Consider the following 57,671-nt stretch of genomic DNA (forward strand, 5'->3'; position numbering starts at 1 on the left):
ATTGAAAAGTTTAGGTTATAGCGATATCTAAGCACATAGATAAGTAACTCTTTTATAGGGAATAGTGATGATCAAAGTATTGGCAGTTATAGCATGTGTTTTATTCCTGCAAGGCTGTATTCATAAACTTGTCACTGTCCCTGTAAAAGTCGCTTATAAAACTACCAAGGGCGTGGTTAAAGGCACTGCAGCCGTGGTAGGTGCCGTCATTCCTGATGGGGATGATGACGAAACAAACTCTAAAAAGAAAAAAGACTAGATTTGATTATTCATGCGAAATGAAGAATTGCATGGTTATTTAATCCATCACCGTAAATACCGTGAGCGCAGTCATATCGTGCATTTGTTTACGCAGGAGCATGGCCGTGTTGATGGGATATTGAGACAAACGCCACCTCCGCAATATCAACCGATTTGCTTGCAAGCTTCAGGAAAATCGGATCTTAAAAATTTCACTAAACTTGAAATTGTCAATCAGCCGGTTTTTTTCTTTGGCGATGCCTTCTTTTCTGGTTTCTATTTGAATGAACTTATTCTTCGTTTGTGTCCAGTTGAAGTCGAAATGCCGCAGACTTTTGTGCAATATCATCTGACCTTGCAACAACTACAGCAATTGGCACAGCACGAAAACCCTCATCTGTTTCTCAGACAAATTTTGCGTCAGTTTGAGCATGCCCTGTTAGAAGAGCTTGGTTATGCACTCGATTTTAGTATTGATGCCCAGCAGCATGAGATTCAAGAAGCCCAGCACTATATATTTCAGCTCAATGAGGGTTTTATTCCGACAGCCCAACAGTCACGCTCAACTTTATTGGGACAGCATATTCTGTCGATGCTCGATTATGAAAAGGGTAGGGATTTTAACTCGGAGCAGTTACAATTGTTGGCGCAACTGTACCGGCAGATGATTACTTCTCTGTTGGGAGACCGGCCGCTGAAAAGCCGTCAATTGTGGGTTCAAAATACTCAATCTAAATCTTAATTTTTAATCATGGTTAGGAAATTGTTATGGCTGCTTTGCTTGGTGTAAATATTGACCATGTGGCGACATTGCGACAGGCGCGTGGAACTACTTATCCAGATCCAGTCAATGCTGCATTGATTTGTGAACAAGCCGGCGCAGAAGGGATAACTTTGCATTTGCGCGAAGACCGTCGCCATATTCAAGATGATGATGTGCGTCGTATGCGTCCGTTGTTGAAAACACATATGAACCTGGAAATGGCGGTAACCCCAGAAATGGTTGAATTTGCCAAAGAAATCAAGCCGCATCATATTTGTTTTGTTCCAGAAAAACGCCAGGAAGTGACTACTGAGGGTGGTCTGGATGTTTTGGGATATTTTGAAGAGGTCAAAGCTGCAACCCAAGCCTTAACAGCCATTGGTTGTGAAGTATCTCTGTTCATTGATGCCGATATTGCACAAATTGATGCTGCAATTGCCTGTGGTGCGCCTACTATTGAAATTCATACCGGTGCTTACGCAGATGCAAAAACACCAGAAGCACAACAGCACGAACTTGAGCGTATTGCTCAAGGTGCAGAATATGCGGCATCTAAAGGTTTACTGGTGAATGCAGGGCATGGTTTAAACCTTGAAAATGTCACGCCAATTGCAAAAATCCCGCAAATTCATGAACTCAATATTGGTCACTCCATTATTGCCGATGCCGTATTTATTGGTTTAGCTCAAGCCGTTCAACAAATGAAAGCTGTGATTAAAGCAGCAAGATAAGTTTTCAGAATTATGTCGTCAATAAACTATGATGATCTCATGAAGCCCGTTTTGGGCTTTTTGGGATGTGAAACTCCTCAAGCATGGTTGGATGAAGCAATGAATAACCTCGAGTTACTCATGCAGGATCATGCCAATTGTGAAAAAAAAGCAGCAGGTACAGCCATGAACCTAATGTTTCGCTACACCTTTTTTACCGATTTGCAGATTAAATTGGCACAGTTGGTGCGTGAAGAAATGTTGCACTATGAACAAGTACTTGAACTGATGACCAAGCGCGGACAGGAGTGGCAATCAATTAGTGCCGGTCGTTATGCAGGTGGCCTGCGTAAAGAAGTAAGGACGTATGAGCCTGAAGCTTTAATCGACATTATGATTATTGGTGCTTTTGTAGAAGCACGTTCCTGTGAACGTTTCTATGCGCTCGCACCGCTTGTAGATGAAGATTTGGGTAAATATTACCGCTATCTTCTGAAGTCTGAATCACGGCATTTTGAGGATTATTTGGCCTTGGCCTTGGATGTCGCTCAAACCTCAAAGTTAAAAAACCCTAAAGAAGATATTCAGCAGCGTATTGCGCACTTTCGTGAAGTTGAAAAGAATCTGATTTTAAGTCCGGATGATTTATTCCGCTTTCATAGTGGTGTACCGAGTAAAGCTGCTTAATCTATAGCTTTTTATCTATAATATTTTAAAAAATCCTCTATTTGAATAGGGGGGGGTATATCTGGGCATTTTACAATCTTAAAAAAATGCCAATCTAAATGGATAAGATTGGCATTAATACATCAGACTAATTTTTTATGTAGAATCAATTAAGCTTCAATGGTTTGTACCGCAATTTTCTTGGCAGGATCGGCTTTACGACGTACTGCTGGAACCGGTTCGCCATAATATTGACGGTCAGCAAAGTAGCTTGAACGAACCATCGGTGCAGCCCAGATATTTCTGAAACCGAGTTTTTGACCATGTGCGGTATAGCGTTCAAATTCTTCCGGTGTTACGAAGCGGTCAATCGGTGCATGCTGTTTAGAAGGCTGTAAATACTGACCGATGGTGATGTAGTCGACATCATGTGCACGCAAATCATCAAGTAGAGCCAATACTTCTTCTTCAGTTTCACCCAGACCGACCATCAAACCACATTTGGTTGGAACGTCAGGGCAGTATTCTTTAAACATTTTTAGCAGGTCTAATGAATGCTGATAGTCGGAACCTGGACGCATCGCTTTATACAAACGTGGCACAGTTTCAATGTTGTGGTTGAATACGTCTGGCGGGCATTCCGTCATAATGCGTAATGCAACATCCATACGACCACGGAAATCTGGAACCAGAATTTCAAGTAAGGTTTTCGGGCTTAACTCACGTGCTTCTTTAATGCAATCGACAAAGTGCTGAGCACCGCCATCGCGAAGGTCATCACGGTCAACAGAGGTAATCACGGCATATTTCAGACCAAGATTGGAAATTGTTTCTGCCATATGACGGGGTTCATCCGGATCAAGTGCATTTGGACGACCATGTGCAACATCACAGAATGGACAACGACGAGTACAGATATCACCCATGATCATAAAGGTTGCTGTACCGCCACCAAAACATTCTGGCAGGTTAGGACAAGCAGCTTCTTCACAAACAGTATGTAGTTTTTGTGCGCGTAAGGTGGTCTTAATGCGCTGAACTTCTTCAGGAGCCGCCATTTTTACACGAATCCAATCCGGTTTGCGTGGCGTTTCAACCGTAGGGATAACTTTTACAGGAATACGAGCGACCTTCTCTGCGCCACGAAGTTTGACACCCTGTTCTGGTTTACGGTTTTCAGACATATTCAACTTTTCCACTGTTTTTGACGGGGGAGATACTAGCCATGATAGCGCTTTTATTATAACGGACTTGAATCTAAATGGGGCAAAAAGCATATTCATTTAATAAATGTAGTCATCATTTAATATATGTGAGGTAAATACAGCAAATTGCTACCAATTACGTCATAATATAGCGAAGATAGACTAGGATTAAATAGGAGCGTTGAATGCCACGTAAGAAAGAGGTCGTTAGTGGAACTTTCGTCAAGTACGATGCGGTAGTTCTCGGTTCAGGCCCTGCGGGTGAAGGCGCGGCAATGAAACTTGCCAAATCTGGCAAGCGTGTTGCAATTGTTGATATACGTGAGCAGTTAGGTGGTAACTGTACGCATGTAGGAACCATTCCAAGTAAAGCATTACGTCAAACGGTATCGAGCATTTTACGTTACCAGCGTGACCCGATGTTCCAGAAAGTGGGCGACTGGAAACAGTTCACCATGAAACAGGTATTGCGTAATGCCCATAAAGTGATTCAGCAACAGGTTGAAACCCACTCTCGTTTTTACGATCGCAATAAAATTGATATTTATCATGGTCGTGCATATATTCAAGATAAAAATACCGCACTGATTTTCAGTGATGATGGGATTAAAGAAACCATTATTTTTCAACAGCTGGTGATTGCGACAGGTTCGCGTCCATACCGCCCGGCGGCGCTTGATTTTAATCATCCACGTGTATTTGATTCAGACAAAATTTTGGAGCTGGATTTCTCAATCCAAAAAATTATCATTTATGGGGCCGGTGTTATTGGCTGTGAATATGCATCGATCTTTATTGGTCTAGACCATAAAGTTGATTTGATCAATACACAGCATAAATTACTCAGCTACTTGGATGATGAAATTTCTGATGCGCTGTCTTACCGTTTACGTGAGCAGGGTGTATTGATTCGTCACAATGAACAATTGGATCATCTTGAAACTTTCGATGATCACGTGGTCATGCATTTGCAAAGTGGTAAGAAAATTAAAGCCGATGCCATTTTATGGTGTAACGGCCGTTCGGGTAATACCGATGGCTTAGGTCTTGAAAATGTAGGGATTAAACCAAACAGCCGTGGCCAATTAACGGTGAATGATCAGTACCAGACAGAAGTGGAAAATATCTACGCTGCCGGGGATGTGATTGGTTGGCCATCGCTTGCTTCTGCTGCTTATGACCAAGGTCGTTGCGCTGGTTCAAACATGAGCGGTGAAGAAAATGTTAAACCGGTAAAGGATATTCCGACAGGTATTTATACCATTCCGGAAATTTCATCAATTGGTAAGACAGAACAACAATTGACTGAAGAAAAGATTCCTTATGAAGTGGGTCAGGCATCTTTCCGTCATTTGGCACGTGCGCAAATTACGGGAGACACTGTAGGCGAATTGAAGATTCTATTCCATCGTGACACTCTGGAAGTTTTAGGGGTGCATTGCTTTGGTAATAATGCTTCGGAAATTATTCACATTGGTCAGGCAGTCATGAACAGTGGTAACAACACGATTAAATATTTTGTTGAAACGACATTTAACTATCCGACCATGGCGGAAGCCTATCGTGTAGCAACATTGAATGGTATGAACCGTTTGTTCTAAGCCAGACTTAATCCCAAGATTGAAAACCCGTAAGTGAGCTTGCGGGTTTTTTTATAGAAAATATCAAGCAAAATTTTGATAATTATAAAATGAACCTACTGAATCAGAACTTATCCACTCTGTTAGTCATTTCTACTCAATTTTATGGTTTGCACTAACCCACTGGAAAATTAATTCCACCCAGTTTGTTAGATATTAAATGACAATAGGCATAAACTCTTAATGCTTTTTGCTCATCTCAGATAATAAATCGAGCTGTATCTCTTGTATTTGAGCCAGTCTATCCCACTGATGCATTAACAGATGATCTAATTTTTCATGCAAATGTTGAATTTCAAGTTCGGCTTTTAAGTTAATTTGATAATCATTTTGTGAACGCAATCTGTCTTTTGCTTCCTGTCTATTTTGGCTCATCATAATCACTGGTGCCTGAATAGCTGCTATGCAGGACAGGATTAAATTTAACAGGATAAAAGGATAAGGATCGGCAGGACGTGAAACCATAACTACGGTATTCACAATAATCCAAATGGCTAAAAAAATAGCAAAACAAATCAAAAAAGACCAGCTTCCGCCAAAAGACGCAATTTTATCTGCCAGTTTTTCGCCAAAAGACCAGTTTTGATCTAGCTTGGTTTCAACATTTTGTGTGATCAGTTCCTGCTGTCGCATACTGTTAATCACTTCATACTCAAGATCAGTTACTTCACCTCTTTCGGACTTTAATAATGAGTGAACATACTGAATTCGATACTTGGTTAAATCTGCCTGACAAATATAACTATGAGGTGACCATTCTGGAAAATCCTGTGAAATCTCTTCGGTAATGACTTTACGTATTGTACCCATCGGGATGAGACTTTTTAACGGAAAATGTTTTCCACAAACCATACATTTATAACATTCATTTTTTTCATTCATGATTGCTCTCTTTTATAATAATGCCGAAATTATTAGATAGATATTCTTGACTGTATTTTAACCGCGTTTGGATTTTTTCACTGTCTATATTATTAATTTTCTATACAGCAAATATTGGATTCAGTAAGTACCTCAGAGTGTACTTTCGTCATTTTACGGTAATGGATGAATTCACTTAAAGCTGAACCATATCCAGTACATCTAGGGTTGGGGAAGTCTTTAGGATGATGTTCTTTATATAAAATGCCTTTGCCGGCAGCCATGGATTACATTTTATTTTTATTATGCTTACCTTTGGAATCGCGATGCTCTGACTCCTTATCCTGAATAATGATTACAGTTTTAAAACTACAATATAGATGCATATGGCAACCGGCCAAGGGCAGTAAGCTGGAAGGTGAAGTCTGCTGAAATATTGAATTGAATAATTTATAAGGTTAAACGTGCAGAATAAAAATTTTGAACCTCTCGAATCTCAGTTATTGTCATTTCAAGATTTTAAAAACTGATTTTTTATTATTTTTATTTACATTATTTTTAGAAAGGACGATCTCCTGCAAGACTGATGCGTTTGAGTAAGCAAGGTTGATTGGAGGGGAAAAGGCATCGTGAATGTAGGGTGATCCGATTGTCCCAGAATACAATATCTCCTTGTTGCCATTGAGGTTCATAGCGAAAGTCAGCTTTTAAGATATGTTCATCTAATAAGGGAATTAATTCACTCTCAGCTTGATCATCATAATTCACCAGTTCAACTTTACTGCGCGTATTCAGCCAAAGTACTTTGGGGCTACTTTTTTAAACGTTAATGTGGACAGAATGCCTGATTGAAATATTCAAACATTTGAGGAGTTTTAAACCACAACAGAATGGCCAGACTGAGTAAACCTAGCACTGCTAGGCCAATCAGGATTTTTAAACCACGTAAAGAATCAGTCATGAATTACGGCCTCCTCATTGACAAAGAAATGTACCAGCACACCTACTAGACTCAGCACGATCGAAAACGTCCAGACCATATTGTAGTTGCCGGTCATGTCATGATTGACACCACCGAGCCATCCGCCAAAAAATGAACCGACTTGATGGGTAAAGAATACCAGACCACTGAGCATGGAAAGGTATTTTACTCCGAACATATTCGCCACAATACCGTTGGTTAGCGGCACGGTCGATAACCAGAGTAATCCCATAATCACACCAAAGCCATAGATTGTCCATGTGCTTAAAGGTAGTACTAAGAAGGCAATAATCGCGATCCCACGTAAACCGTATAAACCCATGAGTAATCGAGGCTTGGAGTATCTTCCACCCAGCCAGCCTGCACTATAGGTTCCAATAATATTAAATAAACCGATCAAAGCCAGAAAAATAGTGCCGGTAGTGGCATTAAAACCATGATCAATCAAATAACCGGGTAAATGAATGCCGATAAACACCACCTGAAAACCGCAAACAAAAAAGCCTAGGGCCAAGAACAAAAAGGGGATGTGGTTTTTAGCAAGGACTAATATCTGTTTAAAGCTTAGAGCGGGTTTGTTTGCCAGAGCAGATGCGTTAGAAGCGACATACATCGGTGCTTTTAACATCCATGCCAAGGGAATAATCAGGGCAATGAAAATTGCACTGACCACCAAAGCTGCTGACCAACCAATGTTTTGTAAAAGCAGTAAGGTTGATGGCAACATAATAAATTGCCCAAAAGAGCCTGCTGCACTGGCAATTCCCATCGCAAGGCTACGCTTTTCAGGATGTGCGGCACGTCCCACAGCAGAAAGTAAGATGGGAAAAGAGGTTGCAGATAGGGCTAAACCTAAGATTAAACCCACGCTTAAATTTAGCATTAAGCTGGTAGAGCTAACTGCCATGAGCAATAAACCCAAGCTGTATAAAGCTCCGCCCACAGCAACTACAATTTTACTGCCATATTTATCTGCAAAAGCGCCGGTGATGGGTTGTACCGCACCCCAGATTAAATTCTGCATTGCAATGGCAAGACTAAAGACATTATGTCCCCAGCCAAACTCATGACTCATGGGAACCAGATATAAACCAAAGGCATGGCGCACGCCTAGGGATAATGCCAGAATCAGTGCACTTCCAATTAACATGTAAATGAGAGGTTTGGAAAAACGTGTATCTGACATAATTCATTCATGTTGCGATTGCGATACCGCTATGTTATTAGATTCTGCAATGCTAAGCGATTAAATAAAATTTAAATAAAAGATAAATTTAAGTTATAGAAAAATTTATGAAATCAAAAAAAGACGACATAAAGCCGTCATTTTTTTATGAAAGATTTAGAAGCGGATACCCACACCTGCATAAGCCAATATCGGGTTAATTTCAATATCGGCTTTAGAGCGGATTAGTTCACCGTGGGTCGCATCTGTCACGGTAATTGTGGTTTCATTTTTCATATGCGCATAGGATACGGAGCCGACCGCAAACCATTTGTCATTAAAATCATAGGTAAAACCAAGTGTGGCGATAGGGGCAATGGCATCGGTTGCTTCCAGATCCACTTGAGGATTGGCTTTACTTAATTTGCCCTCTAGAGAAGCACCTGCATTGCCTTCTTTAATATTGGCAATCATATGACCCGCTGCAATTAAGTCCTGTTCGGTGCGTGGATTAATTTCCAGTTCATTAAAATAAGCGTACATAACCCCTAAACCGACATAAGGGCGGAATTTATTCACACCTGTTTTTCCAAAGTGATATTGGAATTCAAAGGCTGGCGTCCAGGCACGTGCTGTCGCGGCAGCGCCATGAGCTTCCAAATCAGTAATAAAAATATCGTTTTGTAGATCAATATTGAGGAATTCTAAAGGTAAATTACCAATTTGTGGTGTGGCTACAGCAGAGAAAGGTGCATAAATTTTGCCTTTACCCTGTAAGTCTACTTTGGGAGGTATACCGGCTTTCATTTCAAAAGAAATGTTATCGGTAAAGAAATAGTTGGTCATGATACCCAGTGTAGTGACATCATCTGCTTCAAGTCCCGTTCCTTGGGCTTCCCAACTCTCTAAACCATTAATTTTAGAAGAGCCACTGAGTCCACTGTCTAACTCGCCACCTGTAAAAAAACCCAGCACTTTTAATGCTGCTGCAAGACCCTTTTGGTCAACATTGGGGTTGAGATTATTTAATACAGTATCGACTTGGATATCGCCATTTTTGGAAACTTCACCATCTTTGACGGCCGTATTAATTTGGAACGGTTGGGCTTTACCTTGCGGCATGACATGTAGCGCACCGACAGAAACAGAAAAGCGTTTAAAGCCATCTCCGTCTTGTAAAGTAAAATAGGGCGAATCGGCATAGCTTATTGCAGGTATAGCAGCAAGAGACGACATAATACAAAGTAACGACTTGTTCATTCAGGGACTCCATGTCCATTTTACGTTTATAAGTTTTTTTCTGGTTTTAATTATATGGTTGATAAATCATCTAATTGTTACTAAAAAATATAAGTCTGGTTGTATTCCTGTAAATAATTAGATGATTCGTTTCAATAAGATAGCAAAGTGACCTGTTAATATTAGAGATTATTTTGCAGAATTTGTCGGTTTTAACTGTAGTTAAATGACAGATAATTAAGAAAATATTCATCTATTTTTAAAATATTTTGAGTATATTGTTTTTTTATGGCTGGTAAATAATTTGCTCATCAATCTCAGTGAATGCTTGTGTGACTTTTCAAAAAGCAGCGCATTGGACGATTTAAAAAATCCGATCTCGCACTTAAAGGCATTTTTCCGTACAATATGTCTCAGAAATCCTTGAGTGAATCACATGAGCACCCAAAATACTCCCAAGAAAAAACCATTGGTCAATTTACCTTTCCCGATTAAACAAGAGAATGTGCAAAATGCCGATGAAGTGTTAGAAGAGCTTCGTCCACGTCCACAGCGCTATGCTGATCGTACCTGGATGCCACCTCGCGGTACACGGCGCTCGATGGGAAAGCGTTAAGCTCTCAAATAAAAAAGCCATGGTTTTTACCCTGGCTTTTTTATTTAAATTTTGTGACTCAATTGAGCCATTAAATATCATTAAGCGTTGGTTTTCTTCTATTGTTCGTAAGATAATAATTTCTTTTGTTCTGATACATAGCCATGTCAGCACGTTTTAGCATATCTTCCATACTTTCCCCATCCTGGTTGGTGGCAGAGCCAATAGACAAGAGAATGGGTTGGCTGGAGTAAAATTGATTATCTACCAATAAAAGTTCTTCTAGGCTTTGCAAGCAATTCTGTAGTGCTGCCTCATCGGCACCGGGTAAAAGTACCACAAATTCATCGCCACCAATCCGACATGCAGAATAAGGGGTTTGTTGAACCAATTGATTTAATACGTTGCCTATACGCTGCAATACACTATCGCCCGCATCATGCCCTAAACTATCATTTATTGCTTTTAAACTATTCATATCCATAAAAATACAGGATACAGGACGTTGTCTATTACGCTGTAAGCGGTTTATTTCAGTTGTATAAAAAGAACGGTTATAGAGTTTGGTTAAGACATCATGTTTACCTAAATATTCAAGATATTTTTCCGCTTTTTTACGTGCAGTGATATCGGTGAGGGCAACCTGAACCATGCCCCAATTATCCAGGTAATCGGGGAATACGGTAAATCGCAGCAGTACATGACGGATGCTGCCGTCGAGGGCATAATTCACTGCTTCACGTTGATGATGAATATTGCCATTCCACAGCTCAATTAATTGCTCTCGAAAGGTTTGAATCATTTCCTGAGCAAAAACTTTATGCAGGTTTTTAAACAAAACGTCTTTAGTTGGGGCACCAAATAATTCCAATGTTGCCTGATTGACATCAATCATTACAATATCTTTGATGCAGTCATTGATGAAATCACCATGAACATCCAAAAAAGTACTGAAGTCTTCAATGCCTAAATCCCGTAATTGATCTAATTTAATTTTGATCCGGCTGAAATCTTCCACCCAAAGTGAAGTGGGTGAATAAGTAAAACGGGCTTCGGCCAGATGTCGGCTTTTTTCTTCAAGACGGCAGGCTTCAATATAAGACGTAATGTTTTCAGTGGTAATTAATAGTAACGATAAATCATGTTCATGCTGCGGCAGGACAATACCTTTAAGCTGAATATCCAGACGCTCTCCAGTCAGGGTGTAGTTCACTGCAGAATTGGAAAAATGGGTTTCGCCATTCCATAAGGCAACAAGTTCCTTAATATGGGTCTTGCTCATATCTTCTTTAAAAATTAAATCAAGATTTTGATACAAATGTTCAAAGTCTTTGGCTTGATACAGTTCAAGAGTTTTAGAATTTACTTTTAATAATTTTATTTTTCTTGCACATTCCAGAATACGCGATTCATCTTGCTGTAGAAAACCTAACAAATCTTCCACTCCCTGACTGCGCCAGAGATCAAATTGCTTTTTGACTTCACTAAAGTCTTCTAGCCACATGGCAATGGGGGACAGTTCAAAAAAGGGAGAATCCAACATTTCCATTCCAGAAGCTCGACATTTTTATTTAAATTTAATAATGCAGTATAAGGGTAAGAAAATGATTTTAAAATAATGTGATAGGTAAAATAATATTTTTTTACTAATAATGATTAAGTCACAAAATATTCTCTTTCTTTACTAAAAAAGCCAACTTATAAATTGGCTTCTTTTATTGAAATTAAAAATTAGCGATTTTTTTTGCGGGCTTTATTTTCCGGTTTTGGTGCAGGAATTTCCCGCTCGCCTTGCCAAACATCTATAAAATCTTTTTCATTGATATTATATAATTCGAGTAAAGCTAAAATAACGCCACCGAACAGCATTGGACCTTCAGAGTTACTTTGCCATTCAAATATTTTCCCGTTTAAGACATGCAAAATATCTGAAACTTCAAAACTACGATCACGACCGTTACTATCGGTTGGGTAAATTTCTGTATTTAAAATAATCCTTGCTGCACTTTTTTCACTCTCTGATAAATCTAGATGAGTAACAAGGTCATCATCACGGGTGGAAAAAATCACGTCATCGGTAAAAACCGTTCTTAAGAAATGACGGGTCAGTTTAGGTAAGGCTCTTTCTACAAAAGGACGGAACGAACTTGGAAAAATCACATTATGTGAAATGCCTTTAAACATGGGTGCAATTTCTTCAGTTTTATAGCCGGCAATCCCACAGCCAATAGAGGTAATAAAATACGTGGTCTTGGGATGGTTTTTGGTATAAATTTTGAAATCATCAATATAATGCTGAATTTGCGATAAAGGCATTTGTTGCAGATGCTCATTCATGGTTGGAATAGCATAGCTTTGGCCTGACCAGCCGCGACCGACACCTGTGATTGCACCAAAGTGCTCAAGCGCAGTACGTGCAGCTCCACCTGCATGCTGTCCTGCCATATTACTGCCAAACACAAATACAGTATCTTCAGGTAAGCTTTTTATAATATTTTCATCGTGATAGTGATATGACATAAGCGAATACAATCGTGATGGTCTTTCTTCATGTTGCAATTGAAAGAGCAGATGGTCAAGTGAAAGATCAGTATTTTTAAATTTAGTCTACCGATCATAAATAAAGATCAAATTTTTGACCTGTTTTAATTAGCTTTGCTCAGACACGTTCATTTAGCAACCCCGCTTTATTCTTGTGATTTAAGCCTGCTAAGACATAAAAGAAGAAAAGGGAAGATTAAAGATTTAAAGCTGAGAAATACACAAATATAAATATCCCGATATTGCATGTTGAGCTTTAGCCCTCATATTATTGGAATTGTATTATTGTATAGAAGCTGAAAAATATGTCGGATAGTCAACAACCTTTTGAGTTAGTGACCAGCTATCAACCTGCGGGTGATCAGCCGCAAGCCATTGAGAAATTAGTCAAAGGTATTCAAAAAGGCTATCACGACCAGTTATTATTAGGGGTAACGGGGTCGGGGAAAACCTATACCATGGCCAACGTTATTGCCCAGACCCAACGCCCCACCATTGTCATGGCGCACAACAAAACCTTGGCAGCCCAGTTGTATGGCGAATTCAAGTCATTTTTCCCGAATAATGCAGTTGAATATTTTGTCAGTTATTACGACTACTATCAGCCAGAGGCTTATGTGCCATCTTCCGATACCTTTATCGAAAAAGATTCGGCCATTAATGATCACATTGACCAGATGCGTCTTTCGGCCACGCGTTCATTACTAGAACGTCGCGATGCCATTATTGTGGCTTCCGTTTCTGCCATTTATGGTTTGGGTGATCCCAATGCCTATATGAGCATGCTGCTGCATATTGTACAGGGCGACCGAATCAGTCGTGATGACATTATTCGCCGTCTGGTCGAGATGCAATATACCCGCAATGAACTTGAATTTTTACGCGGTACTTATCGTATTCGAGGGGAAATCATGGATATTTTCCCGGCCGAATCGGATCAGGATGCAATTCGTATTGAACTGTTTGATGATGAAGTCGATTCCATTCGCTGGTTTGATCCATTAACAGGGAAAATGGTACGTAAAGTGCCGCGTGTGACGATTTATCCAAAAAGTCACTATGTCACCCCAAAAGACAACTTGCAGCGTGCCATTGGCACTATTCGTGAAGAACTGAAAGAGCGTTTGGTTTTCTTTCGCGAGCATGACAAATTACTTGAAGCACAACGTATCGAACAGCGTACCCGTTACGATCTTGAGATGATGCAACAACTCGGTTATACCAACGGTATTGAAAACTACTCACGTCATTTGTCTGGTCGTCCGTCGGGTGAAGCACCACCAACCTTGTTCGATTATATTCCGGATGATGCTTTACTGATTATTGATGAATCGCATGTCACGGTTCCGCAAATTGGTGCGATGTATAAAGGTGACCGTTCACGTAAAGAAAATCTGGTCAATTATGGTTTCCGTTTGCCGAGTGCTCTGGATAACCGTCCAATGCAATTTGAAGAATGGCAGCGCATAGTTCCGACCACCATTTATGTCAGTGCCACGCCGGCAAAATATGAGCTGGAAAGATCTGAGCAAATTGCAGAGCAGGTGGTTCGTCCAACCGGTCTGGTCGATCCTGAAATTGAAATTCGTCCTGTGCTGACCCAAGTCGATGATGTACTGTCTGAAATCAATCTGCGTAAAGATTTAGATGAACGTGTTTTGGTGACTACTCTCACCAAACGTATGGCGGAAGATCTAACCTCGTATTTAAAAGAATACGGGGTGAAAGTCGCCTACTTGCATTCAGATATCGATACCGTAGAGCGAGTAAAGATTATTCATGAATTACGTTCCGGTGTGCATGATGTGCTGGTGGGGATTAACCTGCTGCGTGAAGGTCTGGATATGCCCGAAGTGTCTTTGGTGGCCATTCTGGATGCCGACAAAGAGGGCTTCTTGCGTTCAGAACGCTCACTGATTCAGACCATTGGCCGTGCCGCGCGTAATGTGAAGGGTAAAGCAATTTTGTATGCTGACCGTATCACCGATTCCATGCGAAAAGCGATTGATGAAACTGACCGACGTCGCGCTAAGCAAATCGAGTTCAATACGCTACATGGGATTACGCCCCGCAGCACTAAGCGTCAAAACAATAAAGATATTGATACCGGCGAAGTACTGACTGATGATCAGATTGATGAAAATATCTCGGATCAGGCCCGTGCTTTAAGTGCTGATGAACGTCATATTCTGGCCGATCCTAAATTGCTGGCGAAGCACATGTCTAAACTGGAAAAAGAGATGTTAAAAGCCTCGAAAGAATTACAGTTTGAGCAGGCAGCACGACTGCGCGATGAGATTGTCCGCCTAAAAGCACAGCTGCTAAGTTAAGTAGGAATGAAGTATAAAATTAATTTTTTACTGCAAAATCATTACATAACACTACAGTATCACTCAGCTGGAATGGTTATTTTTAAATTGAGATTCACTTTATAACTCTTAAATTTTGACTTAAAAGGTAGCTTTATGACAACGAATGATCTTCCTAAAGCCGGCTTTAAACTGGCTAAAATTGCGTTAGGCGGAGCCGTACTCATTGGCTTGGGTATGGCAACCATGGCTTATGCACAAACCAAGCCTTTGCATACTGTCGAGAAAGTCGAATTAGATAAATATTTAGGCGTTTGGTATGAAGTTGCGCGTAAGCCGATGTACTTTCAAAATAAGTGTGATCGGGATGTAACTGCTACTTATACCTTAAATGAAAATGGTAATGTGGGGGTAGATAATCGCTGCTATAGTAAAGATGGAAAATTAAACCATTCTGTTGGTGAGGCATTCATTCAAAATGCGCCATTTAATACCAAGTTGAAAGTCAGTTTCTTACCGGAATCTGTTCGCTGGTTGCCGGTAGGACGTGGTGATTACTGGATTTTAAAAATTGACGATGCTTATCAAACGGTATTGGTCGGTGAGCCACGCCGTAAATATCTGTGGGTACTGTCCCGTTCAGCACATTTAGATCAAGCAGTGGTCAAGGAATATCTGGATTATGCCCAATCTATTGGTTATGACATTAGTGATGTGATTCATACCAAACAAACCCAGAAATAATCTTAAAACATTGACGGATAAAACCATGCTTCGGCATGGTTTTTTTATTGAATGGTTAAATTGAAGAGTGAATTATAAAGTTTTCTTGGAGTGTAATGTTTATAATGCCGGCGAGATAAATCCAGAGATACAAGATGTATAAAGGCGTAGCTTTGTCGGTATTGGCATCGGTCACTTTTGGGGTTTTGTATTTCTATACCCAATTCTTAAAACCGCTTGATAGCGAACAGACTTTTGCTTGGCGTATGTTGGCTACACTACCATTTTTAACTTTGTTTATGTGGTGGACCGGAGATTTACAACATGTCGCAGATATTTTTAAACGGATTTTTAAGCAACCGACTTTTTTAATCTGGCTGGTTATCAGTTCAATTTTATGTACCACCCAACTTTGGTTATTCCTATGGGGGCCGATTAATGGCCGGGGACTGGAAGTGTCTTTGGGGTATTTTTTATTGCCACTGGTGATGGTGCTGATCGGTTGTGTGCTCTACAAAGAAAAACTGTCCAGATGGCAGATTGCAGCAGTTCTTTTTGCCTGTCTTGGTGTAGGGCATGAATTGTGGCGTATCGGCGGTATTGCCTGGGAAACGGTATATGTGGCCGTGGCCTATCCGATTTATTTCTTTTTAAGACGGGCTTTTAAAACTGACCATTTGGGTGGTTTTTGGTGGGATTTATTTTTAATCCTGCCAGTCGCTATTTATTTAGCCACCGTGTATAGCGACTCTTTGGCTTTAATTGGGCAATTTCCCTACCTAATCTGGGCGGTTTTAGGGTTAGGCTTTTTAAGTGCCTTGGGATTGGGGAGTTATATTCTGGCGAGCCGTTATTTACCTTTTGTTATATTTGGATTGTTAAGCTATTTAGAACCGGTATTACTTGCCTTTGCATCGATAGCTTTAGGGGAAAGGTTAGAAACGGCAGAATGGTTGACCTATATTCCAATTTGGTTGGCGGTGTTACTGCTGGTATTAGAAGGTTTAATTCATTTGGCGAAGCAACAGCAGAAACGAAAAGCTTTAGCTCAAAATCTGAAAAATTATCAAAATCGCTTAAAATAATCATTTTCATGCTTTGACCGTTGAGGAATAAAGCAAAATTTGAACCAAATTTATGGTTTTGGAATTAAATATGAGGGCATAGGGCTTTCGATATGAATATTATAAAAATAATTATCACTATTTTGTCTGTTTATAGTGAATATATAGCAAAATTTGCGGGTTAAAATCAGCTTTTGATTCAAACTTCCTGATAATTCCTTTACAATTGTGGGGTTTTGAAATTCATGCCTAGATATACAATTAATTAGAGGACGTATCTGTGAGCAAAGACACTATCATCGCCCTACATGCAGATCACCAAGGTCGCTGGAAAAACCGTGAAGAAATCGCGGAACATATGATTGCCTTAATTGGTCAGTTGTATCGTGAAAAAAATATCGTGACTTCTGTATTCGGTCGTTCTTTAGTTAACCGTTCAGTTATCCAGATTTTAAAAGCACACCGTCGTACCCGTGTGATGGATGTTGAACTTTCTGTGGTTAACACTTTCCCAATCTTAGAAGCTTTGGCTAAAGTTGAGAAAATTGGTTCTGCTGAAATCGATCTAGGTAAACTTGCGGTTGAATTTAAAGAAAAAGGCGGCGACATCGATGCATTTGTTGCAGACGCTGTTAAATCCTTAGAAGGCAATCCTGCAAATGTTGAACCTAAAGATGTGGTTCTTTACGGTTTCGGTCGTATCGGTCGTATTCTTGCGCGTTTGATCATTGGTCAATCAGGTTTGGGTCGTGGTTTAAACCTAAAAGCCATTGTTGTTCGTAAATCATCTGACGGTGATTTGGAAAAACGTGCATCTTTGCTTCGTCGTGACTCAATTCACGGTCCATTTGCAGGAACAATTTCTGTAGATGAAGAAAATGAAGCAATTATTGCCAACGGTAACTTTATTAAAGTTATTTACGCTTCAAGCCCTGCTGAAGTGGATTACACTGCTTTTGGTATCAATAATGCTTTAGTAATTGATAACACGGGTAAATGGCGTGATGCTGAAGGTCTTGCTGAACACTTGAAATGCCCAGGCGTTGCTCGTGTTGTATTGACGGCTCCAAGTAAAGGCGAAATGAAAAATGTAGTGTATGGCGTAAACCATACTGACATTTTAGATGAAGACAAAATCATTTCTGCTGCAAGTTGCACCACCAATGCAATTACACCAGTATTAAAAGTGTTAGATGACAAATACAAAGTATTGAATGGTCACGTTGAAACTGTTCACTCTTTCACAAATGACCAAAACTTGATCGACAACTACCACAAGGCAGATCGCCGTGGTCGTGCTGCGACTTTGAACATGGTGATTACTGAAACGGGTGCTGCGAAAGCAGTTGCTAAAGCACTTCCTGCACTTAAAGGCAAGTTGACTGGTAACTCTGTACGTGTTCCAACCCCTAACGTATCGCTTGCTATTCTGAATTTAAACCTTGAGAAAGAAGTTGATCGTGAAGAAGTGAACGAATACATCCGTCAAATCTCAATCAACTCAAGCCTTCAAGGTCAAATCGGTTATACAAATTCGACTGAAGTTGTGTCGAGTGACTTTATTGGTTCACGTACTGCAGGTGTATTTGATGCGCAAGCAACAATCACTTCAGGTACTCGCTTAACAGCGTATGTTTGGTACGATAACGAAGTAGGCTATAGCTGCCAGGTATTGCGTATCGCTGAACAAATGTGTGGCGTAAGCTATCCAAAAGTTCCTGCTGAAACAAATGCATAATTTGTAAATTAGTAAAAAAGAGTCTCATTTGAGGCTCTTTTTTTTTGTTTTTCTAAAGTTAAAAATTGAGCTGTTATCTAAGTTTTCTCATTTAAATTAACTCCATTCGCTTTTGAATAAATATGATTTTTCTTTCAAATAGTCATTAAGAGGCTTTATGATCTAGACAAAGGCGGTTTTGAGTTTCTTTTATGAAATTTGATTCACTCAATTATTTTAAAATAATCACATTTTTTTGTTAACCAAGCATTCTTTTAAATTTTATATCTCATAATCTTTATTCTAAAAAACGGTAAATTGATGGTTTTATATACTTGAATAACTTATCTTGTTATAGTGGCTTGCCTAAGGTAAGTATATATATAAAAGTAAGTTAATAATAAAATTGGAGAACATGGATGAGCACCTACGCAACCAGTCATTTACTTGGACAAGTTTTATCCGTTGATTGTCCTTCACGTGAAATATTGGAACATTTAACCACCAAGTGGTCTGTGTTGGTTTTACGCTGTTTAAGTGAGGGAGTGCATCGTTTTAGCGAGTTAAGGCAGCGTATTGAAGGGGTAAGTGAAAAAATGTTGGCGCAAACGCTAAAGGTATTGGAAAAAGATGGTTTTTTGATTCGTACGGTTTATCCGGTTGTACCGCCTAAAGTGGAATATCAGTTGACGATATTGGGGGCGCAGGCAGCTGAAAAAATGACAATGCTTACGGGCTGGATTGAACGAAATTTACCTGAGATTTTAGAAAATAAACAACGTGTTGCTAAATAAAAATACTGAGTCATTTAAATGCCTTATGACCTATCTAAGTGAAGAGATTTAATCTAAAAGAGTCTATTTGTTGGAATAACTTCAAGGGTGAATTTAAAAAATGATAAAAGGAACCTTATTTTTTATTAAACTTTTTAAAAATCTAGACGGCAATTTTATACTTCACGACACATAAGAAGGGAATCTTAAAAGCAGAGGAAAGTTATTTAAAAATAATTATGTAAAATACCGCTTTATATTTTTTATCAATTTTTTCAAATCTGTGCACTTAAAGTTTGGATTGAGACTTCTTTAAATAATTTAAGAAAATAGATAAAATTTAATTTGAAAATCAGATTAATAAAGGTAAGTGTATGGTTATTTTTAATTTTATGAGTGAATAATTGAACTCAGCTAAGCAATATGAGCCCAGTTCAAGTCAAATTCATCTGAACAATGCTAAAAATCATGCAATGCTGAATAATTCTATTCGAGAAATTTTGTAAAATATGGCAGAATATGCGGTTTTAAAGTATTTAGAGGATTGGCAGCATGCGCTTTGTTGATGAAGCAGTCATTACCGTAGAGGCTGGCGACGGTGGCAATGGCGTAGCCAGTTTTCGCCGTGAAAAATTTGTACCATTTGGCGGTCCGGATGGTGGCGATGGTGGACGTGGCGGTAACATCTATGTTGAAGCTGGTAACGACACTACCACTCTTGTAGATTATCGTTATACACGTAGATTTCGTGCAGAACGTGCTAAAAATGGTCGTGGTGCAAACTGCTCAGGCCGTGGCGGTGAAGACACCGTATTAAAGGTTCCAGTAGGAACAACAATTGTTGATACAGAATCCGGTGATATCATCGGTGATTTGGTCACTGATGGTCAGCGTGTATTGGTGGCAGCAGGCGGTGAAGGTGGTTTGGGTAATACTCATTTCAAATCATCTACAAATCGCTCGCCACGTAAATGCACCACGGGGACCAAAGGTGAATACCGTGAAATTCGTTTAGAACTTAAAGTTCTTGCGGATGTGGGTTTACTTGGTATGCCAAATGCCGGTAAATCAACATTTATCCGTGCTGTTTCAGCCGCAAAACCTAAAGTTGCAGATTATCCATTTACTACCATGGTTCCAAACCTGGGTGTAGTAGATGCGGATAGCCATCGTTCATTCGTCATGGCAGATATTCCGGGATTAATTGAAGGTGCCTCAGAAGGTGCCGGTCTGGGTATTCGTTTCCTTAAACATTTGGCACGTACCCGTATTTTGTTGCACATTGTTGATGTACAACCGATTGATGGCTCAGATCCTGCCCATAATGCAAAAGCGATTTTAAAAGAGTTAGAGAAATTTTCTCCAACGCTTTCTAAATTGCCTGTGGTTTTGGTATTAAACAAAGTTGACCAGCTTGATCCTGACACCAAGGAAGAATGGTGTAACCATCTTCTGGAAGAAATGCAGTGGCAAGGTCCAGTATTCAAAACTTCTGGCTTAATGTCGGAAGGCACGAAAGATGTCGTGTATTACTTGATGGATCAAATTGAACAACAACGTGAACGCGAAGTTGAAGATCCAGAATACGCAGCAGAAATGAAAGCATTCCGTGATCAGCTGGAAGCTGAAACACGTGAGCAGACCATTGCAGCGAAAGAAGCTTATCGTGAAATGCGTCGTCAACAACGTCTTGCTGGTCTATTGGCTGAAGACGATGAAGATGATGATGAAGACGACGATAACGATGTGGAAGTGTTTTACGTACGTTAAGCTCTTGGGATAGAGTACTGAGGACAAGATGATAGAAGTGGTAGATGGGCAACGTCAGCTCAAGGGTTGTAAACGAATCGTTGTTAAAATCGGATCATCTTTACTCACAGCAAATGGGCAAGGTTTAGATTTGGATGCAATTTCGCATTGGGCGAAACAAATTGCAGATCTACACAATGCAGGACACGAGATTATTCTGGTGTCATCCGGTGCTGTGGCTGAAGGCATGGTTCGTATGAAACTTGAGAGCCGACCCACTGATCTACCCAGTCTTCAGGCGTGTGCTGCCATTGGTCAGATGGGCCTGATTCATACCTGGTCGAGCGTACTTGAGAAACATCAGATTCGAACTGCGCAAGTTTTATTGACGCATGATGACTTGGCGGATCGTAGACGTTACTTAAACTCTTGCGATGCATTACAAAACTTGATTGACTGGAAAGTGATTCCAGTCATTAATGAAAATGACACGGTATCGACGGATGAAATTCGTTTTGGCGATAACGATACTTTAGCCGCTATGGTGGCAGGTCAGGTTCATGCAGATTTGTTGATTATCTTAACCGATCAGCAAGGCATGTTTGACTCTGACCCTCGTTCTAATCCAAATGCAAAGCTGTTCCATACAGTGCGTGCTCTGGATGAAAGCCTATTTGAGATGGCGGGTGGTGGCGGAAAATTTGGTCGTGGCGGTATGTTGACTAAAGTTCGTGCGGCACGCTTGGCAGCCAAATCAGGTTGTCCAACACTAATCGCAAGTGGTGAAAGTGACAATGTCCTTGCGCGCTTAATGTCCGGTGAATTGCTCGGAACATTGTTTATTACTGACAATGACCGTATTACCGCACATCAGCAGTGGTTGGCTGCGCATCTGCAAACTGCAGGGCGTTTAGTCTTGGATGATGGTGCAGTAAAAGCCATTAAAGAAAATCATCGCAGTTTATTGCCTGTTGGGGTGAGAGCGGTGGAAGGACATTTTGAGCGTGGTGATGTGGTTGAATGTGTTGATTCACAGGGCGGTCGTGTTGCGGTTGGTCGGGTCAACTTTAGTTCGCGTTCTGCTGAAATTGTGAAGGGTTTATCTTCCGATAAAGTGCATCAAGTTTTAGGTGAAGCACGTTCACTCGAGATGATTCATCGCAATCATATGGCGATTTACTAAAAGATTTTCCTAATAAAAAAATCCCGCTTTAGAGTGGGATTTTTTATATATTTTTTATTTGAATTACTTGATCAAACCTTTTTGAATCAGTGAATTAAAAAACTTTTGATAAATCCACATCACCCAAGACATCAGTTTTTCCTGATAATGATTCCATAGTTTTAAGCCCGCAAGATTCACCATCCAAGACAAAATAAAGGCACCCACCATATCTATTGGAAAATGTACCCCCACATAGATCCGTGACCATGCGACTAGCCAAGCGACCGCAAGTAATAATTTGCCAATGTCCCGTCGTGCCGAGAAATAGTAAGCAAATGCAATGCTGCTAAAAATGGTCATGTGATTACTGGGAAACGACCCTGTTGCTTCGTGTGCAATTAAAGTCTGACCGACATGCATCACGAAAGGGCGTGGAGTTTGTACCAGATAGGACATCAACTCACTAATTGAAAGAGCAATACAACAAAATATAAAGGCTTTTAGAATCAGGGCTTTTGAGTTTTTACTGGCATAAAACCAAAACAAGGTAAAGCAGCCAAGCAGCAGATAAACTAAATCACGGGCGATAAAAATCGCGTAGTGCATTATCAAAGGAGAAGCCTGTTGTGGGACATTCAGCAGGCTAAACAAATCAAGATTTAAACTTTCAACGGACATGTAAGAATGGCGAGATCACAGCGTAAGGATGGGGGTGATTTTACAAGAAAAATAAAATGAAACACGCGACCGGTTTGTCGTCATATTGTTGTACATACTATATTTAGCTTATTAAAAAACCGTGTATGGACACGGTTTTTTTATTTAAATCACGATTCAATTATTTAAACTGAATCGCACCATTGGCGTTTACAGTAATTTTAGATTCACCCGCTGCAACATCTTGAGCATCTACAGCTTCAGCACCTGAAAATTTAGCCATACTGGCACGCATCATGATGGGTTGCGGATATTGATTGCTGGTATTCAAATTGAGATTAATCAGGTTATAACCTGATTTATTCCACGCCTGACTGAGCATTTGTGCACGTTGTTGAAAGTTTTTAGACGCTTCAACCATCAGTTCATTTTCTACTTTTTTTCGTTGCGCATCTGAAACGCTAAAATTAATCGATTGTGTCTGGAAATTTTGTTGAAGCTCACCAATCAATTGGCTGGCTGCTTTAAAGTCAGTACTTTCAATCTGAATTTCTGCACGACCACGCCATTCTTTCAATTTACGATTCTCGTTATCATAAATTGGATAAGTGGTTTGAGAACCTGTTTCTACTTTGACTTGCGGATATTTCTTCGCTAAAGCCATAGCTTGATTCATTAGTTGTGTGATTTGTGATGCAAGTTCTGCAGGTTGTTTGTTGCTTTTTTCAATATATAAAACCGCATGCATTTCATCATTCGACACTTTACGGGCTGCTTCTGCCTGTACATTGATGACGTTGTAATTAAGTTGTTCATTTTGTTGAGCAAAGGCAGTTGCACTGAAAGCAGAGGCTAACACTAAAGTTGAGAGAGTTAAATAACGCATTTTTTTGACCTGTTCTTGTAAGCAAAATTCGAATTTATACTGATGATATTAAAGGGTGTTTATGGTGAATTTTAGTAGAGTTTGTGGTGGGATTGTAAAACAAGCTTAAAAAGTCTATGCGTTTTTATTTATAAAATTTACGAAAAATTATACACTTATAAATTAATTTGCAAGAAGTTTTACTTTATTACACGACTTTACCCATAAAAGCATAAGAAAATAAGGTTTTCTTTCCCCTGTCACAATGTAAGATGATAATTCAACCTATAGATTAGCTTGATATTTTTTTCGATGAATTAGGGCAGATAAAGTACCGAAAGTTGTTTATTTTTCAGAAAAAGTCGGTATCATCCGCCCTTTAGTTATGACAAACAAATCCATGTCTAGCTAGATTCTATAAAGCACCGAGTCAAAGGACCGCAAGTCACCCGACTTATTTCTATCAACCCATATCAGAGATGGTAATTCGATATGAGCGTTTCTTCTGTAAATCCTGCCCCTAATTCTACTAACGAATACTATTTGACTCGCCAAAGCCAGATGGAATCCAATGTTCGTAGCTATCCTCGTAAATTGCCGTTAGCGATAGCAAAAGCTTTAGGATGTTGGGTTACTGATGTTGAAGGTACAGAGTACCTCGATTGTTTAGCTGGGGCAGGAACATTGGCTTTGGGCCATAACCATCCTGCGGTCATTCAAAGTATCCAAGATACACTTGCAAGTGGCCTCCCATTGCATACTTTGGATTTAACAACACCTTTAAAAGATGCTTTTACTGAAGCTTTACTTGAGCAATTACCGGGTGGTAAGGCTGAGTATTGTTTACAGTTCTGTGGTCCGTCTGGTGCAGATGGCACAGAAGCAGCAATTAAATTAGCAAAAACCTATACAGGTCGTAGTTCAGTGATCAGCTTCTCCGGCGGTTATCACGGAATGACGCATGGCGCTTTGGCCATGACAGGTAACTTATCTGCGAAGAATTCGGTGAATGGCTTAATGCCTGGCGTACAGTTTATGCCATATCCGCATGAATACCGTTGCCCATTGGGTATTGGTGGTGAAGCAGGTGTAGATGCCTTAACTTACTACTTCGAAAACTTTATTGAAGATGTAGAAAGTGGTGTAACCAAACCTGCAGCAGTCATTCTTGAAGCGATTCAAGGTGAAGGCGGTGTGGTAACAGCACCGGTTAAATGGTTAAAGAAAATCCGTGAAGTGACTGAAAAGCACAACATCGTGTTGATTCTTGATGAAGTTCAAGCTGGCTTTGCACGTTCTGGCAAAATGTTTGCTTTTGAACATGCAGGCATTGAACCTGATGTCGTGGTGATGTCTAAAGCTGTTGGTGGTAGCTTACCGCTTGCAGTACTGGGGATTAAACGTAAGTTTGATGCTTGGCAGCCTGCTGGTCACACCGGTACGTTCCGTGGTAACCAATTGGCGATGGGTACTGGTCTTGCAACCATCAACACCATTAAAGAACAAAATCTTGCGCAAAATGCCCAGGAACGTGGTGATTTCTTACAAGCTGAATTTAAAAAATTAGCGGTAGAATTCCCATGTATCGGTAACGTACGTGGCCGTGGTTTGATGATTGGTGTTGAAATCGTGGATGAGCGCCAAAAGGCAGATCATATGGGTTCATTACCAGGTGATTCGCAATTGGCGGCTGCAATTCAAACCGCATGTTTCGATAACAAATTATTGTTAGAGAAGGGCGGTCGTAACGGTACAGTGATTCGTTTACTTTGCCCATTGATTATCACACATGATGAATGTGTTGAAGCTGTTGCTCGCTTTAAGAAAGCAGTGGCTGAAGCTCTTGTTGCAACTCGAGGCGCATAACATATGGTAGATTTTGCAGAACACCGTAAAGCGTTACTCTGCAATGATGCTCAATCTATTGCTGACTATGAGTCAGCAATGGGTGAGGCTACAAAAGCTGTAGCAGCATGGTTGCATAACGATAAAATGTATACCGGTGGTAGCATTAAAGATTTGCGCAATGCAATTTCTTTTAATGCCACTAAACAAGGCTTGGGCGTGCATAAATCGCTTGAGCGCATGGTTGAACTGTTTTTAAACAAAAGCCTTAAAGTACATCATCCCCATTCTTTAGCACATTTGCACTGCCCAACTATGGTGACCAGTCAAATTGCTGAAGTTTTAATTAACGCAACCAACCAATCAATGGACTCATGGGATCAAAGCCCTGCAGGTTCATTGATGGAAGTTCAGTTAATCGACTGGCTTCGTCAAAAGGTTGGTTATGGTGCAGGTCAGGCAGGTGTATTCACCTCGGGCGGTACACAATCGAATTTGATGGGCGTTTTGCTTGCACGTGATGCTTGCATCTCGAAAAACTGGAAAGACGAAAACGGCAAGCCATGGTCTGTTCAGCGCGATGGTATTCCAAGCGATGCAATGCGTAACGTCAAAGTCATCTGTTCTGAAAATGCACATTTCTCTGTGCAAAAGAACATGGCGATGATGGGCATGGGCTTCCAGTCTGTAGTCACTGTTCCTGTAAATGACAATGCACAGATGGACGTTGCTGCTCTTGAGGCGACAATGGCTCGCCTGCAAGCAGAAGGCAAAATCGTTGCGTGTGTGGTTGCGACAGCGGGTACAACCGATGCCGGTGCGATTGATCCATTAAAAGAAATCCGTGAAATCACCAACAAATACGGCGCGTGGATGCATATCGACGCAGCATGGGGTGGTGCACTGATTTTATCGAATGACTATCGTTCGATGCTGGATGGAATTGAGTTGTCTGATTCGATTACGCTCGATTTCCATAAGCATTATTTCCAAACTATTTCGTGTGGCGCGTTCTTGTTGAAAGATGAAGCGAACTATCGTTTTATGCATTATGAAGCCGAGTATTTAAATTCTGCTTATGATGAAGAACACGGTGTGCCGAACTTGGTATCTAAGTCATTGCAGACCACGCGTCGTTTTGATGCATTGAAATTGTGGATGACAGTTGAAGCATTGGGTGAAGAGCTTTATGGTTCAATGATCGACCATGGTGTGAAGTTGACCCGTGAAGTGGCTGATTACATCAATGCAACCGATGGTTTAGAGATGCTGGTTGATCCGCAATTTGCGTCTGTATTGTTCCGTGTAATTCCTGCAGGTTATCCGGCAGAATTGCTTGATACACTGAACCAGAACGTTGCAGATGAATTGTTTGCACGTGGTGAAGCAAACATTGGGGTCACTAAAGTAGGTCAAAATCAATCCTTGAAGATGACCACTTTAAGTCCAGTCGCGACTTTGGAAAACGTGAAAAACTTGCTTGATCTGGTATTAGCTGAAGCTGATCGTATTAAAGGTCCGATCGCTGATGGTACATATGTGACTGCGCTTGATTAATAAGTGTTTTCATAAAAAGGGAGATCAATAGATCTCCTTTTTTTATACTTAAAAATAGTAGAGAAGATATTCGTTTAATGCATAAATACATACCTTTTTAGTCTTTGATCTTCTTGTCTGCAGTTTCTAAAGTAGGAAAGATAAGAGAAAAAGGACGTGGAACATGGAGAATGTGGAACAAGGAAAGTCGTTAATCAAAGAGGTGATAGATCAGAAAATATCGCCTTATCAATGGATGGTTATTTTACTCTGTTTCATTATTGCTTTGTTTGATGGTTTCGATACGCAGGCGATCGCATTTACAGCACCAGCCTTGTTAGAGCATTTTAATTTACAACCGGGAGCATTAGCGCCCATTCTGACTGCCGGAATTGTTGGAATGACAGTTGGTGCTATGTTGTTAGGGTTGTTGGGCGATAAATTAGGGCGCAGAAAGACCTTACTGTTTTGCACAGCTATTTTTTCTAGTGCTACGCTTCTCACGGCTTTTGTCGGCAATGTTGAACAAATATTTATCTTAAGAGTAATTGCCGGTTTAGGAATGGGAGGGGCAACACCTGTATTGTTGGCACTTGCTGCAGAATACTCACCCCAACGCTTTAAAGGCACAGTTACTACAGGGGTATTATTGGCTTTACCTGCAGGGGCAATGTTTGGCGGGCTACTGGCGGCAAAAATGTTACCTGTAGTGGGGTGGCAGGGAATTTATATGATTGGGGGAGTACTCCCTCTTGTTTTACTGATTGTGTTGTATTTTGTTTTGCCTGAATCTTTAGAATATATGGCACAAAAAAATAGTGTCTCTAATGTTGCCACTATACAAAAAATTCTGAATAAAATTTCTCCTAAAGCTGTCTCATTCACACAGGCAGACCTGATCACAGCGAATCCGGCAGATCAAAGCAAAGCAAAATTAAGTATTCTGTTCCAGAATGGATTAGCTCGTACCACAGCTGGCGTATGGGGAACATATTTCTTTAACTGGATCGCTTGGTTCATGTTGTTATCATGGTTACCTACTATTTTAAAACAGGCAGGCTTGGCACCTGAACAAGCGCCTTATGCTTCCGTCACAATAAATGCGGCCTTTATTATTTTTGCTATTCCTTTGGCTTATTGGTTACCTAAATTAAATACAGCCAAAATATTAACTTTTATGCTGTTCACTGGAGTAGCTGTGGTCATAGGGTTAGGATTACTGATCGAAACTCAGCAATGGGGCTATGTTTTTGCACTGATTGCCTTGGCCGGATTTGGTATTGGAGGCCAGCAACTGGCATTGAATTATTTGGTGGTTGCCGCATATCCAACCCAAGTTCGAGCGACAGCGACGGGCTGGGCTATTGGTATGGGCCGGATGGGGGCAATTATTGGTTCAGCCATTGGTGGGATTGTTTTAACCAGCTATGGTGTGACAGGTTATTTTTATGCGTTGGGTGTTCCTTTAATTATCGCATTATGCTGCGTTTTCTTAATCAAATATCAAATGCCTCTTCAAAAGGCTCAAACTGATTGTGCAGAAATTTCCCACTAGGCATGAGGCGAAATTAAAATATTAAATTCAGGTCAATGAGGTCAGATCTGACCTCATTGACTATATATAGCTTATTTTTTAAGCTGTAAGTAGACTAAATCTCACCTTTCTCAAAAGTTTCAGATATATACTCGAACTGCCTTCCCAAGGGAAATCTACCTCTATTGATCAATCAAACGTAAATTTCAGGTTTCTGATTTTCAGCGATAGATCTATTTTCCTCGAAAATTTTTAAGTTAAAGTCATATGCATTTTCAACTGGTAAGTCTTTATTATAATTTCGACAAATAGCCCTATCGAACGCGCTTTCATCAGAGAAAGTAGGGAACGTACCCAAGCAAAATCAGCTACATCAATAGAATCTTCTATTTGCCGACCAGCAAAACATTGTATAGCAATTTTTGGACAAACCAGTTGTCGGTATTTAGCATTATCTCAAAAGGGCAGGAGGGCGAGCGTCGGTTTAGCATCCTGGGTTGCAATTAGTGAACACCAGATCAATTCGCATTTATATACAGCAGCCTAAATTTTTAGATTAAAGCGTTCGGATACTTTATGCTCTGGATGTGTAGGAATACGGTTTTATTTACCTTCACTTTCAAATCATTTACCATAATAACGACAAAATATGCTTTGACCATCATTTGCCTCTAACCTTAAAGCAGCGCAAGGATGGGGACAGATATCTTTAATAACAACTCACTCATCCACCATTTTATAGATTACAAGTGGCATATCCAGCAGCAGGGCAGCTGTTAGCTAATTTATAATACTGCGGGCAAGAGCAATCGGATACCAAGGCAGTACTTATAAATGCCAGTCATATTCTTCAAGTGTCATATATACGGCTAAATCAGGGTTAAAAGTGGCAATGTTTTACTATTCACCACTGAATCTTTTTTCTTGATCTTGAGTTTTGAATATAAAACAGAGCCGTTTTCTATAAAATTTCAATTAACTGGATTTGGATTGCAAAAAAAAGAACAGTGTGGATGTTGAAAATAAAATGAGTAAAAGGAAATAATTCGTCATGGTTTATTTAGCTGATGAACTCTACATCGGCATCGAATCCGTCATTGTAATGTCATTAAAAAACATATTTTAGACTTTTCCTTGCTGTAAAAAATTGAATTAAAAACAAATTATGGTTTCAAAAAAGAAGATGATTCTGACTTAAATTAGTTAAAATAATTAGCCGTATAAATTAATGATTAAATAATAAGCAATATTTTTTGATGACAGTAAATGAATTATTATAATAATAACAGCTCAAAAATAAAAAAATTATAATATTAAATGGGAGGTTATTAACTGATTTTTATAGATTTATAATTATAGGAATATGTTCATATCAATTATCATAAAAACGTCACATAGCTGTAACTTCTTTGTCATATTATAAAATCAAAATGCAACTATCGAAAAAGTACAACACTTTACAAAAAGTAGCGTACTTCAATATTGCATCTAATGAAGAGAGAAAAGAATGCGCTTAAATCATATTGCACTTGCTTTAGCAGTTTCTGGGGCAGCTGTAGCAACAACAGCAAATGCAGCTCGTGACACCATCCAAATCGCTGGTTCTTCAACTGTACTGCCTTACGCAAGTATTGTAGCAGAAGAATTTGGTAACACTTTCCCGCAGTTTAAAACACCGGTTGTAGGTTCTGGGGGTACATCTGGCGGTTTGAAGCAATTCTGTCAAGGCGTGGGTGACAACACCATCGACATCGCCAACGCATCTCGTAAAATTAAAGATTCTGAATTAGCTGCATGTAAAAAAGCAGGCGTGAATCAAGTGATTGAAGTTAAAGTAGGTTATGACGGTATTGTATTTGCGTCTAACTCAAAGAAAGCCGCTTATAAACTTCGTCCACAACATGTATTTGCCGCACTTGCAGCAGAATTACCTTCAAATGGTAAATTGGTTGCAAACCCGTATACACGTTGGAATCAAATTGACAAATCACTTCCAAATGAACCAATTACATTGGTAATTCCAGCTTCTAACCACGGTACACGTGAAGTGTTCCAGGAAAAAATGGTTGAAGCAGGTTGTGAATCTTACGAATACTTCAAAAATTTAGATAAAGATGCACAGAAAAAAGCATGTTCTACTTTCCGTAAAGACGGCAAAGTAATTGAAATAGCAGGCGACTATACTGAAACACTGGCACGTTTAAAAACTTCTCCAAGTGCGGTAGGTGTATTTGGTCTAGGTTTCTATGATCAAAACCGTGACAAATTACGCGTAGCGACAGTAAACAATGTTGTGCCATCAGAAAAAACGATTTTGAATGGTTCTTACCCAGTATCACGTCCATTGTACTTCTATGTGAAAGGTGAGCACCTTAAATCAATCAAAGGCCTACAACAATATTCTGAATACTTCTTAAGTAAAAAAGTTTCAGGTAAAGGTTCTAAGCTGGAAAAAGCGGGTTTGATTTCAATGTCTGATAAAGAACGGGCAAAAAATCTTGCAGATTTAAAAGCAGCTAAAGCGGTTAAGTAATTAGGATAAATGAGCTGATGGTAGGAGACTTCCTAGCATCGGCTTTTTTGCAAAGACAAGGTTTTCAAAGCATGAAAATTGAAAAAATGCCGGAGAATACATGAATCTGCTACTTATAGGTGTGTTATTGGCGTTGATCGCCGTAGCCTATCAAATCGGGTTATCTAAAAGTCGTAACCTAGCAGGTAAGGGAAATAACTCTGCGAAATTGCATTCACGCCCCGGATATTACGGTGCATTGGTGGCATTATGGTGTGGTATCCCTGCTTTTTTAATTTTATTGGTTTGGAATATTGTTGAACCCAATATCTTGCGACACGTGGTTTTAGCGAATATACCTGCAAATATTGCAGCAACATTAGATCAAGCAAGTATTGAAGTTTTAATTGATCGTGTGCAGGCCATTGCTTCTGGTTTTGGTGTGAGTGATCAAGCAGCAGCATATGAAATTGCAGCAGCACAACAACTAGCAAAAATTGAAAATATCAGTTCCTTTGCTAAATTGGCAGTGGTGATCTGTGCCGCTTTAGCGGGTCTGGTTTTGGCAAAAAAACGTGTAGCCCAACAATTTCGTGCACGTAATCAGGTCGAAAAAACCATTAATGTCGCTTTAGCCCTATGTTCTGGGGTGGCTATTTTAACCACCATCGGTATTGTAATGTCGATGTTTAGTGAAGCTATGCGCTTCTTCAACTTCGTCAGTCCACTTGATTTCTTTTTTGGAACAGAATGGAATCCGGGTTTTAGTACATCAGGAAATGCTGAAGGTAGTTATGGCTTGTTGCCGCTGCTTTGGGGCACGCTGATGGTTAGTGGTATCGCTTTATTAGTCGCAGTACCAGTCGGTTTGATGATTGCAATCTATTTGGCTGAATATGCATCATCTGGCTTTCGCTCTTGGGCAAAACCCGCGATTGAAGTTTTAGCCGGAATTCCGACCATCGTTTATGGTGTGTTTGCGCTGATGATTATTGGCCCATTCTTTAAAATGCTTGGAGCAAGCGTTGGGCTAGAAATTAATGCCACCAGTGCCTTAACCGCAGGTTTCGTGATGGGGATTATGATTATCCCGTTTGTATCTTCACTTTCAGATGACATTATTACCCAGGTGCCTCGCGCACTACGGGATGGTTCTTTAGGACTCGGTGCAACCAAGTCTGAAACCATTCGTCAGGTAGTATTGCCTGCAGCCTTGCCGGGCATTATTGGGGCATTTTTACTTGCAGCATCTCGTGCCATTGGTGAAACCATGATTGTGGTTTTGGCCGCAGGGAATAGTCCATTATTGCATGCCAATCCGTTGGAAGCGATTTCAACCGTGACCATTACTATCGTCAATCAACTTACAGGTGATACTGACTTTGCCAGCCCACAAGCGTTGGTGGCATTTGCATTGGGTTTAACCTTGTTTGTGATTACTTTAGGTTTGAACATCGTTGCACTGTATATCGTGCGTAAATATCGCGAGCAATACGAATGAGTACTTCTAATACATCTCCCATGGATCAGGCACGTGATCCACGCGCTTCTGCTGAATTGCGCGAAAAACGCAAACAAAAGATTGCCAGTTCTTTAGCAAAGCGTCACCGCAAAGAAAAAATGTTTCGCATATTTGGCTTCTCTGCAGTCATTACCGGTCTGTTCTTTGTGGTACTGCTATTCGGAAGTATTTTGGCAAAGGGTTTGCCGGCATTCTGGCAATCCAGTATGACGGTGCCGGTCTATTTTGATCCGACCATAATTAATGCGGGCGCGAAGCCTATCAAAAAAGCAGGCGAATCTCCTGCCCATTTTCAAGAGCGCTTTATTGCATGGCAAACTGAAATGGGGATGGTGGATTGGGATGCTTTAATCGTGAATGGATTAATTGCAAAAGATCCAAGTATTGCCTCGCAGCGTGATGAACTTGGCAGCTTGTATACTAGCTCCGAAGCCTACCGCTTACGTGATTTAGTACTTGCAGATCCTGCATTGATTGGTCAGAAAAAAGACTTAAATATTCTGGCTGATGCCAATGTAGATGTGTGGTTGGCAGGAAATATTGATCGAAGTTTACCGGATGACCAGCAACAATTAAGTTCGGAAGTTCGTCAACTCGCTGATGATTTAAAAGCCAAAGGCGTGATTCAAAATACCTTTAATACCAATATTTTCACCAATCCAGACTCGCGCAGCTCTCCAGCAACCTCTGGTTTAGCTGGTGCAATCATGGGCTCGTTGTTCATGATGCTGATCGTAATTTTTATCTCGATTCCAATCGGCGTAGCATCTGCCATTTATCTGGAAGAGTTTGCACCGAAAAATTTCATTACCGATGTCGTGGAAGTGAATATCAATAACCTCGCAGCTGTACCATCCATTGTATTTGGTTTGCTTGGTGCTGCCATTTTTATTGGCTGGATGCATTTACCGATTTCTGCACCTTTGGTGGGCGGCCTGGTATTAAGCCTGATGACTCTCCCAACCGTGATTATCACCACACGTGCATCGCTTAAAGCTGTACCACCGTCGATTCGTCAGGCTGCATTGGGCTTGGGCGCTTCTCGTGTACAAACAGTATTTCACCATGTATTGCCACTTGCGATTCCCGGAATTTTGACAGGTGCCATTATTGGTGTCGCACAGGCCCTAGGTGAAACAGCGCCATTACTCCTGATTGGTATGAGTGCCTTTGTGGCGAGTGTTCCAGCTACGCCATTAGATCAATCCACTGCTTTACCAGTACAAATTTTCTTATGGCAAGGCAATGAATTACGTAACTTCTTTGAAGGACGTACTGCTGCGGCAATTATTGTCTTACTTGCACTGATGGTCGGCTTAAATAGTCTGGCAATCTGGTTACGCAAGAAATTTGAAGTGCGCTGGTAAAAGGGGCAATATATGAATACTGTAACAGCTATGTCAAAAACAAATTCCTTAGAACAGGGTCAAACCGTGAACCAAGATCAGAAGCAATTTACCTCTCACGAAGTAGATAAAAAACGTCAAGGGACTTCATTTGTTTCTCAATTTGATACCAGTCCTTCGGCTAAAAAAGAAAATAAAACATCCAATGTTAAAATCAGCACTTCGGATGTTCATGTTTACTATGGCGAAGCAGAAGCAATTAAGGGTATCGATTTAAATATCTACGAAAATGAAGTGATTGCTTTTATTGGGCCGTCTGGTTGCGGTAAATCGACTTTTCTACGTACTTTAAACCGTATGAACGACACTATTGATTCATGTCGTGTGGCGGGTAAAGTCATGCTGGATAATCAAGATATCTATGATCCAAATCTAGATGTTGTATTACTTCGTGCGCAAGTGGGTATGGTATTCCAGAAACCCAATCCTTTCCCTAAATCAATTTTTGATAACGTGGCTTACGGTCCAAAACTGCACGGCTTGGCACGCGACAAATATGATCTTGAGGAAATTGTTGAAAATAGTCTGCATAAAGCTGGTCTTTGGGATGAAGTAAAAGACCGTTTAAATCAGCCGGGTACAGGGCTTTCCGGTGGTCAGCAACAGCGTTTATGTATTGCACGTACTATTGCGGTTAGCCCGGAAGTGATTTTGATGGATGAGCCGTGTTCTGCACTAGATCCAATTGCCACTGCAAAAATTGAAGAACTGATTTCAGACTTATCCACTCAATACACCATTGCCATTGTGACGCACTCAATGCAACAGGCTGCACGTGTATCGGATCGTACTGCTTACTTCCATTTGGGTGATTTGATTGAAGTTAATGCGACTGAAAAAGTGTTTACTCAGCCGGATCATCAATTGACTGAAGCCTATATTACCGGCCGTTTTGGTTAATGAAATGACAGTGTTAGAAAAGAGCCGAAAGGCTCTTTTCTATTTAACCATCAATTTTTTTGTCTAAACAAACTATGTGATGTGTTCAGCTAGCGATCATTAAGCTTTATTTTTTATCCAATTATGATCTTTAACGATATGTTCCTATCGTGAGGAAATGACTTAATACTGGAAGCATTTAAAGGATAAGAATCTAGACAATGAGATGATTAATAAAATTCATATTGAATTTTCAATCTTTTGACCTCATGTTAAAGACAACTGCAGATACAATTAGAGAAATCATTTTATATGTTATTCCATACCCCTAAATTACCCGCTGAAATTCGAATCAGCCATTTAAACGCGCGCCTAAATGAACAACGTAAAAAAATTGCGCAAACCACTGCATCTAGATTTGAACTATTGCAACTCACTCAACAGCTTTCAAAAGAAGCCAAGTTACGTAGAAAGAATAATCAAAAAATTTATGTACTCGATTTTAAAGGTGATACCGCTGCATCTGCGGTAGAAAGTTTACGTGAAGAAATTACCCTGATTTTAGCGACAGCAAAAGCAGGACGTGACCGTGTGGTTGTTCGTCTGGAAAGTCCGGGTGGTATGGTGCACGGCTATGGTCTAGCTGCTGCACAACTGGTGCGTCTGCGTGATGCTGGTTTTAACCTGACGATTTGCGTTGATAAGGTTGCGGCAAGTGGCGGTTATATGATGGCGTGTATTGCCAACGAAATTGTTTCTGCACCCTTTGCAGTGGTCGGTTCAATTGGCGTGGTTGCTCAAGTGCCTAACTTTAATCGGTTATTAAAAGAAAAGCATATCGATTTTGAACTTTATACCGCAGGTGAGTTTAAACGCACTGTGACCCTCTTTGGTGAAAATACTGCTGAAGGTAAAGCCAAATTTGAAGAAGAGTTGCAACAAACCCATGAGTTGTTCAAGCACTTTGTTGAAAAATACCGTCCACAACTCAATATTGAAAAAGTTGCAACAGGTGAGCATTGGTACGGGAAGGATGCGCTTGAATTAAACCTGCTGGATAAACTGCAAACTTCAGATGAATATCTGCAAGGTTTATTGGCACAGCATGATGTGTATGTGATTGATACTCGTCGCAAACCAACTTTGGGTGAAAAGCTGGGCTTACAAGCAGCTCAAATGGCAGATGGTCTAGTGCCTGCAGTGATGAATAAAGTGATGGAAACCTTGTCAAAAGCGAGTGCGAATGTCATTCAACTACGTGATCCCAAGCTTTAATTTAAAATGATCTTCTAATTTTAAAATTGCGCCCTAATGAGCGCAATTTTTTTTGCCTGTATTTTAATATTCAACTCAGCCTGAGCTGCTATGTTGCAACTGAAATACAGTCCACAAAGATTTTTTATGACTCAGAACACTACAACATCTTCTATAGAGTTACTGATTCGGTTTTTGCATATGGTGATCATTTTGAGCTTTAGTGGGGCTTATCTTACGGAGGATGCAGAAGAATGGCATTAAATGCATATGGCCTTTGGCTATATACTCGGTATCAGCCTGATCTTAATAATTTTATGGCAGTTTTTTTGCGCCTCGACTTGCCTATACTCAGCCTTTGGGGATAATCCGTCGATTTCATGTGATCAAGCCATTTGTGCAGCGCTATTGGGCGAACCCGTAGCAATAGCTTTCCGCGAAGTTTTTAAAAATAGCCAATTCCAGCCTGTTTCAGTTGAGCATGCCTGCTACCCTTAACAGTGTTGGCAGGTTTTTAACAGACTATATGCATAGTCACAGTTTAAAAGAAGTGCATGAGCTATTTGCCAATCTGTTTTTAGCCAGTGTATTACTGCATTTGGCAGCACTGACACTGAATAGCATTCTGCTTAAAAAATGGCTAGCAAAGCGGATGGTTTGGCTTGCAGAATCACATTCATGGTTCACTGTGTTTGCCTCAGTCATTTCACTAGGCGTGTTGGTCACTTTTTGGTTGTGATACTTTAACTAGGCTTTTATGGAAGCAGCACAAATGAAGCAGGCCATAACTCGCAGCACCCAGTGTTGCAAGCAGCATATCCATATGCGCATCCCAAATATCTCCCTGCTGTCCATTATAATTTTCTGCTTCTTCTGGGGATAAACCAATTGCAATCAGCCATTCAAGCCATTCATAAATTAAACTGGTGGCCATGATAAACTGAACCACCAATAAAAATAGCATGAAAGGTTTAGCTCCAGGTAGCCATACCTGAAACAGTCGCAGTAGTACGGGGTAGAGCAGTAAACCACAGGCAAGATGCACCAGACGATCATACATATTGCGCGACCAGTCCATAGACTGATTTAAATCAAAATTGAACAGCTGAATCAGCCATTCATTATAGGGGACATAGGAATACAGGTAATGGGCACCCACAATGTGAATCAGTAAAAAAGCCAGATAGAGTGTAAAACTGTAAAAATTCAGGCCAATTTTCTTTTGGGTAAACAACAAGGCAGCAAGCATAAAGACTGTGCCGACCTGATGCAGCAGATATGCTTCAAATTCTAAAGGACGAATACTTGCGATCACTATGGCAATGGTTATAAAACCTAAACTAAGCCAGTGTTTTAAGGTGAGTTGGTATTCAATCATCTTATTGTTTTCGACTATAAAGTAGTGGAAGTATAATAAAAAAGCGAAGCCGAAGCTTCGCTTTTTCTGACTAAAATTTAATTAGATTTTAGCGATTAAATCTTTAATTTGTTTCGCTTGCTCAGCTGCATTACCTGTATAGGTTGCAGGTGTCATTTCAGCCAAACGTGCACGATCAGCAGCAGGAACCGCTTCAAGTTCATTACCATTAACGAAATCAACCATCATTTCACGCGTCATGGCTTGACCGCGTGTAAGGGCTTTTAATTTTTCGTATGGTTTTTCTACGTTATAACGACGCATAACGGTTTGAATTGGTTCAGCCAGTACTTCTTGAGCGTGGTCTAAATCTTCAGCAATACGTACAGCATTAAGCTCTAATTTACCAATCCCTTTTAAGCAAGCATCAAAAGCAATCAAGCTTTGTGCAAAACCAACACCCATGTTACGAAGAACGGTAGAGTCAGTTAAGTCACGCTGCCAGCGAGAGATTGGAAGTTTTTCACCCAAGTGAGCCAATACAGCATTGGCCAAGCCCAAGTTACCTTCAGAGTTTTCAAAATCAATTGGATTGACTTTATGCGGCATAGTGGAAGAACCGACTTCACCTTCTTTCAAACGTTGTTTGAAGAAGCCGAGTGAGATGTAGCCCCAAACGTCACGGTTAAAGTCGATCAAAATCGTATTGAAGCGACGTAACGCATCAAAAAGTTCCGCCATGTAATCATGTGGTTCAATTTGAGTGGTGTACGGGTTGAACGCTAAACCTAAAGATTCAACAAAAGCCTGTGAATGTGCAGGCCAGTTAATATCTGGATAAGCTGAATAATGCGCATTGTAGTTACCTACAGCACCATTGATTTTACCCAAAAGTTCAACATTGTTAAATTGCTTGATCTGGCGTGCAAGGCGGTAAGCCACGTTTGCCATTTCTTTACCCAGAGTAGTTGGGCTTGCGGTTTGACCATGGGTACGAGACAACATCGCTTGTTCAGCATGTGTTTCAGCCAAAGTTGCAATTGCGTCGATAATACTTTGCATTGAAGCAACCAGAACATCACGACCATTTTTAAGCATTAAAGCGTGAGATAAATTGTTGATGTCTTCAGAAGTACATGCAAAGTGAATGAATTCACCGGCATCTTTCAATTCATCAATGTGTGCAATTTTTTCTTTCAGGAAGTATTCAACGGCTTTAACGTCGTGGTTAGTGGTACGTTCAATGTCTTTAATGCGGTTTGCATCATCTTCCGAGAAATCAGCCACAATTGCATCTAAAGCAGCATTGGTTGCTGCTGAAAAAGCTGGAACTTCAGTGATTTCAGGACGGTTTGCAAGCGCTTGTAACCAGCGCACTTCAACAGTCACACGAGCATGGATTAAACCAAACTCAGAGAGGAAAGGACGGAGAGCATCACATTTGCTCGCGTAGCGTCCATCTAATGGAGAAAGTGCGGTTAAAGCGTTCATAGCGATTCCTTAAACTTTGGAATTGAGGGGCCGAATACGTTGCAAAAATTTGTTGCGTTGAAAATTAAAACTGAGCAAACAAGGCACGAACTGCAAAGAATAGCGAGACTATTTTTAAATTTCGTAACGCAGTTTGAGATTGTTTTAACTTCAACCCTTCGGGACTCGAGTATTTTTTATTTTACTTCGTTATGATTTGCTCACTTAGAATAACTAAGTTTTACAAACCATGCTTCGGATCATTAAAAAACTCATTGTCGCAATTATTTTTGCAGCCTATACGGCCCCTATGTAAAACAAAGCCCGCACAGCATCAGTTAAACCACCTGATATTGTAAACGGGCAAGATCTTGAATATCTTGGAGCAGCTTACGCTTGCTGAAAATCATGCCCCATGAACTGCCCCCCATTTGGCGCCATAAATGCGCCAGTTGCAGGCCAGTAAACAGCGAAGCGCGAATACGGTTGGTATGAGATGTATCTTTAAATGCTTGGGCGTTGCCTTTGACCATAATGCGAGGATTAATTTGTCCTGCAGTTTCGACATAGGTTTGGGCAAGGTTGGCAATAATACTGGGATGTAGATAATTATTATCAAAAAATGAAAGTTGCTTTAATATTTTTTGTTGCGATTTTTCAATGATTTCAACGAATTTTGGATTGCTATAGACTTTTTTCTCTAACTGTAACAAGGCCATGGCATAGCTCATCGGCAACTTGGCGCTAGATAATTTGGGTAAACGAGATTTGGGAGAGGTATTAAACGGTTGGGTAATACTATTTTCTAAAGTTTTTAAACCGAGAGAAATATCGGCAAGTTGATTAAAAAAATCTAGGGTCCGGCAGGATTCATTGGCGGTAGGGCGAATATTCAGGCTGGCTTTAATGAGTTGCTCTAGATAGAAGCTGCCGCTTTCACCCACACTCTGCTGTCCGGACATGGCGGTCATGTGGGTCAGCTGTGTCGATTGAAACACAGCTGCCAACGCCAAAGCACGGTTTTGGCGTATATTCAAAGTTTGAGGCTGTTGAAAGGGTAACTCAGCCATGCCTATCGCTTCCTTTTAAATAAAATCAGGTTTTGGGGCATTGGTATGATGAATCACACCGCCACCTAAACAAACTTCATCTGCGTAGAACACTACACTTTGTCCTGGAGTCACCGCACGTTGCGGTTCGTCGAATTCAACGCGTACACCATTTGGCATATCGGCATCTTTATAAATAACACAGTCTTGATCGGGTTGGCGGTAACGCGTTTTCGCAGTGCAGCGGAAACCGTTTTCTGGAATTACTTGCTCACCCGCAACCCAGTCAATTGCTTCACTCCAAAGTATAGTACTTTGCATCAGTGGATGCTCATGACCCTGACCAATGACGAGGCGGTTGTTTTCAATATCTTTATAAAGAACAAACCATGCACCCTCAGATTCGCCCTTAAGACCACCCAAGCCAATGCCGCCACGTTGACCGAGCGTATAGTACATTAAGCCGTGATGTTCACCAACCTCTTTACCGGTATCTAGATAAATTTTTCCAGCTTGGGCAGGTAAATATTGTTTCAAGAAGTCATTAAAACGGCGTTCGCCAATAAAGCAAATGCCGGTTGAATCTTTTTTCTTCGCTGTTGCAAGACCGAGTTCTTCAGCAATACGACGAACTTCCGGTTTTTCAATTTCACCGACTGGGAACAAAGTCTTGTTAATTTCACGACCATGTACAGCATGCAGGAAATACGTTTGATCTTTGTTTTGGTCAAAGCCGCGTAATAAAGGTGCGTATTCTTCACCACGCGAGTTGGTTATGGTTTCCCCGCGGCGGCAATAATGACCTGTGGCAATAAAGTCTGCACCCAAGTTCACGGCATGATCTAAAAATGCACGGAACTTGATTTCTTTATTACATAAAATATCCGGGTTTGGGGTACGACCTGCAGCATATTCAGCTAAAAAGTGCTCGAATACACGATCCCAATATTCCATGGCAAAGTTGGCTGTATGCAATTTGATGCCGATTTTGTCACAAACGGCTTGTGCATCGGCCAGATCTTCCATAGCCGTGCAATATTCCGTGCCGTCATCTTCTTCCCAGTTTTTCATGAAAAGTCCTTCAACTTGATATCCTTGTTGAAGAAGAAGTGCTGCAGAAACAGAAGAATCTACACCACCAGACATACCGACGATGACACGTTGTTGCATAGGATTAAGCATCCAAAGTTGAAATTAAGGGAGAGTTTTGATGCTCGTAAATGAGCGATAAAGGATATTTTTTGCCTGAAAGAGCATCTTCAATGGCTTTAGTTACCAAGGGGCTACGCGCACGAGCCGACTCGATCAATTCTTCCAAAGTCATCCAGACTGCGCCAATGATTCCTGTATCTAATGTTGCATGTTCATCATGCGCAATCGATTTTGCTAAAAAGCAGAAACGAAAATAGGTACGATCTGGAAACATCGGTGGAGTATAGGTATAAATACCCAGCAGTGATTCAATACTCACTGTATGTCCGGTTTCTTCCATGGTTTCGCGAATGGCAGCATCAATAATGGTTTCGCCACATTCGACATGACCCGCAGGCTGATTAAACACAGTATGTGTTACACCTTCTGTATGTTCTTCAACAAACAGAAATTTTCCGTCTTTTTCGACAACAGTAGCAACCGTAACGTGAGCAGTCCAAGCGGTCATTGAAAAGCACCATGGGATAAAAGGGCTATTCTACAAAATTTAGGACGTGGTGGCTATGTTGAGAGGGGATTTCTTTACTTGTTTAAAAGAAGGTTTTTTACTCCACATTACAGTTCAAGATTGATAACTTTTGGATTTTTATTATTACTAACAGAGTGGCGGCTATATCCTAGTTAATTTATTAAAGCCATAATATTATTTTCCCTAACAAAAAAAGAAAGATTGATTTTAATTAAGCAATTGTTTTATAAGATGATAAATTAAAAAAGAATATCTGGAATTTATTTTAATGAAATTTTTTCTCATCTTAGCTCTGTGAGCAATGCCATCACTTACTTTTGCAAGTAAAGAGGATTCTGTAAAGAACATCATAATTCATGATGGTTTTACTACATGGCTTGATGATGGTAAGGCATTATTTAATTGAAATAGTAAAAACATCACCTCAAAAACCAGTAACTATAAACAAAATTAAAAGTGATTATGCTGGAAATGAAGTAGCAGCGAATAAGAAATATGGAAATCAATGGGCGCGAATAAAAGGCAGTATTAAAAATATCAAAATAGATAAAGATGAGGGAATGTATGCTGATTTAACAGAAAATTATGTAAATTTTAAAGCGTATATTTCTAATGAAGATTTCACGTCAAGCCTTAACCCTAATCAAAAAATAGATATGTAGTGTTTTAACGCAACAGCAAGCTCAGCAATTAAATGTATTGATTATCCAAATTCAATTTGGAATAACGCTTCGCAAGCACATTTAGCAGAGATAAGAAAAAATAAAGGAATTTCATCCGTTTTATTAATAATATCTGATGCCATCTCTGATGATGTTTTTATGAAATTCTGCTCAGAAAATGTACATTCATCAGTTTGCAAAAATATTATTATGAATTCTATAAAAGATTTAGATAAGATAATTGATAAAGCCATGAAAGAATCTTGTGGAAAATCTAGAGAAGCTGAAAGTTGCATAAATTTAAAAGAATCAATAAAAGATTTAGAACAACTTCTTAACAAATAATATCTAAGTAAAAGACACCTCAACAGAAGGTGTCTTTTGATTTAATATAAAAGCTCTTATGAGAAACGCAGTTTTTTAAATTTTATAATTTATTCGAAGTCTATTCTGTAAGTATCAGCTAAGGCTATCGATTAATCAGTTTACTCTAAATAATTTCTCGCCACCTTCACATAATGCCGCGCTGAATAAGGCAAAAACTCTTTTTCTTTATCTGTAAGCGGACGGACTTTTTGTACCGGGCTACCCACATACAAATAACCACTTTCCAGACGTTTACGTGGAGGAACTAAAGAACCTGCGCCAATCATCACATCATCTTCAATCACCACATCATCTAAAATAATTGTGCTGATGCCAATTAGAACTCGATTACCAATCGTACAGCCATGTAATTTCACGTGATGACCAATGGTGACATCTTCACCAATAATCAGTGGTGAGCCTTCAGGCTTGTCGGCTTTTTTATGGCTGACATGCAACATCGCATGATCTTGCACATTACTGTTTTTGCCAATATGAATATGATTTACATCACCACGAATTACGGCAAAAGGCCACACCGATACATTTTCAGCCAAAGTCACGTCACCAATCACCACGGACATTTCATCAATATAGCAAGTGACATCAATTTCAGGATGGTGATCTAAATAAGGGCGAATATTCTTTTTCATCATTAGAAGTCAGTGCAAGGGTGTGGAGTGATTATAAAATAAAAAAGCACCTAGACCGAAGTATAGATGCTTGAACTTAAGTCTAAATTTTTAAATTAGAATAAGTTAGAGAAAAATTGTTTGATATGGTCGATCATTTTTGCAAAGAAACCTGCTTCTTCAACATCTTGAAGTGCAATAAGCGGTTTTTCTGAAATCACTTTGCCATTAATACTGGCTACATATTTACCCACCACCTGACCTTTTTTAAGTGGAGCAGTCAATTTTGGTTGAACAACCAGTTGTGTTTTGATCGCGTTAGCCTGACCTTTTTGCATGGTAACGTTAAAGTTTTCAGCTAAGCCAATTTGAACGTCATTGCTTTTACCATACCAAACTTTGGCTTTAGCCAAGACCTGATTGGCAGGCTGTACTTTAACGGTTTCAAAGTTTGCATAACCCCAAGCCAAGATTTCACGTGTCTGAGATGCACGCTCGTTCATGCTTGGCGCACCAAAAATTACTGAAATTAAACGCAGGGGGCCGCGTTTGGCAGAAGTGGTTAAACAGTAACCTGCTTCGTCAGTATGACCGGTTTTTAAACCATCTACACTTGGGTCGGTATAAAGCAAGGCGTTACGGTTACCTTGTTTAATGCCATTAAAAGTAAATTCTTTTTCAGAGTAGATTGGGTAATACTTTGAACTGTCATGAATAATATGTTGCGCAAGCGTTGCCATATCTTTTGCAGTCGAGTAGTGACCTTCAGCAGGCATGCCTGTCGAATTGATGAAGCTGGTATTGGTCATGCCAATACGTTTTGCTTCTTCATTCATCATGTGGGCAAAAGTGCCTTCATTCCCGGCAATATGTTCTGCCATGGCTTTAGAAGCATCATTACCTGACTGGATGATAATCCCACGAAGCATTTCTAATGCTGTTGCAGTACCGTTCAGCGGGACATACATACATGATTCCGTGCTACTACCACGACACCATGCCGACTCGTTCATACGAACCTTTTCATCTTCCGTAAGATCACCACTCAATAACTTCTGTTCGATGATGTAACTGGTCATCATCTTGGTCATTGAAGCAGGTGCTAATTTTTCGTTTTCATTTTTAGATGCGAGGATTTGCCCCGTCTCATAGTCCATCAAAACATAAGATTTATTATTGAGTTCTGGCGGTGCAGATAAGACAGATGCTGCGAATGTGAAACTAGGCAATAGTAATAATGCAGCAAGGGCGCTTTTGTGGGTCATTCTAGGTGGTTCCAATATCTTGATATAAGCACAAAGAGCCTAGCATTCTAGGATAAAGCTAGACCGACTTCTACGGAGAAATCGGCTTATTTCAAAAGTATTGTAACCAATTGGTGTTAATTACTGTAAGTCATCAACTCTTGGCAAATTTCTTTATTTTTTGCATCACCGGCTTTTTTCGCATCACTACGTGCTTCAGTTAAAATTGATTTAAATTTTTTCTCTTTGCTGAGCTTGTTTAAAGCTGAAACCGCATCTTTTTCTTGCGGTAAATATTCATGTGCAAGTTTGGAATATCCTTTCGAAAACTGAGCATCATTTTTCACCAAGCTTGGGCAGACTTCCGAGAGTACATAAATTGCAGCAAGTTCTTGTTGAGTGACTTTTTGAATGGGGGTAACTTCAATATTTTCGTCTTGTTGTTTCGCTGCATGAGTAGCCGAGAGTGACATTGCAGCAGTGGTCAATAGACCCAAAGAAAGAGATTTGAACAGAGATAATTTCATTTAAGCAGACCTAAATTATTTAAAAACATAACAATATAAATAAGCTTAACGATATTTTTGGTAATTGTAAGTACACAAATGTATTGAAGCTGTTGAAAGTTGAAGAAACAATGAATCGACTTTAAGAGTTTAATCTGGCTTGTATTTATTTTATAAAAACAGGGCATGAAGCTGGATAATCTTCATGCCCACATATAGGATGCTCACTAGGCTGAGTATTCTATATCAATAATCTGTTATGACTTAGGCTTCGTAATTTACGACCTCATTACACACTGTTTTTTGTTCGTCTTTACTGGTTTCTTTGGCAGCTTGACGCGCTTCATCAAGAACAGATTTATATTCTGAATCTGCCTGAATTTTATCGTAAGTCATCGATTTGTCTGAATAGTCTTGCAGATAAGTCTGAATCAGTTGCTGAATATTGTGATTAAATTTTGCATTTTTACCCAGAATCGCAGGGCACACTTCAGCCATAACCTGAGTTGAAGCAATGTCCTCTTTAATCAGGGTATTGGCTTCTGCTTGAGTTAGGCTTTCATCGGCTAAAACAGCTTGTGATAGTAATGCTGCCAAACCTAAACCCAAGAAGCCACGAAGTGAGATCGTTTTAATCATTTTTTAGTCACATATTTTGAATGGAGGTCGATCGTTAAATATATATAATTCTTTATATTATTCAATCAAATGTTCTGACCAGTCATTTTTTAAACTATTTTGAGATTTTAAGTGAATATATTAATTGCCAATGATGATGGTGTTTTTGCTCCCGGTATTCAAGCGCTTGCGCATGCTTTATCGCCTTTGGGGCGTGTAGTGATTGTTGCGCCAGAAAGCGAGCGCAGTGGTTATTCCAGTGCTTTGACTCTAGATCGACCATTACGTCCCATCCAAATTTCTCCCGATGTTTGGGCAGTCAATGGAACACCGGCAGATTGCGTCTATCTGTCTATGAATGGGCTATTTGATTTTGAATTTGATCTGGTGGTTAGCGGTATTAATAGTGGCGCTAATCTGGGCGATGATGTGCTTTATTCGGGAACAGTCGGGGCAGCATTTGAAGGTCGCTTAATGAAACAACCCGCAATTGCCGTATCGATGGCAGGACAAAATGTCCGTTCTTACGAAAACCCAAAAGATTATGCTGTCGCTGCACAATGGGTGCATGATTTTATTGCTTCAGGTTTACCGGTTTTACCTCCACGTCACATTTTTAATGTCAATATTCCTGATGTGCCTGAAATACAAGGTTCGAAAATCACCTATCAGGGTAGACGCAGTCAATCAAAACCCATTACCAGTCATGTAGACCCACGTGGCCGTCAAGTCTATTGGATTGGACTTTCAGGCGAAGCTGTGGCAGATCCGAAAAAAGGTTTAACTGAAATAGAGTCGGACTTTTTTGCAGTCGCGAATGGGTATGTCAGTATCACACCTATTCAAATGGATGCTACCAATTACGAGATTTTGAACACATTGCATGCACAGTTTTCTAAATAGCCTGAAGTAGTGTTATAACTTTGTGAAAATGTAGTGTTGAAATAATTTTTTATATACTTTTTTGCTAATCTTAGCGCAATTCAATAAATACATTTATATGTAGAGAGGAAGAGTAATGCTCTTGGTGTCATCTTATCGCTTATTAGCTACGCCTTCAGCCTTGCTGAAAACCATTGTGTTGTCTACAGCGGTTATTTCCACTGTTATTTTGAGTGGTTGTGCTTCAAAACCACAAATTCATAATTCAACACGTTATGCGACTGCACCAGACTACTATACGGTTCGTTCTGGTGATACTTTAAGTGGGATTGCTGCACGTTATGGTTTAGCCTATACCAGTGTTGCGGATATGAATGACATCACGCCGCCGTATCGCATTTATGTGGGGCAATCTTTACGTTTAAAAGATTCAGGTTCACGCCGTACCACGACGACTCAAGCCGTAACCCAAGCTGCGCCGATTCAACGTCAAACCGTTCAAATTCCAACCAGTCCAGTGAAACCTGCTGCACCTGTTGTAGCGAATGTTCCAACGGCTCCTGTAGCAACCTCGAAAGCATCTGCGTTACGCTGGGTTAAACCAAGCAATGGTGCAGTGCTGCAAAACTTTAATTTAGCCAATAATATTAAAGGAATTCGCTATACTGGAAACGTAGGTGATGCAATTTATGCGGCTGCAGATGGGCAAGTGGTATATGCAGCAGACGGGTTAAAAGAATATGGTAACCTGATTCTGATCAAGCATATTAATGGTTACATTTCAGCGTATGCACATAACAGTAAAATGAACGTGAAAAGTGGAGAAAATGTGACGGCTGGGCAGAAGATTGCAGAGATGGGTTCATCAGGTACAACCCGTACCATGCTTGAGTTTCAGGTGCGTCTAGATGGTAAACCTATTGATCCAACCCAGGTATTACCTATTAATTAAATAAATTAATACATTACTTAAATTTCACCGTATAATACAATGAGTTGCTTTTATCGAAAGATAAAGCATCTCATAAGTTCAGAGGGAAATTTATGTTAGATCAACTTCGAGCAATGGGTGTCTTTGCTTGTGTTGTAGAAAAAAATTCGTTCAGTGGTGCTGCCCGTGATTTAGGTATCACCACCAGTGCTGTAAGTCAGCAAATTCGTTCTTTAGAACATGAGATGGAAGTTACCCTTTTACATCGTTCTACCAGAAAGTTGAGTTTAACTGAAGCGGGACAAGCTTTTTTCCACAGCTGCCAAGAGATGCTTGCTGCTGCAGAGCGCGGAAAGGTACGGATTAATGAGCTGCGTGATGACCTTGTTGGGGACTTACGTATTGCAACTACGCCAGAATTAGCCGCAAATCATGTCATTCCAGCCTTATCACATTGGATGTCTGCTCATAGAGGGTTGGCGGTTCATGTAGAAGCTGACAATCAATATATTGATCTGATTGAAGGTCGTATTGATATTGCGTTGCGTATAAGTTCAAAAATTGAAGACAATAATTTGCATGTAGTGCCGCTTGCTCGAGTTGAGCAGGTTCTGGTGGCTTCACCAAGTTATTTGAATCAGTCGATACCCATTTCACGTCCTGAGGATTTAAAGCATCATGATTTAATTCCGATGAATGTGATCAAAAATTATCAATATTTGTCATTCCAACATGTCGTAACAAGTGAAGACATCAGTTTAGAAATGAGTTCGAGATTGACCTCAAATAATGTTCTGGTTGCCAAAGCATTATGTCAGCAAGGGCATGGAATCGCTCGAATTTTATATCTAGATGCACAAAAAGATTTAATCAATGGTGCTTTGGTTGAGGTTTTACCAGAGTGGAAATTACCGAGTTTCACCTTGTATGCCATTATTTCAAAACATGAACAACAGCCGATGAAAATTCACCGTTGTTTAGAAGCATTAAAACAATATTTCTGCCAGTTACCCGGTGGCAGAAATTATCAAGAAGCTTCATAAAAGCCGAGCAGTATAAAAAAAAGCCGCTATCAGCGGCTTTTCATTTTTTGAAGGGTGAAAGAATTAAGCTAGAAAGGCTTTAATCATTTTTACAAGACGAGAAATCAATTGATCTGCTTGTTCTTGAGTAATATTAAGTATTGGCAATAAACGAACCACGGAACCTGCAGTTACGTTAATAATCAAATGATATTCATCACGTGCGATATTCACCAGTTCACCACAGTCTTTCGGTAACTCGATGCCGATCATTAGACCAAAACCACGTACTATCACGTTTTGATCAGCCAGTTTGCTGCGCAGCTGATCAACAATATAGGCACCTTTTTTGGCAGCATTGGCAACGATATTTTCTTTCTGCATAATATCGAGAACGGTATATACCACACGCGAACCGAGCGCTGTACCACTATAGGTTGAACCATGGTTGCCCGCAGTCAGTACACCGACTCCACGACCTTGAGTCATTACCGCACCAATCGGGAAGCCGTTCCCTAAACCTTTGGCCGTGGTTAAAACATCTGGAATAATACTGGTATGCTGGTAAGCAAAGTATTTGCCGGTACGACCATTCCCTGTTTGAACTTCATCCAACATCATCAACCAGTTATGCTGATTACAGATTTGACGAATTTCTTCAAGGTAGCTAAACCCTTGAGGTGCAGTATTTACACCACCTTCACCTTGAATCGGTTCAACAAAAATAGCCACGATGTCCGGATGGTGAATGGCTGCTTCTTCAATGGCTTCAATGTCACCAAAAGGTACACGAATAAAACCTTCAACCAGCGGGCCAAAACCTTCCTGAACTTTTTTGTTGCCGGTTGCTGCAAGGGTCGCCATGGTACGACCATGGAAAGAACGGTCTGCAACAATAATTTTTGGATTGGCAATGCCTTGCATTGATCCAAACTTACGGGCAATTTTAATGGCACCTTCATTGGATTCTGCACCGCTGTTCGAGAAGAAAATTTCTTCCATGCCTGAAACTTCAGCAAGTTTTTGTGCTGCAGCAGTTTGCCAAGGGACTTCAAATAAGTTGCTGGTGTGAATGAGGGTTGCAGCTTGATCGGCAATGGCTTCAGCAATAACAGGATGAGCATGACCTAGACCACATACTGCAATTCCTGTAAGTGCATCAAAATATTCAGTGCCATCTTCTGTATAAAGATAAGAACCTCGACCGCGAACAAAGCTGATCGGCTGACGGCCAAATACTGGCATCAAGTGTGAAGGTTGATCAGATTGCACTGGGGCAAGGGTAATGTTATTCATGACTAACTCTTATCTGTTAGGTGGGAAAATAAAGGTTTATCTAAGCAAAAACTGCTACAGAATAAAAGCCCAAATGGAAATAAAAATGGAAATATTGCTTTAGCCATACTGTTTTGTTAAGTTTTGGGTATAATGCGAGGCAGATTAGTTGAGGATTTATCAATGACTGAACAAGCACGCGACACTGAAGCGTTAATTCGCGACCAAATTGCTAAACATGCAGTACTTCTTTATATGAAGGGTACGCCGCAATTCCCACAATGTGGTTTCTCTGCACGTGCGGTAGAAGCACTCAGTCAAATTGGTCGTCCATTTGCTTATGTAAACATTTTGGAAAACCAAGACATTCGCGCAACTTTGCCGCAAATTGCAAATTGGCCGACATTTCCACAATTGTGGATTAATGGCGAATTAATTGGTGGTAGCGATATCATGCTAGAGATGTTCCAAAAAGGTGAGTTAAAAACCTTGGTAGAACAATACAGCCCAGCATCTGAAGCTTAATTCAGTTGTGAAGTGATTAAAAAAGCGCCTTAAGGCGCTTTTTTAATGGAAGATGTGAATGAAGGTTTTTTAATAGAGGCCTTTAAAGAAGCAGATTATTCTGCTTCAGAATTGTCCTTGTTGGCCTTTTTAGATTCGACAACATCAGACGGAACAGGCTGTTTTTCTGCTTCCTCTTTTAGCTTTTTCTTGGCTTTTTTCTTTTTCTTTTTTTTCTTGGAGTCATCTTCAAACTCTGCACCATCTTCAATGGCCTGCCAATATTCAAGTTGCTCCATAACGGCAGCATAAATTGAATTTTTGCTATAACGACCTTTTTTGTTTAGGGTACCGACAGGGCGAGCCATGAGAATCTCTAAAGCCTGATCGATGGTCTGAATGGCATGAATATGGAATTGACCTTTTTCAACTGCTTCAATGACATCGTGTCGCAGCATTAAATGTTGCATATTTTGACGTGGAATAATTACACCTTGTTTGCCGGTCAAACCTTGTAATTTACAAGCATCGAAGAAACCTTCAATTTTTGCATTCACGCCGCCAATTGGTTGGACCTGACCGAGCTGATTCATTGAACCGGTGATTGCCCAGGACTGGTCAATTGGCAGTTGACTAATGGCTGATAAGAGCGCAGACAGTTCAGCTACGGTTGCGCTGTCACCATCCACCTGACCATAGCTTTGCTCAAAGGCGAGGGCAGCAGAAAAATGTAGAGTCTGTTCACGACCAAAATGCGCTTTTAAGAAACTCGACATCAGTAACACGCCTTTGGCATGTAAGGAGCCACCGAGTTCAACACTGCGTTCGATATCCAGAATATCACCACCGCCTTGATAAACCGAAGCGGTTAAACGCGAAGGCAAACCGAATTCAACATCTGCATACTGAATTACAGAGAGCGCATTAATCTGCCCTAAACGGTGTCCTTTGGTCTCAATGAGCTGTGTGCCACGTGACAAATCTTCCCAGTACAATTCACGTAAATAACCGAGACGGTACTTACGGTGATCGAGTGCGGTATTGATATGTTTATCGGTAACGATTTTGTCACCCGATTTTTCAGCATGATGATGGGCTTCGCGAATCAAATCACCCAAAGTTAAAGCATGTAATGACAATGAACTTTGGTCTTCTGCCTGCCGACTTGAATCAGTTAGTAATGCTGCTAAGGCAGAGCGATCAAAAGGGAGTAATTTATCTGCTTGCACATAATCGGCAATCAGCTGCATATATGCCTGCTCATTAGTGTCATTACGTTGTAATGTATCGGTAAAGTCAGCACGGATTTTAAATACACTGCCGAGTTCCGGTTCAACTTCCAGGATTTCATAATAAACTTCAGGTTCTGCAAGTAAAACAACTTTCAAACTCAAGGGAATAGATTGCGGTTCAATCGAAATACTGCCTGTTAAAGTCAGCATATGTTCAAGTGAAGATAGTTTTAGCTGCCCTGATTTTAATGCACGTTTCAAACCTTGCCATGCATAAGGCTGTTCAAGTAGTTGCTCTGCTTCGAGCATTAAAAAGCCGCCATTGGCTTTGTGCAGTGTGCCTGGACGAATTAGAGTGAAGTCTGTGGTAATGGTGCCATTTTGCGTAAGCTGTTCGACATGACCTAATAAATTGTAATGCGTTGGGAAATCTTCAAAAATCACTGGAGCGCCAGAATTAGGCTTATACGAAACAATGATATTGGCTTGATAACGTGCAGGCACGCGGCTAAATAGGCCTGGCGTAAAGTCATCTTCTTCTTGTTCAAGCACAATTTCAACATTGTTAATAATGTCTTCAGCATAGTATTTGAGATAGTCTTTTAAGCCTTCCACCTCACCAAACTTATTTAAAATTTGCTCGATACGCGGCATCACCACCTGTTTTGCGATATTGCGATTTAAAGTTTGCACTTTGTCGCGTGCATCATCTTCTAAATCGCCCAAATGTAGGCCTAAGCGTTCTAGTTTTTTGTCCATGTAACGCATGTTTGTTGAAATTTCAGCGCGCTCTTTACTGTTGAGCGCATTAATGTCTTCTGCTGTCATTTCTTCTGGAGAATCGTCAATGAAATGCACCGGAACAAAGCAATGTTCTTCATTACGGGTAATCAGCTTCAGATCAAGTGCTTCACCTTCTTTGGTGAGATCAATTAATGCTTGATGTTGTTCATCTCCAATTTGCTGGCGAATCATTTCAATACGATTGTGATAAATTTCTGCAGTAAAACGGCGTTCTAACTGTTTTAAGATGGTTTGCCAGGTCTGATGCAACAGTGTTTGAAATTTCGCTGCTTGACCGGATGGAAGCTCGAGCGCAATCGGTTGACGCGGCAGTTTAAAATTATTGACATAGACCCAGTCATTTGGCGTCGGCATGGTTTTGGCATGTTGCTGCAATAAACGCTTGATCATGGTGCGTTTGCCAAGGCCAGCCGTACCCACAGCAAAGATGTTATAGCCTGAATAAGGTAAGGCAATACCTGCTTCTACCGAGGCGCGCGCACGGTCTTGCCCCAGAAAATTATTCAGCGGTTTCAGTCGACGTGTTGACGCAGGAATTTTATCGTAATTAGGGATATGCGTCAGTTGTTCAGATTTCAGTTTGGTTTTTTCTAAAGTGCTTTGTATTTCTGGTTGTTCAAATGCTGAAGTTAAAATGTTTTGGCTCGGTTGTTCGGTGGTGCTGATAATATTGGCGGATAAAGAAGAGTTCATTTGCTCGAGTCTTTGGGTCACTGTGAAAATCCAAAACGAAATATTGCGGTAGAGGTTTAAAGGTATACAGGTTTGCTTGAAAAATTCAAGCGAACATGCTGCTTTAATCGATAAAATAAAATAATGATTTCGTAAATATTGTTGAAACCTATCGCATTACGCGTTTGAATAGCGGCATTGAGTTTTTGCAGAACATAATAAATCAATGACAACACAATCTACTGGATGGAAATCTGCCTTTACGGCATTTCTTGATCGCCGTGCCCTTATTATGCTGTTTTTGGGTTTCTCCGCAGGTATTCCGATATTACTGATTTTTTCAAGCCTGTCTTTATGGCTCGGGGAAGCCGGAATTGATAAAAGTGCAGTGACTTTTTTTAGCTGGGCCGCGCTGGGCTATTCCTTCAAGTTTGTTTGGGCGCCGCTAATCGATGAATTACCGGTTCCGGTACTGACGAAAATACTCGGTCGTCGTCGGGCATGGCTGTTGATTGCGCAAGTACTGATTATCTGTGCCATTTGTATTATGGCATTTTCAAATCCTGCACTCGGGCAAAGTTATTTGTATCAAATGGCTGTGGGTGCAGTGTTGCTGGGCTTTTCTGCGGCAACCCAAGATATTGTGATTGATGCTTACCGGATTGAACTTGCTGAAACACAAATGCAGACCGTTCTGGCTTCTACCTATAATGCCGGTTATCGCATCGGGATGATTGTAGCGGGTGCAGGGGCGTTATTTTTAGCGGCATCCTTGGGTACAGCGAAAGGCAACTATATTTATAGTGCCTGGAAAATCACTTATTTAGCCATGGCTGCGGTGATGGTAGTGGGTATTATCACCACATTGGTGATTCGTGAACCGCAAGTGAATCGGATCTATAAAGATTATAAACGTACCGATTACTATCGCTTGGTTGCTGTATTTTTCGTGGCCGTGATCAGTTTTGTACTGAGCTATATTTTCTCTGGAAACTTAACCGAAGCGATTAAATCTCAATTTGAAATTTCAGATTCGATCTTATTGTTCTGCTTTGAAGCCCTGCGTTTTATTGGCTCTGCTGCTGTTGCTGTATTGATTGGTACCTTGCTGGTAAAAATGGGTGCCGTAAACAAACAAATGGCATTTGAAACCTGGGTCAATCCGATTGCAGATTTCTTTAAGCGTTATGGTGTAAAACTGGCATTAGTGTTGTTGCTGTTAATTGGTTTTTACCGTATTTCCGACATTATTGCCGGTGTAATCTCCAATGTGTTTTATCAGGACTTAAACTTCACCAAAGAGCAAATTGCTGAAGCAGTTAAAATTTACGGCGTGATTTTTAGTCTGGTTGGCGGTTTCTTGGGTGGTTTACTGGCACAGCGCATGAACATTATGAAGTTGATGTTTATCGGCGCAATCTTGGCCAGTTCAACCAATCTGATATTCATTGGTCTGGTAAAATCAGGACAGCAAATCAATGATGTCAATGTGACAGTCGGACAACAAAGTTATAATGTGCAGTCAGATGAAGTCGGATACTGGAAACTCAAAGTACCGAGTCAGGTATTGGCACAGGCCAATGACATCCAAGTTACCGCACAATATCAGGAGGGTTCACAAAATACTGCAATCACGACAGTGCCATATTTAAAGCAGGATGCAAAACAATCTAGTATCCAGATATTGCCTGTAACCAGTGACAATACCATTGCCTTATATGAGAAAAATAATAGTTTGGTGATTCGTGGACAGTATTTTGGACCGTTACTGTCTGAATCTCGAAAAATTGTTTTAAGTTTAGATGGTCAGAAATTTAATGCAAATCTGGATAAAACAGGCGTGTTTAGTGCGGCAATTCCGGCTGAGATATTGATCAATTCCGCTTCTAAACAGCTGGTTGCTGAAGTGATTGAAAATAATCAAGTCTTGTCAACCACCCAGCATCGCTATACGACCAATATGAATTTGAGCGCCGCCAAAGATTTAGATGTCGATGTCCAGCCTTTACCAATCATAAATACCCAATCCACTGACGAAATTGAAATTACAGGCAAGGTGATTAAACCTTATAGTTCTCTGTGGTTATATTTTGCCATTATTGTCGATAACTTGGCCTCTGGTCTTGCAGGTGCTGCATTTATTGCGTTCTTGTCGAGTTTAACCAGTGTGTCATTTACCGCAGTGCAATACGCAATTTTTAGCTCACTGATGACTTTAACTCCTAAAATTTTAGGCGGTTATTCGGGTACGATCGTAAGCAATATTGGTTATCCGAATTTCTTCCTTATGACTACGCTGATTGGAATTCCCATTTTGATTTTAGTGGTATGGGTGGCGAAGTTATTAAAGGAACATTCCGCTCAACAAAGCTAAATAAACCTGTTCAAGTAGATTTAGCAATTAAAAGCCTATTTTGTCTTTTTGATGAAATAGGCTGTTTCTTTTTTAGAGTGTGATTGGACTATAAATAAAAGCTGGACAAGTAACATCAGTTCGATTAATTCTACTCTCGCTGAGTGGAAGCCCATTCCATCCTACCGCAAATCAATCGTTTAAAAAGCAACATCCCTCGCTGCTTTTTAAGGGGTAAAATTTGAATTATCTTGCTACATTGCCTATATTGGCAGTAAATAAGGAATGAATAGGAAAGTCAAAGATGCGCATGCTACATACTATGTTACGTGTAGGTAATTTGGAGCAGTCGTTAAAGTTCTATACTGAAGTGCTTGGTATGACTTTGCTTCGTAAACGTGATTATGAAGAAGGTCGTTTCACTTTAGCGTTTGTGGGCTATGGCGATGAAAAAAACAATACTGTATTAGAGCTGACCCATAACTGGGATACTACAAGTTATGAGTTGGGTAATGGGTATGGTCACATTGCCATTGCGGTAGATAACGCTTATAAAGCCTGCGAAGAAATTAAAGCACGCGGTGGTAAAGTTGTACGTGAAGCGGGGCCAATGAAAGGCGGCGTAACAGTCATTGCTTTTGTTGAAGATCCAGATAGTTATAAAATCGAGCTTATTCAGCAAGATGTAAATGCCAGAAATAACTAATAGACTCCTTTTATAATTGTTGACACCCTTTTTATTTTTCTTCTATAGCGGAAAAATAAAAAGGGCTTAGAAAGAAATTTAATTATAAAGTGATATAGATTAACTAAATATTGAACATTGCATTGAAAAACTGGCTTTATTTATTCAGCCCAGTAAGATGAAACTTTACCGCTAGGTAAATTCACTTATTGGGCTTTTTTATATTTTTTAATAATTACAGGATGTAGCAATGTTAAAACTGTTGGCATTGGATCGCTTTACTATTTTGCTGATTATTATGGTGATTTTGGCAACAATAGTTCCCGTATCTGGTTTGGCTGCAAATATTTTTGGGCTAATTACCTCAGGCGCAATTGCAATTTTATTCTTTTTGCATGGGGCAAAACTGTCTAGAGAAGCTGTGGTCCAAGGTATGATGCATTGGAAATTTCATGTGCTGGTGTTTGCTTTTACATTTGCACTCTTTCCGCTTTTAGGGTTGTTGGCGAAGCCCATTTTATTGCCCTTGTTGGGGCGTGAGTTATACTGGGGTTTCTTGTTCATGTGCTTTTTGCCATCAACCGTCCAGTCCTCTATTGCCTTTACCTCTGTTGCAAAGGGGAATGTGGCCAGTGCAGTGTGCAGTGCTTCATTTTCCAATATTGTCGGGATGTTTATTACCCCGGTACTGGTCAGCTTTTTTATTTTAGGTCAGTCACAACATGGCTTTGATCCGACCTCATCCATTATTCAAATTACCTTGTTATTGCTGGTGCCTTTCGTATTGGGACAGTTATTGCGTCCGTATGTTTATCCGTTTATGTTGAAATTGCCAAATATCGTCAAGGCGTTCGATCAGGGCACTATTCTCATGGTGGTTTATGGAGCCTTTAGTGGGGCTGTAGTTGCAGGATTATGGGATGTGGTCAGTTGGCAAACCTTATTAATTTTAACAGTGGCATGCTCAGTGTTTTTAACTGTGATTATGCTGTTGGCTTTTTACCTTCCAAAATGGTTGGGTTTTAACCGGGAAGATCAAATTGCGATGTTTTTTTGCGGTTCCAAAAAAACTTTGGCAAGTGGTGTACCGATGGCACAAATCTTATTTATCGGACAGCCTTTAGGGATGATTGTTTTGCCGATTATGATTTTCCACCAAATTCAATTGATGGTGTGTGGTGTTATTGCTAACTATTGGTCAAAGCAGCCTATAGAGGAATTTAAAACTGTAGATGAGTTAAAAGAATAATTAGCTATCTGATCTTATTTGCCGTATAATTAGGCCACTTGTTGTGCTTAGCTCTGGCGGTATCCGTCTCGGTGGGCCAAAAGAATGGTCTGTTATGGTGTTGGTCTGGCTTTTCCTTGGATAGGCTTTTCCTCATGAATCATGAGAGTGATCAATTGCGATGACAGCATAAGCCTTTCTTAACTTAGGAGTAATCGACGATGCGCGCCGATATTCACCCAAAATATGAAACATTAGTTGCTACTTGTTCATGTGGTAACGTAATCGAAACTCGTTCAGCGATTGGTAAAGAAACTCTTTACCTTGACGTATGTTCAGCTTGCCACCCATTCTATACTGGTAAACAGAAGAATGTGGACA

General features: G+C 40.2%; 55 protein-coding genes and 2 pseudogenes (2 of these 57 cut by a window edge). 33 read left to right on the plus strand and 24 right to left on the minus strand.

Annotated elements, in window-relative coordinates; translation table 11 throughout:
* The 5 genes in view from era to AC3CAU_RS12170 are tightly spaced (at most 36 nt apart) and all read left to right on the plus strand, a layout consistent with a single transcriptional unit that may run on beyond the window.
* A protein-coding gene (gene era / locus AC3CAU_RS12150) for a GTPase Era (RefSeq protein WP_131214806.1) crosses the window boundary here: on the plus strand, positions 1 to 31 show its end. Its footprint begins 998 nt before the window's first position; 31 of the gene's 1,029 nt are visible here — the last part of the coding sequence; its start codon lies beyond the left edge, outside the window; its stop codon occupies positions 29 to 31.
* Between the two features lie 36 nt (positions 32 to 67).
* Entirely contained in the window at positions 68 to 259 is a 192-nt protein-coding gene (locus AC3CAU_RS12155) for an NF038104 family lipoprotein (protein WP_131214804.1), read from the plus strand.
* A gap of 12 nt (positions 260 to 271) precedes the next feature.
* Positions 272 to 982, plus strand: a complete 711-nt coding sequence (gene recO, locus AC3CAU_RS12160; protein ID WP_131214802.1) for a DNA repair protein RecO — start codon at positions 272 to 274, stop codon at positions 980 to 982.
* Between the two features lie 26 nt (positions 983 to 1,008).
* Positions 1,009 to 1,734, plus strand: coding sequence for a pyridoxine 5'-phosphate synthase (gene pdxJ / locus AC3CAU_RS12165; protein WP_131214800.1), 726 nt, complete (start codon positions 1,009 to 1,011; stop codon positions 1,732 to 1,734).
* Between the two features lie 12 nt (positions 1,735 to 1,746).
* Entirely contained in the window at positions 1,747 to 2,400 is a 654-nt protein-coding gene (locus AC3CAU_RS12170; protein ID WP_131214798.1) for a MiaE family protein, read from the plus strand.
* A gap of 149 nt (positions 2,401 to 2,549) precedes the next feature.
* Here AC3CAU_RS12170 and lipA read toward each other — a convergent pair whose 3' ends face one another.
* A complete protein-coding gene (gene lipA, locus AC3CAU_RS12175; RefSeq protein WP_131214797.1) occupies positions 2,550 to 3,563 on the minus strand; it encodes a lipoyl synthase in 1,014 nt (337 codons plus the stop codon).
* A gap of 206 nt (positions 3,564 to 3,769) precedes the next feature.
* On the opposite strand from lipA, the gene sthA reads away from it, so the two are divergent.
* Positions 3,770 to 5,185: a Si-specific NAD(P)(+) transhydrogenase gene (sthA, locus tag AC3CAU_RS12180; protein ID WP_131214795.1), complete on the plus strand. Its 1,416-nt coding sequence runs from the start codon at positions 3,770 to 3,772 to the stop codon at positions 5,183 to 5,185.
* 219 nt (positions 5,186 to 5,404) lie between these two features.
* Here the strand turns inward: sthA and AC3CAU_RS12185 are convergent, their stop codons facing one another.
* The 6 genes and pseudogenes from AC3CAU_RS12185 to AC3CAU_RS12210 form a co-directional block, all read right to left on the minus strand.
* A complete protein-coding gene (locus tag AC3CAU_RS12185) occupies positions 5,405 to 6,106 on the minus strand; it encodes a DUF1003 domain-containing protein (RefSeq protein ID WP_447053377.1) in 702 nt (233 codons plus the stop codon).
* 92 nt (positions 6,107 to 6,198) lie between these two features.
* A complete protein-coding gene (locus tag AC3CAU_RS12190; RefSeq protein ID WP_488368493.1) occupies positions 6,199 to 6,369 on the minus strand; it encodes a hypothetical protein in 171 nt (56 codons plus the stop codon).
* Positions 6,370 to 6,643: 274 nt separating this feature from the next.
* Positions 6,644 to 6,904 (minus strand): annotated as a pseudogene (locus tag AC3CAU_RS12195) (TauD/TfdA dioxygenase family protein); the annotation flags it as partial.
* Between the two features lie 7 nt (positions 6,905 to 6,911).
* The gene (locus AC3CAU_RS12200) at positions 6,912 to 7,046 is read right to left on the minus strand and encodes a hypothetical protein (protein ID WP_284702737.1); all 135 of its coding nucleotides are present in this window, start codon (positions 7,044 to 7,046) and stop codon (positions 6,912 to 6,914) included.
* Positions 7,039 to 8,253 carry an MFS transporter gene (locus AC3CAU_RS12205; protein ID WP_424619476.1) on the minus strand — a complete coding sequence of 405 codons (1,215 nt, stop codon included), beginning with the start codon at positions 8,251 to 8,253 and terminating at the stop codon, positions 7,039 to 7,041. The genes AC3CAU_RS12200 and AC3CAU_RS12205 overlap by 8 nt, the downstream gene beginning before the upstream one ends.
* Positions 8,254 to 8,409: 156 nt before the next feature.
* Positions 8,410 to 9,492 (minus strand): OmpW/AlkL family protein, encoded by a 1,083-nt coding sequence (locus AC3CAU_RS12210; RefSeq protein WP_447053376.1) that lies wholly within the window; start codon positions 9,490 to 9,492, stop codon positions 8,410 to 8,412.
* Positions 9,493 to 9,907: 415 nt separating this feature from the next.
* Here AC3CAU_RS12210 and AC3CAU_RS12215 point away from each other — a divergent pair, with 415 nt between their 5' ends.
* Positions 9,908 to 10,087, plus strand: coding sequence for a hypothetical protein (locus AC3CAU_RS12215; protein ID WP_131214787.1), 180 nt, complete (start codon positions 9,908 to 9,910; stop codon positions 10,085 to 10,087).
* A gap of 70 nt (positions 10,088 to 10,157) precedes the next feature.
* Here AC3CAU_RS12215 and AC3CAU_RS12220 read toward each other — a convergent pair whose 3' ends face one another.
* Together AC3CAU_RS12220 and AC3CAU_RS12225 are read right to left on the minus strand one after the other, a co-directional pair.
* A complete protein-coding gene (locus AC3CAU_RS12220) occupies positions 10,158 to 11,615 on the minus strand; it encodes a sensor domain-containing diguanylate cyclase (protein WP_447053375.1) in 1,458 nt (485 codons plus the stop codon).
* A 182-nt stretch (positions 11,616 to 11,797) separates the two neighbouring features.
* The gene (locus tag AC3CAU_RS12225; RefSeq protein ID WP_424619486.1) at positions 11,798 to 12,586 is read right to left on the minus strand and encodes an A1S_2505 family phage non-structural protein; all 789 of its coding nucleotides are present in this window, start codon (positions 12,584 to 12,586) and stop codon (positions 11,798 to 11,800) included.
* Between the two features lie 326 nt (positions 12,587 to 12,912).
* Here AC3CAU_RS12225 and uvrB point away from each other — a divergent pair, with 326 nt between their 5' ends.
* From uvrB to proB, 7 genes are all read left to right on the plus strand, one after another.
* Complete coding sequence (gene uvrB, locus AC3CAU_RS12230; protein WP_131214781.1) at positions 12,913 to 14,937, plus strand: excinuclease ABC subunit UvrB; 2,025 nt, start codon at positions 12,913 to 12,915, stop codon at positions 14,935 to 14,937.
* A 135-nt stretch (positions 14,938 to 15,072) separates the two neighbouring features.
* The gene (locus tag AC3CAU_RS12235; RefSeq protein WP_447053374.1) at positions 15,073 to 15,660 is read left to right on the plus strand and encodes a lipocalin family protein; all 588 of its coding nucleotides are present in this window, start codon (positions 15,073 to 15,075) and stop codon (positions 15,658 to 15,660) included.
* A gap of 134 nt (positions 15,661 to 15,794) precedes the next feature.
* Positions 15,795 to 16,724 (plus strand): EamA family transporter RarD, encoded by a 930-nt coding sequence (rarD, locus tag AC3CAU_RS12240; RefSeq protein WP_447053373.1) that lies wholly within the window; start codon positions 15,795 to 15,797, stop codon positions 16,722 to 16,724.
* A gap of 259 nt (positions 16,725 to 16,983) precedes the next feature.
* Positions 16,984 to 18,441: a glyceraldehyde-3-phosphate dehydrogenase gene (locus tag AC3CAU_RS12245; RefSeq protein WP_131214775.1), complete on the plus strand. Its 1,458-nt coding sequence runs from the start codon at positions 16,984 to 16,986 to the stop codon at positions 18,439 to 18,441.
* Positions 18,442 to 18,839: 398 nt separating this feature from the next.
* Positions 18,840 to 19,214, plus strand: a complete 375-nt coding sequence (locus tag AC3CAU_RS12250) for a winged helix-turn-helix transcriptional regulator (RefSeq protein WP_447053372.1) — start codon at positions 18,840 to 18,842, stop codon at positions 19,212 to 19,214.
* Positions 19,215 to 19,745: 531 nt separating this feature from the next.
* Entirely contained in the window at positions 19,746 to 20,963 is a 1,218-nt protein-coding gene (cgtA, locus tag AC3CAU_RS12255) for an Obg family GTPase CgtA (RefSeq protein WP_131214771.1), read from the plus strand.
* 28 nt (positions 20,964 to 20,991) lie between these two features.
* Positions 20,992 to 22,125, plus strand: coding sequence for a glutamate 5-kinase (gene proB, locus AC3CAU_RS12260; RefSeq protein ID WP_131214769.1), 1,134 nt, complete (start codon positions 20,992 to 20,994; stop codon positions 22,123 to 22,125).
* A 63-nt stretch (positions 22,126 to 22,188) separates the two neighbouring features.
* Here proB and AC3CAU_RS12265 read toward each other — a convergent pair whose 3' ends face one another.
* Together AC3CAU_RS12265 and AC3CAU_RS12270 are read right to left on the minus strand one after the other, a co-directional pair.
* Positions 22,189 to 22,785, minus strand: a complete 597-nt coding sequence (locus AC3CAU_RS12265) for a phosphatase PAP2 family protein (RefSeq protein ID WP_447053371.1) — start codon at positions 22,783 to 22,785, stop codon at positions 22,189 to 22,191.
* 160 nt (positions 22,786 to 22,945) lie between these two features.
* On the minus strand, positions 22,946 to 23,650 hold the full coding sequence (locus tag AC3CAU_RS12270; RefSeq protein ID WP_131214765.1) for an SIMPL domain-containing protein: 705 nt from the start codon (positions 23,648 to 23,650) through the stop codon (positions 22,946 to 22,948).
* Positions 23,651 to 24,121: 471 nt separating this feature from the next.
* On the opposite strand from AC3CAU_RS12270, the gene AC3CAU_RS12275 reads away from it, so the two are divergent.
* From AC3CAU_RS12275 to AC3CAU_RS12285, 3 genes are all read left to right on the plus strand, one after another.
* Complete coding sequence (locus AC3CAU_RS12275) at positions 24,122 to 25,495, plus strand: diaminobutyrate--2-oxoglutarate transaminase (protein WP_131214763.1); 1,374 nt, start codon at positions 24,122 to 24,124, stop codon at positions 25,493 to 25,495.
* 3 nt (positions 25,496 to 25,498) lie between these two features.
* Complete coding sequence (locus AC3CAU_RS12280) at positions 25,499 to 27,031, plus strand: pyridoxal phosphate-dependent decarboxylase family protein (protein ID WP_447053370.1); 1,533 nt, start codon at positions 25,499 to 25,501, stop codon at positions 27,029 to 27,031.
* Positions 27,032 to 27,194: 163 nt separating this feature from the next.
* Positions 27,195 to 28,565, plus strand: coding sequence for an MFS transporter (locus tag AC3CAU_RS12285; protein ID WP_447053369.1), 1,371 nt, complete (start codon positions 27,195 to 27,197; stop codon positions 28,563 to 28,565).
* 78 nt (positions 28,566 to 28,643) lie between these two features.
* Here the strand turns inward: AC3CAU_RS12285 and AC3CAU_RS12290 are convergent.
* Positions 28,644 to 29,405: pseudogene (locus AC3CAU_RS12290) on the minus strand (Rieske 2Fe-2S domain-containing protein).
* Positions 29,406 to 30,051: 646 nt separating this feature from the next.
* Here AC3CAU_RS12290 and AC3CAU_RS12295 point away from each other — a divergent pair.
* From AC3CAU_RS12295 to AC3CAU_RS12325, 7 genes are all read left to right on the plus strand, one after another.
* Positions 30,052 to 31,077: a substrate-binding domain-containing protein gene (locus AC3CAU_RS12295; protein ID WP_131214757.1), complete on the plus strand. Its 1,026-nt coding sequence runs from the start codon at positions 30,052 to 30,054 to the stop codon at positions 31,075 to 31,077.
* Positions 31,078 to 31,177: 100 nt separating this feature from the next.
* Positions 31,178 to 32,557, plus strand: a complete 1,380-nt coding sequence (gene pstC / locus AC3CAU_RS12300) for a phosphate ABC transporter permease subunit PstC (protein ID WP_131214755.1) — start codon at positions 31,178 to 31,180, stop codon at positions 32,555 to 32,557.
* On the plus strand, positions 32,554 to 33,945 hold the full coding sequence (gene pstA, locus AC3CAU_RS12305; RefSeq protein ID WP_131214753.1) for a phosphate ABC transporter permease PstA: 1,392 nt from the start codon (positions 32,554 to 32,556) through the stop codon (positions 33,943 to 33,945). The genes pstC and pstA overlap by 4 nt, the downstream gene beginning before the upstream one ends.
* A 12-nt stretch (positions 33,946 to 33,957) precedes the next feature.
* Complete coding sequence (gene pstB, locus AC3CAU_RS12310; RefSeq protein WP_131214751.1) at positions 33,958 to 34,884, plus strand: phosphate ABC transporter ATP-binding protein PstB; 927 nt, start codon at positions 33,958 to 33,960, stop codon at positions 34,882 to 34,884.
* Between the two features lie 291 nt (positions 34,885 to 35,175).
* A complete protein-coding gene (sohB, locus tag AC3CAU_RS12315) occupies positions 35,176 to 36,138 on the plus strand; it encodes a protease SohB (protein WP_131214749.1) in 963 nt (320 codons plus the stop codon).
* A gap of 243 nt (positions 36,139 to 36,381) precedes the next feature.
* Positions 36,382 to 36,615 (plus strand): hypothetical protein, encoded by a 234-nt coding sequence (locus AC3CAU_RS12320; RefSeq protein WP_488368495.1) that lies wholly within the window; start codon positions 36,382 to 36,384, stop codon positions 36,613 to 36,615.
* A 28-nt stretch (positions 36,616 to 36,643) separates the two neighbouring features.
* Entirely contained in the window at positions 36,644 to 36,856 is a 213-nt protein-coding gene (locus AC3CAU_RS12325) for a hypothetical protein (RefSeq protein ID WP_447053368.1), read from the plus strand.
* On the opposite strand, the gene AC3CAU_RS12330 is transcribed toward AC3CAU_RS12325, so the two are convergent.
* The 5 genes from AC3CAU_RS12330 to AC3CAU_RS12350 all read right to left on the minus strand — a co-directional run bounded on the left by AC3CAU_RS12330 (position 36,827) and on the right by AC3CAU_RS12350 (position 41,653).
* Positions 36,827 to 37,495, minus strand: coding sequence for a DUF2238 domain-containing protein (locus AC3CAU_RS12330; protein WP_447053367.1), 669 nt, complete (start codon positions 37,493 to 37,495; stop codon positions 36,827 to 36,829). The two genes, AC3CAU_RS12325 and AC3CAU_RS12330, sit on opposite strands and share 30 nt — an antisense overlap.
* Positions 37,496 to 37,576: 81 nt before the next feature.
* Positions 37,577 to 38,965, minus strand: a complete 1,389-nt coding sequence (gene purB / locus AC3CAU_RS12335) for an adenylosuccinate lyase (protein WP_131214745.1) — start codon at positions 38,963 to 38,965, stop codon at positions 37,577 to 37,579.
* A 317-nt stretch (positions 38,966 to 39,282) separates the two neighbouring features.
* Positions 39,283 to 40,014, minus strand: coding sequence for a high frequency lysogenization protein HflD (gene hflD / locus AC3CAU_RS12340; protein ID WP_131214743.1), 732 nt, complete (start codon positions 40,012 to 40,014; stop codon positions 39,283 to 39,285).
* A gap of 15 nt (positions 40,015 to 40,029) precedes the next feature.
* Positions 40,030 to 41,163 (minus strand): tRNA 2-thiouridine(34) synthase MnmA, encoded by a 1,134-nt coding sequence (gene mnmA, locus AC3CAU_RS12345; protein ID WP_131214742.1) that lies wholly within the window; start codon positions 41,161 to 41,163, stop codon positions 40,030 to 40,032.
* Positions 41,164 to 41,167: 4 nt separating this feature from the next.
* Positions 41,168 to 41,653 (minus strand): NUDIX hydrolase, encoded by a 486-nt coding sequence (locus AC3CAU_RS12350; protein ID WP_131214740.1) that lies wholly within the window; start codon positions 41,651 to 41,653, stop codon positions 41,168 to 41,170.
* A 377-nt stretch (positions 41,654 to 42,030) separates the two neighbouring features.
* Here AC3CAU_RS12350 and AC3CAU_RS12355 point away from each other — a divergent pair, with 377 nt between their 5' ends.
* Complete coding sequence (locus tag AC3CAU_RS12355; RefSeq protein ID WP_250697836.1) at positions 42,031 to 42,336, plus strand: OB-fold protein; 306 nt, start codon at positions 42,031 to 42,033, stop codon at positions 42,334 to 42,336.
* Positions 42,337 to 42,377: 41 nt separating this feature from the next.
* Here the strand turns inward: AC3CAU_RS12355 and AC3CAU_RS12360 are convergent, their stop codons facing one another.
* From AC3CAU_RS12360 to AC3CAU_RS12380, 5 genes are all read right to left on the minus strand, one after another.
* Positions 42,378 to 42,590, minus strand: coding sequence for a hypothetical protein (locus AC3CAU_RS12360; RefSeq protein ID WP_250697835.1), 213 nt, complete (start codon positions 42,588 to 42,590; stop codon positions 42,378 to 42,380).
* Positions 42,591 to 42,821: 231 nt separating this feature from the next.
* Entirely contained in the window at positions 42,822 to 43,355 is a 534-nt protein-coding gene (locus AC3CAU_RS12365; protein ID WP_131214995.1) for a gamma carbonic anhydrase family protein, read from the minus strand.
* A 95-nt stretch (positions 43,356 to 43,450) separates the two neighbouring features.
* Positions 43,451 to 44,599 carry a D-alanyl-D-alanine carboxypeptidase PBP5/6 gene (gene dacC, locus AC3CAU_RS12370; RefSeq protein WP_131214739.1) on the minus strand — a complete coding sequence of 383 codons (1,149 nt, stop codon included), beginning with the start codon at positions 44,597 to 44,599 and terminating at the stop codon, positions 43,451 to 43,453.
* Positions 44,600 to 44,715: 116 nt separating this feature from the next.
* Positions 44,716 to 45,105 carry an MCR_0457 family protein gene (locus tag AC3CAU_RS12375; RefSeq protein ID WP_131214737.1) on the minus strand — a complete coding sequence of 130 codons (390 nt, stop codon included), beginning with the start codon at positions 45,103 to 45,105 and terminating at the stop codon, positions 44,716 to 44,718.
* Positions 45,106 to 45,348: 243 nt separating this feature from the next.
* A complete protein-coding gene (locus AC3CAU_RS12380) occupies positions 45,349 to 45,723 on the minus strand; it encodes an MCR_0457 family protein (RefSeq protein ID WP_131214735.1) in 375 nt (124 codons plus the stop codon).
* Positions 45,724 to 45,834: 111 nt separating this feature from the next.
* Between AC3CAU_RS12380 and surE the strand changes: the two genes are divergently transcribed.
* The 3 genes from surE (at position 45,835) to AC3CAU_RS12395 (ending at position 48,558) form a co-directional block, all read left to right on the plus strand.
* The gene (gene surE, locus AC3CAU_RS12385) at positions 45,835 to 46,605 is read left to right on the plus strand and encodes a 5'/3'-nucleotidase SurE (RefSeq protein ID WP_131214733.1); all 771 of its coding nucleotides are present in this window, start codon (positions 45,835 to 45,837) and stop codon (positions 46,603 to 46,605) included.
* 115 nt (positions 46,606 to 46,720) lie between these two features.
* Positions 46,721 to 47,536, plus strand: a complete 816-nt coding sequence (locus AC3CAU_RS12390) for a peptidoglycan DD-metalloendopeptidase family protein (protein WP_131214731.1) — start codon at positions 46,721 to 46,723, stop codon at positions 47,534 to 47,536.
* 92 nt (positions 47,537 to 47,628) lie between these two features.
* On the plus strand, positions 47,629 to 48,558 hold the full coding sequence (locus AC3CAU_RS12395) for a LysR family transcriptional regulator (RefSeq protein ID WP_131214729.1): 930 nt from the start codon (positions 47,629 to 47,631) through the stop codon (positions 48,556 to 48,558).
* A 63-nt stretch (positions 48,559 to 48,621) separates the two neighbouring features.
* Here the strand turns inward: AC3CAU_RS12395 and AC3CAU_RS12400 are convergent, their stop codons facing one another.
* Positions 48,622 to 49,833 (minus strand): aspartate aminotransferase family protein, encoded by a 1,212-nt coding sequence (locus AC3CAU_RS12400; protein ID WP_131214727.1) that lies wholly within the window; start codon positions 49,831 to 49,833, stop codon positions 48,622 to 48,624.
* Between the two features lie 162 nt (positions 49,834 to 49,995).
* Here AC3CAU_RS12400 and grxD point away from each other — a divergent pair, with 162 nt between their 5' ends.
* Positions 49,996 to 50,337, plus strand: a complete 342-nt coding sequence (gene grxD / locus AC3CAU_RS12405; protein ID WP_067863978.1) for a Grx4 family monothiol glutaredoxin — start codon at positions 49,996 to 49,998, stop codon at positions 50,335 to 50,337.
* Between the two features lie 95 nt (positions 50,338 to 50,432).
* On the opposite strand, the gene AC3CAU_RS12410 is transcribed toward grxD, so the two are convergent.
* Positions 50,433 to 53,045, minus strand: coding sequence for a Lon protease family protein (locus AC3CAU_RS12410; RefSeq protein WP_447054325.1), 2,613 nt, complete (start codon positions 53,043 to 53,045; stop codon positions 50,433 to 50,435).
* 205 nt (positions 53,046 to 53,250) lie between these two features.
* Here AC3CAU_RS12410 and AC3CAU_RS12415 point away from each other — a divergent pair, with 205 nt between their 5' ends.
* The 4 genes from AC3CAU_RS12415 to rpmE form a co-directional block, all read left to right on the plus strand.
* The gene (locus AC3CAU_RS12415; protein WP_447053366.1) at positions 53,251 to 55,398 is read left to right on the plus strand and encodes an AmpG family muropeptide MFS transporter; all 2,148 of its coding nucleotides are present in this window, start codon (positions 53,251 to 53,253) and stop codon (positions 55,396 to 55,398) included.
* 283 nt (positions 55,399 to 55,681) lie between these two features.
* Positions 55,682 to 56,083, plus strand: coding sequence for a lactoylglutathione lyase (gloA, locus tag AC3CAU_RS12420; protein ID WP_131214720.1), 402 nt, complete (start codon positions 55,682 to 55,684; stop codon positions 56,081 to 56,083).
* A 229-nt stretch (positions 56,084 to 56,312) separates the two neighbouring features.
* A complete protein-coding gene (locus AC3CAU_RS12425; RefSeq protein ID WP_131214718.1) occupies positions 56,313 to 57,311 on the plus strand; it encodes a bile acid:sodium symporter family protein in 999 nt (332 codons plus the stop codon).
* Between the two features lie 200 nt (positions 57,312 to 57,511).
* Positions 57,512 to 57,671: the 5' portion of a 50S ribosomal protein L31 gene (gene rpmE, locus AC3CAU_RS12430; RefSeq protein WP_131214716.1), read on the plus strand. The gene runs 71 nt beyond the window's last position; 160 of the gene's 231 nt are visible here — the first part of the coding sequence; its start codon is at positions 57,512 to 57,514; its stop codon lies beyond the right edge, outside the window.

The sequence above is a fragment of the Acinetobacter sp. GG23 genome, from assembly GCF_057766365.1.

Coding starts and splice junctions, on each gene's coding strand:
- AC3CAU_RS12425 (WP_131214718.1), top strand. CDS start 56,313: ATGTTAAAACTGTTGGCATTGGATCGCTTTACTATTTTGCTGATTATT.
- purB (WP_131214745.1), bottom strand. CDS start 38,965: ATGAACGCTTTAACCGCACTTTCTCCATTAGATGGACGCTACGCGAGC.
- AC3CAU_RS12355 (WP_250697836.1), top strand. CDS start 42,031: ATGATGGTTTTACTACATGGCTTGATGATGGTAAGGCATTATTTAATT.
- AC3CAU_RS12275 (WP_131214763.1), top strand. CDS start 24,122: ATGAGCGTTTCTTCTGTAAATCCTGCCCCTAATTCTACTAACGAATAC.
- AC3CAU_RS12400 (WP_131214727.1), bottom strand. CDS start 49,833: ATGAATAACATTACCCTTGCCCCAGTGCAATCTGATCAACCTTCACAC.
- uvrB (WP_131214781.1), top strand. CDS start 12,913: ATGTCGGATAGTCAACAACCTTTTGAGTTAGTGACCAGCTATCAACCT.
- mnmA (WP_131214742.1), bottom strand. CDS start 41,163: ATGCAACAACGTGTCATCGTCGGTATGTCTGGTGGTGTAGATTCTTCT.
- rarD (WP_447053373.1), top strand. CDS start 15,795: ATGTATAAAGGCGTAGCTTTGTCGGTATTGGCATCGGTCACTTTTGGG.
- AC3CAU_RS12280 (WP_447053370.1), top strand. CDS start 25,499: ATGGTAGATTTTGCAGAACACCGTAAAGCGTTACTCTGCAATGATGCT.
- AC3CAU_RS12270 (WP_131214765.1), bottom strand. CDS start 23,650: ATGCGTTATTTAACTCTCTCAACTTTAGTGTTAGCCTCTGCTTTCAGT.
- AC3CAU_RS12395 (WP_131214729.1), top strand. CDS start 47,629: ATGTTAGATCAACTTCGAGCAATGGGTGTCTTTGCTTGTGTTGTAGAA.
- AC3CAU_RS12200 (WP_284702737.1), bottom strand. CDS start 7,046: ATGACTGATTCTTTACGTGGTTTAAAAATCCTGATTGGCCTAGCAGTG.
- AC3CAU_RS12235 (WP_447053374.1), top strand. CDS start 15,073: ATGACAACGAATGATCTTCCTAAAGCCGGCTTTAAACTGGCTAAAATT.
- AC3CAU_RS12320 (WP_488368495.1), top strand. CDS start 36,382: ATGCATATGGCCTTTGGCTATATACTCGGTATCAGCCTGATCTTAATA.
- AC3CAU_RS12325 (WP_447053368.1), top strand. CDS start 36,644: ATGCATAGTCACAGTTTAAAAGAAGTGCATGAGCTATTTGCCAATCTG.
- AC3CAU_RS12265 (WP_447053371.1), bottom strand. CDS start 22,785: ATGTCCGTTGAAAGTTTAAATCTTGATTTGTTTAGCCTGCTGAATGTC.
- AC3CAU_RS12190 (WP_488368493.1), bottom strand. CDS start 6,369: ATGGCTGCCGGCAAAGGCATTTTATATAAAGAACATCATCCTAAAGAC.
- hflD (WP_131214743.1), bottom strand. CDS start 40,014: ATGGCTGAGTTACCCTTTCAACAGCCTCAAACTTTGAATATACGCCAA.
- grxD (WP_067863978.1), top strand. CDS start 49,996: ATGACTGAACAAGCACGCGACACTGAAGCGTTAATTCGCGACCAAATT.
- gloA (WP_131214720.1), top strand. CDS start 55,682: ATGCGCATGCTACATACTATGTTACGTGTAGGTAATTTGGAGCAGTCG.
- dacC (WP_131214739.1), bottom strand. CDS start 44,599: ATGACCCACAAAAGCGCCCTTGCTGCATTATTACTATTGCCTAGTTTC.
- recO (WP_131214802.1), top strand. CDS start 272: ATGCGAAATGAAGAATTGCATGGTTATTTAATCCATCACCGTAAATAC.
- AC3CAU_RS12220 (WP_447053375.1), bottom strand. CDS start 11,615: ATGGAAATGTTGGATTCTCCCTTTTTTGAACTGTCCCCCATTGCCATG.
- AC3CAU_RS12330 (WP_447053367.1), bottom strand. CDS start 37,495: ATGATTGAATACCAACTCACCTTAAAACACTGGCTTAGTTTAGGTTTT.
- AC3CAU_RS12380 (WP_131214735.1), bottom strand. CDS start 45,723: ATGATTAAAACGATCTCACTTCGTGGCTTCTTGGGTTTAGGTTTGGCA.
- sohB (WP_131214749.1), top strand. CDS start 35,176: ATGTTATTCCATACCCCTAAATTACCCGCTGAAATTCGAATCAGCCAT.
- AC3CAU_RS12205 (WP_424619476.1), bottom strand. CDS start 8,253: ATGTCAGATACACGTTTTTCCAAACCTCTCATTTACATGTTAATTGGA.
- AC3CAU_RS12375 (WP_131214737.1), bottom strand. CDS start 45,105: ATGAAATTATCTCTGTTCAAATCTCTTTCTTTGGGTCTATTGACCACT.
- AC3CAU_RS12210 (WP_447053376.1), bottom strand. CDS start 9,492: ATGAACAAGTCGTTACTTTGTATTATGTCGTCTCTTGCTGCTATACCT.
- proB (WP_131214769.1), top strand. CDS start 20,992: ATGATAGAAGTGGTAGATGGGCAACGTCAGCTCAAGGGTTGTAAACGA.
- AC3CAU_RS12415 (WP_447053366.1), top strand. CDS start 53,251: ATGACAACACAATCTACTGGATGGAAATCTGCCTTTACGGCATTTCTT.
- AC3CAU_RS12170 (WP_131214798.1), top strand. CDS start 1,747: ATGTCGTCAATAAACTATGATGATCTCATGAAGCCCGTTTTGGGCTTT.
- AC3CAU_RS12350 (WP_131214740.1), bottom strand. CDS start 41,653: ATGACCGCTTGGACTGCTCACGTTACGGTTGCTACTGTTGTCGAAAAA.
- AC3CAU_RS12390 (WP_131214731.1), top strand. CDS start 46,721: ATGCTCTTGGTGTCATCTTATCGCTTATTAGCTACGCCTTCAGCCTTG.
- AC3CAU_RS12285 (WP_447053369.1), top strand. CDS start 27,195: ATGGAGAATGTGGAACAAGGAAAGTCGTTAATCAAAGAGGTGATAGAT.
- AC3CAU_RS12360 (WP_250697835.1), bottom strand. CDS start 42,590: ATGGCTTTATCAATTATCTTATCTAAATCTTTTATAGAATTCATAATA.
- pdxJ (WP_131214800.1), top strand. CDS start 1,009: ATGGCTGCTTTGCTTGGTGTAAATATTGACCATGTGGCGACATTGCGA.
- lipA (WP_131214797.1), bottom strand. CDS start 3,563: ATGTCTGAAAACCGTAAACCAGAACAGGGTGTCAAACTTCGTGGCGCA.
- cgtA (WP_131214771.1), top strand. CDS start 19,746: ATGCGCTTTGTTGATGAAGCAGTCATTACCGTAGAGGCTGGCGACGGT.
- AC3CAU_RS12155 (WP_131214804.1), top strand. CDS start 68: ATGATCAAAGTATTGGCAGTTATAGCATGTGTTTTATTCCTGCAAGGC.
- AC3CAU_RS12225 (WP_424619486.1), bottom strand. CDS start 12,586: ATGTCATATCACTATCACGATGAAAATATTATAAAAAGCTTACCTGAA.
- AC3CAU_RS12250 (WP_447053372.1), top strand. CDS start 18,840: ATGAGCACCTACGCAACCAGTCATTTACTTGGACAAGTTTTATCCGTT.
- sthA (WP_131214795.1), top strand. CDS start 3,770: ATGCCACGTAAGAAAGAGGTCGTTAGTGGAACTTTCGTCAAGTACGAT.
- pstB (WP_131214751.1), top strand. CDS start 33,958: ATGAATACTGTAACAGCTATGTCAAAAACAAATTCCTTAGAACAGGGT.
- AC3CAU_RS12410 (WP_447054325.1), bottom strand. CDS start 53,045: ATGAACTCTTCTTTATCCGCCAATATTATCAGCACCACCGAACAACCG.
- pstA (WP_131214753.1), top strand. CDS start 32,554: ATGAGTACTTCTAATACATCTCCCATGGATCAGGCACGTGATCCACGC.
- AC3CAU_RS12365 (WP_131214995.1), bottom strand. CDS start 43,355: ATGAAAAAGAATATTCGCCCTTATTTAGATCACCATCCTGAAATTGAT.
- AC3CAU_RS12215 (WP_131214787.1), top strand. CDS start 9,908: ATGAGCACCCAAAATACTCCCAAGAAAAAACCATTGGTCAATTTACCT.
- AC3CAU_RS12185 (WP_447053377.1), bottom strand. CDS start 6,106: ATGAATGAAAAAAATGAATGTTATAAATGTATGGTTTGTGGAAAACAT.
- AC3CAU_RS12295 (WP_131214757.1), top strand. CDS start 30,052: ATGCGCTTAAATCATATTGCACTTGCTTTAGCAGTTTCTGGGGCAGCT.
- pstC (WP_131214755.1), top strand. CDS start 31,178: ATGAATCTGCTACTTATAGGTGTGTTATTGGCGTTGATCGCCGTAGCC.